General features: G+C 70.4%; 50 protein-coding genes, 2 pseudogenes and 1 riboswitch (1 of these 53 running past the window's edge). Of the genes and pseudogenes, 39 read left to right on the plus strand and 13 right to left on the minus strand.

What is annotated here, in order from left to right; translation table 11 throughout:
• Positions 1–278 (minus strand): annotated as a pseudogene (locus tag ACFVXA_RS29955) (crotonyl-CoA carboxylase/reductase); the annotation flags it as partial.
• Positions 279–511: 233 nt separating this feature from the next.
• Here ACFVXA_RS29955 and ACFVXA_RS29960 point away from each other — a divergent pair.
• The 5 genes from ACFVXA_RS29960 (at position 512) to asnB (ending at position 5692) form a co-directional block, all read left to right on the plus strand.
• On the plus strand, positions 512–1273 hold the full coding sequence (locus tag ACFVXA_RS29960; RefSeq protein WP_362026355.1) for an alpha/beta fold hydrolase: 762 nt from the start codon (positions 512–514) through the stop codon (positions 1271–1273).
• Positions 1274–1309: 36 nt separating this feature from the next.
• On the plus strand, positions 1310–2302 hold the full coding sequence (locus tag ACFVXA_RS29965) for a ketoacyl-ACP synthase III (protein WP_362026357.1): 993 nt from the start codon (positions 1310–1312) through the stop codon (positions 2300–2302).
• Positions 2303–2336: 34 nt separating this feature from the next.
• On the plus strand, positions 2337–3557 hold the full coding sequence (locus ACFVXA_RS29970; protein WP_362026360.1) for a cytochrome P450: 1221 nt from the start codon (positions 2337–2339) through the stop codon (positions 3555–3557).
• Between the two features lie 41 nt (positions 3558–3598).
• Positions 3599–3787: a ferredoxin gene (locus ACFVXA_RS29975; RefSeq protein ID WP_383742983.1), complete on the plus strand. Its 189-nt coding sequence runs from the start codon at positions 3599–3601 to the stop codon at positions 3785–3787.
• Positions 3788–3856: 69 nt separating this feature from the next.
• Positions 3857–5692 (plus strand): asparagine synthase (glutamine-hydrolyzing), encoded by a 1836-nt coding sequence (gene asnB / locus ACFVXA_RS29980; RefSeq protein WP_389468663.1) that lies wholly within the window; start codon positions 3857–3859, stop codon positions 5690–5692.
• Between the two features lie 117 nt (positions 5693–5809).
• Here the strand turns inward: asnB and ACFVXA_RS29985 are convergent, their stop codons facing one another.
• From ACFVXA_RS29985 to gcvT, 4 genes are all read right to left on the minus strand, one after another.
• Positions 5810–7177 (minus strand): L-serine ammonia-lyase, encoded by a 1368-nt coding sequence (locus tag ACFVXA_RS29985; protein ID WP_362026369.1) that lies wholly within the window; start codon positions 7175–7177, stop codon positions 5810–5812.
• Between the two features lie 206 nt (positions 7178–7383).
• Entirely contained in the window at positions 7384–8646 is a 1263-nt protein-coding gene (gene glyA / locus ACFVXA_RS29990) for a serine hydroxymethyltransferase (protein ID WP_390027690.1), read from the minus strand.
• 11 nt (positions 8647–8657) lie between these two features.
• Positions 8658–9035 (minus strand): glycine cleavage system protein GcvH, encoded by a 378-nt coding sequence (gene gcvH / locus ACFVXA_RS29995; RefSeq protein WP_362026375.1) that lies wholly within the window; start codon positions 9033–9035, stop codon positions 8658–8660.
• Between the two features lie 167 nt (positions 9036–9202).
• The gene (gene gcvT, locus ACFVXA_RS30000) at positions 9203–10321 is read right to left on the minus strand and encodes a glycine cleavage system aminomethyltransferase GcvT (RefSeq protein ID WP_390027692.1); all 1119 of its coding nucleotides are present in this window, start codon (positions 10319–10321) and stop codon (positions 9203–9205) included.
• A gap of 147 nt (positions 10322–10468) precedes the next feature.
• A riboswitch (glycine riboswitch) is annotated at positions 10469–10571 on the minus strand.
• Positions 10572–10739: 168 nt separating this feature from the next.
• On the opposite strand from gcvT, the gene ACFVXA_RS30005 reads away from it, so the two are divergent.
• The 10 genes from ACFVXA_RS30005 to ACFVXA_RS30050 all read left to right on the plus strand — a co-directional run bounded on the left by ACFVXA_RS30005 (position 10740) and on the right by ACFVXA_RS30050 (position 22416).
• Positions 10740–11411 (plus strand): AAA family ATPase, encoded by a 672-nt coding sequence (locus ACFVXA_RS30005; RefSeq protein ID WP_383742997.1) that lies wholly within the window; start codon positions 10740–10742, stop codon positions 11409–11411.
• A 129-nt stretch (positions 11412–11540) separates the two neighbouring features.
• The gene (locus ACFVXA_RS30010) at positions 11541–12332 is read left to right on the plus strand and encodes an enhanced serine sensitivity protein SseB (RefSeq protein WP_362026381.1); all 792 of its coding nucleotides are present in this window, start codon (positions 11541–11543) and stop codon (positions 12330–12332) included.
• A gap of 179 nt (positions 12333–12511) precedes the next feature.
• A complete protein-coding gene (locus ACFVXA_RS30015) occupies positions 12512–13312 on the plus strand; it encodes an enhanced serine sensitivity protein SseB C-terminal domain-containing protein (RefSeq protein WP_362026384.1) in 801 nt (266 codons plus the stop codon).
• 342 nt (positions 13313–13654) lie between these two features.
• Positions 13655–14662 carry an ABC transporter permease gene (locus ACFVXA_RS30020; protein ID WP_390027694.1) on the plus strand — a complete coding sequence of 336 codons (1008 nt, stop codon included), beginning with the start codon at positions 13655–13657 and terminating at the stop codon, positions 14660–14662.
• A 69-nt stretch (positions 14663–14731) separates the two neighbouring features.
• Positions 14732–16528 (plus strand): ABC transporter substrate-binding protein, encoded by a 1797-nt coding sequence (locus ACFVXA_RS30025; RefSeq protein WP_383742969.1) that lies wholly within the window; start codon positions 14732–14734, stop codon positions 16526–16528.
• A 111-nt stretch (positions 16529–16639) separates the two neighbouring features.
• Positions 16640–17638, plus strand: coding sequence for an ABC transporter permease (locus ACFVXA_RS30030; protein WP_362026393.1), 999 nt, complete (start codon positions 16640–16642; stop codon positions 17636–17638).
• Positions 17635–18732, plus strand: coding sequence for an ABC transporter ATP-binding protein (locus ACFVXA_RS30035; protein WP_362026395.1), 1098 nt, complete (start codon positions 17635–17637; stop codon positions 18730–18732). The genes ACFVXA_RS30030 and ACFVXA_RS30035 overlap by 4 nt, the downstream gene beginning before the upstream one ends.
• Before the next feature lie 14 nt (positions 18733–18746).
• Positions 18747–20048, plus strand: a complete 1302-nt coding sequence (locus ACFVXA_RS30040) for an ABC transporter ATP-binding protein (RefSeq protein WP_383907474.1) — start codon at positions 18747–18749, stop codon at positions 20046–20048.
• Positions 20049–20301: 253 nt separating this feature from the next.
• The gene (locus ACFVXA_RS30045) at positions 20302–21693 is read left to right on the plus strand and encodes a M1 family metallopeptidase (protein ID WP_362026401.1); all 1392 of its coding nucleotides are present in this window, start codon (positions 20302–20304) and stop codon (positions 21691–21693) included.
• 66 nt (positions 21694–21759) lie between these two features.
• Entirely contained in the window at positions 21760–22416 is a 657-nt protein-coding gene (locus tag ACFVXA_RS30050) for a trimeric intracellular cation channel family protein (protein WP_362026405.1), read from the plus strand.
• Here ACFVXA_RS30050 and ACFVXA_RS30055 read toward each other — a convergent pair.
• Positions 22325–23557, minus strand: coding sequence for an alpha/beta hydrolase-fold protein (locus ACFVXA_RS30055; protein ID WP_362026408.1), 1233 nt, complete (start codon positions 23555–23557; stop codon positions 22325–22327). The two genes, ACFVXA_RS30050 and ACFVXA_RS30055, sit on opposite strands and share 92 nt — an antisense overlap.
• 168 nt (positions 23558–23725) lie before the next feature.
• Between ACFVXA_RS30055 and ACFVXA_RS30060 the strand changes: the two genes are divergently transcribed.
• Positions 23726–24595, plus strand: coding sequence for a thioesterase family protein (locus ACFVXA_RS30060; protein WP_362026411.1), 870 nt, complete (start codon positions 23726–23728; stop codon positions 24593–24595).
• On the opposite strand, the gene ACFVXA_RS30065 is transcribed toward ACFVXA_RS30060, so the two are convergent.
• The gene (locus tag ACFVXA_RS30065; RefSeq protein ID WP_389468783.1) at positions 24588–25223 is read right to left on the minus strand and encodes a TIGR03086 family metal-binding protein; all 636 of its coding nucleotides are present in this window, start codon (positions 25221–25223) and stop codon (positions 24588–24590) included. The genes ACFVXA_RS30060 and ACFVXA_RS30065 overlap by 8 nt on opposite strands.
• A gap of 112 nt (positions 25224–25335) precedes the next feature.
• On the opposite strand from ACFVXA_RS30065, the gene ACFVXA_RS30070 reads away from it, so the two are divergent.
• Positions 25336–26331: a helix-turn-helix transcriptional regulator gene (locus tag ACFVXA_RS30070; RefSeq protein WP_383907465.1), complete on the plus strand. Its 996-nt coding sequence runs from the start codon at positions 25336–25338 to the stop codon at positions 26329–26331.
• A gap of 115 nt (positions 26332–26446) precedes the next feature.
• Complete coding sequence (locus ACFVXA_RS30075) at positions 26447–26794, plus strand: hypothetical protein (protein WP_383742952.1); 348 nt, start codon at positions 26447–26449, stop codon at positions 26792–26794.
• Positions 26795–27021: 227 nt separating this feature from the next.
• Here the strand turns inward: ACFVXA_RS30075 and ACFVXA_RS30080 are convergent, their stop codons facing one another.
• The gene (locus ACFVXA_RS30080) at positions 27022–27648 is read right to left on the minus strand and encodes a TetR family transcriptional regulator (protein WP_362026424.1); all 627 of its coding nucleotides are present in this window, start codon (positions 27646–27648) and stop codon (positions 27022–27024) included.
• Positions 27649–27832: 184 nt separating this feature from the next.
• Here ACFVXA_RS30080 and ACFVXA_RS30085 point away from each other — a divergent pair, with 184 nt between their 5' ends.
• The 3 genes from ACFVXA_RS30085 to ACFVXA_RS30095 all read left to right on the plus strand — a co-directional run bounded on the left by ACFVXA_RS30085 (position 27833) and on the right by ACFVXA_RS30095 (position 29858).
• Positions 27833–28000 carry a hypothetical protein gene (locus tag ACFVXA_RS30085; RefSeq protein WP_189188867.1) on the plus strand — a complete coding sequence of 56 codons (168 nt, stop codon included), beginning with the start codon at positions 27833–27835 and terminating at the stop codon, positions 27998–28000.
• A gap of 204 nt (positions 28001–28204) precedes the next feature.
• Entirely contained in the window at positions 28205–28480 is a 276-nt protein-coding gene (locus ACFVXA_RS30090; RefSeq protein ID WP_383742948.1) for a DUF4190 domain-containing protein, read from the plus strand.
• 208 nt (positions 28481–28688) lie between these two features.
• Positions 28689–29858 (plus strand): cysteine desulfurase family protein, encoded by a 1170-nt coding sequence (locus ACFVXA_RS30095; RefSeq protein WP_383742945.1) that lies wholly within the window; start codon positions 28689–28691, stop codon positions 29856–29858.
• Here ACFVXA_RS30095 and ACFVXA_RS30100 read toward each other — a convergent pair.
• On the minus strand, positions 29851–30534 hold the full coding sequence (locus ACFVXA_RS30100; protein ID WP_383742942.1) for an N-acetylmuramoyl-L-alanine amidase: 684 nt from the start codon (positions 30532–30534) through the stop codon (positions 29851–29853). The two genes, ACFVXA_RS30095 and ACFVXA_RS30100, sit on opposite strands and share 8 nt — an antisense overlap.
• 60 nt (positions 30535–30594) lie before the next feature.
• On the opposite strand from ACFVXA_RS30100, the gene mnmA reads away from it, so the two are divergent.
• Positions 30595–31722: a tRNA 2-thiouridine(34) synthase MnmA gene (mnmA, locus tag ACFVXA_RS30105; protein ID WP_389756414.1), complete on the plus strand. Its 1128-nt coding sequence runs from the start codon at positions 30595–30597 to the stop codon at positions 31720–31722.
• A 108-nt stretch (positions 31723–31830) separates the two neighbouring features.
• Here the strand turns inward: mnmA and ACFVXA_RS30110 are convergent, their stop codons facing one another.
• A complete protein-coding gene (locus ACFVXA_RS30110) occupies positions 31831–32616 on the minus strand; it encodes an alpha/beta fold hydrolase (RefSeq protein ID WP_390027697.1) in 786 nt (261 codons plus the stop codon).
• Between the two features lie 37 nt (positions 32617–32653).
• The gene (locus tag ACFVXA_RS30115; protein WP_383742935.1) at positions 32654–32977 is read right to left on the minus strand and encodes a DUF427 domain-containing protein; all 324 of its coding nucleotides are present in this window, start codon (positions 32975–32977) and stop codon (positions 32654–32656) included.
• Between the two features lie 50 nt (positions 32978–33027).
• Between ACFVXA_RS30115 and ACFVXA_RS30120 the strand changes: the two are divergent.
• From ACFVXA_RS30120 to ACFVXA_RS30190, 15 genes and pseudogenes are all read left to right on the plus strand, one after another.
• Positions 33028–33279, plus strand: a pseudogene (locus tag ACFVXA_RS30120) (TIGR00730 family Rossman fold protein); the annotation flags it as partial.
• A gap of 67 nt (positions 33280–33346) precedes the next feature.
• Positions 33347–34045 carry an SDR family oxidoreductase gene (locus ACFVXA_RS30125; RefSeq protein WP_389513688.1) on the plus strand — a complete coding sequence of 233 codons (699 nt, stop codon included), beginning with the start codon at positions 33347–33349 and terminating at the stop codon, positions 34043–34045.
• Between the two features lie 31 nt (positions 34046–34076).
• On the plus strand, positions 34077–35084 hold the full coding sequence (locus ACFVXA_RS30130; protein ID WP_383907445.1) for a methionine synthase: 1008 nt from the start codon (positions 34077–34079) through the stop codon (positions 35082–35084).
• A 15-nt stretch (positions 35085–35099) separates the two neighbouring features.
• On the plus strand, positions 35100–37292 hold the full coding sequence (gene ligA / locus ACFVXA_RS30135; protein WP_362026451.1) for an NAD-dependent DNA ligase LigA: 2193 nt from the start codon (positions 35100–35102) through the stop codon (positions 37290–37292).
• A gap of 260 nt (positions 37293–37552) precedes the next feature.
• A complete protein-coding gene (locus tag ACFVXA_RS30140; RefSeq protein ID WP_384021362.1) occupies positions 37553–39793 on the plus strand; it encodes a putative bifunctional diguanylate cyclase/phosphodiesterase in 2241 nt (746 codons plus the stop codon).
• 421 nt (positions 39794–40214) lie between these two features.
• Positions 40215–40511, plus strand: a complete 297-nt coding sequence (gene gatC, locus ACFVXA_RS30145; RefSeq protein ID WP_037622623.1) for an Asp-tRNA(Asn)/Glu-tRNA(Gln) amidotransferase subunit GatC — start codon at positions 40215–40217, stop codon at positions 40509–40511.
• Between the two features lie 5 nt (positions 40512–40516).
• Positions 40517–42022 (plus strand): Asp-tRNA(Asn)/Glu-tRNA(Gln) amidotransferase subunit GatA, encoded by a 1506-nt coding sequence (gene gatA / locus ACFVXA_RS30150; RefSeq protein ID WP_384403011.1) that lies wholly within the window; start codon positions 40517–40519, stop codon positions 42020–42022.
• The gene (locus ACFVXA_RS30155) at positions 42019–42261 is read left to right on the plus strand and encodes a hypothetical protein (protein WP_362026461.1); all 243 of its coding nucleotides are present in this window, start codon (positions 42019–42021) and stop codon (positions 42259–42261) included. The genes gatA and ACFVXA_RS30155 overlap by 4 nt, the downstream gene beginning before the upstream one ends.
• 15 nt (positions 42262–42276) lie before the next feature.
• A complete protein-coding gene (gatB, locus tag ACFVXA_RS30160) occupies positions 42277–43791 on the plus strand; it encodes an Asp-tRNA(Asn)/Glu-tRNA(Gln) amidotransferase subunit GatB (protein ID WP_362026464.1) in 1515 nt (504 codons plus the stop codon).
• A 269-nt stretch (positions 43792–44060) separates the two neighbouring features.
• Positions 44061–46304, plus strand: coding sequence for an MMPL family transporter (locus tag ACFVXA_RS30165; RefSeq protein WP_390027701.1), 2244 nt, complete (start codon positions 44061–44063; stop codon positions 46302–46304).
• Positions 46282–46857: a GNAT family protein gene (locus ACFVXA_RS30170; protein WP_362026468.1), complete on the plus strand. Its 576-nt coding sequence runs from the start codon at positions 46282–46284 to the stop codon at positions 46855–46857. The genes ACFVXA_RS30165 and ACFVXA_RS30170 overlap by 23 nt, the downstream gene beginning before the upstream one ends.
• 35 nt (positions 46858–46892) lie before the next feature.
• Positions 46893–47501 carry a hypothetical protein gene (locus ACFVXA_RS30175; protein WP_362026471.1) on the plus strand — a complete coding sequence of 203 codons (609 nt, stop codon included), beginning with the start codon at positions 46893–46895 and terminating at the stop codon, positions 47499–47501.
• A 188-nt stretch (positions 47502–47689) separates the two neighbouring features.
• Positions 47690–47884, plus strand: coding sequence for a hypothetical protein (locus ACFVXA_RS30180; protein WP_362026474.1), 195 nt, complete (start codon positions 47690–47692; stop codon positions 47882–47884).
• A 143-nt stretch (positions 47885–48027) separates the two neighbouring features.
• Entirely contained in the window at positions 48028–51081 is a 3054-nt protein-coding gene (locus ACFVXA_RS30185) for an AAA family ATPase (protein ID WP_390027703.1), read from the plus strand.
• Between the two features lie 47 nt (positions 51082–51128).
• A complete protein-coding gene (locus ACFVXA_RS30190; RefSeq protein WP_389513642.1) occupies positions 51129–51416 on the plus strand; it encodes a DUF6191 domain-containing protein in 288 nt (95 codons plus the stop codon).
• A gap of 186 nt (positions 51417–51602) precedes the next feature.
• Here ACFVXA_RS30190 and ACFVXA_RS30195 read toward each other — a convergent pair whose 3' ends face one another.
• Together ACFVXA_RS30195 and ACFVXA_RS30200 are read right to left on the minus strand one after the other, a co-directional pair.
• Entirely contained in the window at positions 51603–52772 is a 1170-nt protein-coding gene (locus ACFVXA_RS30195; RefSeq protein ID WP_390027705.1) for a PQQ-dependent sugar dehydrogenase, read from the minus strand.
• Between the two features lie 105 nt (positions 52773–52877).
• Positions 52878–53885, minus strand: a complete 1008-nt coding sequence (locus ACFVXA_RS30200; protein ID WP_362026486.1) for an aldo/keto reductase — start codon at positions 53883–53885, stop codon at positions 52878–52880.
• 76 nt (positions 53886–53961) lie between these two features.
• Between ACFVXA_RS30200 and ACFVXA_RS30205 the strand changes: the two genes are divergently transcribed.
• Together ACFVXA_RS30205 and ACFVXA_RS30210 are read left to right on the plus strand one after the other, a co-directional pair.
• Positions 53962–54903: a 2-hydroxyacid dehydrogenase gene (locus ACFVXA_RS30205; RefSeq protein ID WP_383742917.1), complete on the plus strand. Its 942-nt coding sequence runs from the start codon at positions 53962–53964 to the stop codon at positions 54901–54903.
• Between the two features lie 220 nt (positions 54904–55123).
• Positions 55124–57671: the 5' portion of a putative bifunctional diguanylate cyclase/phosphodiesterase gene (locus ACFVXA_RS30210; RefSeq protein ID WP_390027708.1), read on the plus strand. It continues 704 nt past the right edge of the window; the window shows 2548 of its 3252 coding nt (coding positions 1–2548); its start codon is at positions 55124–55126; its stop codon lies off the right edge, out of view.

The raw sequence follows: 57671 nt of genomic DNA on the forward strand, positions 1-57671 counted from the left end.
GTGGAGAGCGGCTCGAAGATCGAGGTCCACACCGAGTTGTAGTTCACGGAGGAGGCCATGACGGCCACCAGCGCCTCGCCCGGGCCGAGCTCGGGGACCGGGACTTCCATGAGGTGAAGGGACTTGCGTGGGTCCTTCACCCCCGAGTCCAGTCCGTCGAACATTCCGATGTCGGCCTTGCGGACGGCGATGCCTCGATAGCTGTCCGGGAGTGGCAGCGTCGCGTAGTCGTCGGACGTCGCCTCGGTGGAGACGATGGCATCGACTATTTCCTTCACGTGGTTTCCTCCGGGGGGGCGAGTGCGAGGTGGGGCAGTGCACGCCCTTCTCGCCAGAGATTAGGCGGGCTCCTTTCTCACGGAAATCCCCTACCGCCGACGACCGGTTCACCTCCCCCCTACCGGCCCGCTCGGCGAAAGTAGGGGATTGCTGCTGTCGCGCCGTCCGGGCATCATGTGCAAACGCGGGGCTTCGCCCGTTTCATTGTGAAGAACGATTTGGAGTAGGCGGCGTGGTGGGTAACCCCGTTAAAGAAACCGCTTGGGTGCGCAGGTTTCACCCTTCACCTGAGGCGCGATACCAGCTGCTCTGTTTCCCGCATTCGGGCGGATCCGCCAGCTTCTTCTTTCCGTTCTCGCAGAGACTGGCCCCTGAAATCGACGTGTGGTCGATGCAGTACCCAGGGCGCCAGGACCGCAGGTCCGAAGCCAATATTCCGCACATTCATGAGCTGGCCGACCGCGTTGTCGAGGCGGTGGGCCCGCGACTCGGCGGGCGCTACGCCCTGTTCGGGCACAGCATGGGCGCAACGCTCGCTTACGAGGTCGCGCTGAGGTTGCAGTCGAGCGGAAAACATCCCGAAGCCCTCTTCGTCTCGGGGCGACCTGCCCCCCACCGTAACGTCGACAAGGGACTGCACCGGCTCTCGGACGAGGAGATAGCGGATGACATCCGCGCGCTCGACGGCACCGGCTCGGAGATGTTCGGCGACGCGGACGTACTCAAGATGTTCCTCCCCGCGATTCGCAGCGATTATCACGCTGCGGAGACGTATGAATACGCACCCGGCCCCGTTCTGAAATGCCCCATCCGCGGCTTCACGGGATTCTCGGATCCACGGGTGGAAGTCAGTGAACTGCACCATTGGGGCGATCATACGGAGGGATCCTTCAGGCTGGATGTCTTCTCGGGAGGTCACTTCTATCTCGTTGACGGCCAGGAAGACATCGCCAGTGAAATCGAGCGCACCCTGTGTGGTGCCGGACACCGGTAAGGAAATGTGGGATTGTGTACGGACAGGGCAACCGCAGTGCGTGTCGGGATATTGGGCACGGGTTCGTTCCTGCCGAAGCGTACGGTCGGGAACCAGGAATTGGCGGCCGCGACCGGTGTCACCCCGGAGTGGATCGAACGTAAGACGGGCATTCTTGAGCGCCGCTACGCGGAGAGTGAGCAGGCGGCGTCGGATCTGGCCGCGGAAGCCGGCCGCCGAGCCCTGGAGAACGCGGGGGTCCGTCCCGCCGAACTGACCTGGATCATTGTCGCCACTTCCACACCCGACCAGCCCCAACCCCCTACTGCCGCTGTCGTTCAGCGTCTGCTCGGCGCCGACCGTGCCGCCGCCTTCGACGTGAACGCCGTGTGCGCGGGATTCGTCGTCGCACTGCGGGCGGGGGTCTGCATGGCACTGGAGGACGGGCGGCCCGGTGGCCGCACGCTGGTGATCGGCAGCGACGTGTATTCGCGCGTCGTCGACCCGTCGGATCGCCGAACCGCTCCGCTCTTCGGCGACGGAGCAGGAGCGGTGGTACTCGGGCCGGTCGCCGAGGCGGGCGGATTCCTCGGTGGAAGCGTGGCGACGGACAGCCGACTGCTCGACCTCATCGGCATCGAGGCGGGCGGGAGCCGGCAACCGTCCTCCTCCGACACCCTCGCCCGCGGCGGCCACTATTTCCGCATGCGTGGGCGTGAGGTCCGTGACTACGTGACACGGGAACTCCCGCGTGCCGTCCACGACTTGCTGACGGACCTGTCCGTCCCACCGGAAGAGATCCGCCACTTCATCCCGCATCAGGCCAATGGAGCGATGCTTACGGACCTCTGGGGCCACTTGGGTCTGCCCAATGCGCACCTGCACATGCCGGTCGCCCGACACGGCAACACCGGGGCGGCTTCCATTCCCCTCGCTCTGGACCACGCGCACCGCTCGGGCCGGCTGGAGGCCGGAGAGCTGGTCATGCTCGCAGGGTTCGGTGGCGGAATGACCATGGGAACTTCCTTGATTTCCTGGGGCGATCGCTAGTTCGCGCCAGGACGACAACGACGTAAGGACCGACGTGGATACGTTGAAGACACCCGCCCCCTTGCCCGCCGAGCCTCCGCCGGGCTGTCCCTTTTCCCCGCCGCAGGAGTACACGCACCTACGTATTGAACAGCCGGTCAGCCGTGTCTCCATGCCCGACGGGAGCTTGGCTTGGCTGCTGACGCGCTATGCGGATATTCGCAGCGCCCTTTCGGATCCCCGGTTCAGTTCCGACGTAAACGCGCCGGGATTTCCCCGAAGCGGAATGGTGACCGCGGGCGAAGGCAGCAGTCTCATCCGCACCGACCCTCCTGAGCACGGTCGCCGCCGCAGAATGCTGACGCGCCCCTTCACCGTGAAGAGCGTGTCCGCGCTGCGCCCTCGCATCCAGCAGATCACCGACCAACTGTGCGATGAGATGGAGGAGCAGAAACGCAAGGACGGACCCGACGGTTCCGTGGACCTGGTGAGGTCCCTGGCACTCCCGCTTCCGTCACTTGTCATCAGCCTGCTGCTCGGTGTGCCGTATGACGACCGGGACCTCTTCCAGTCGATCACCGCCACCGTGCTCTCCCGGGTGAACACGGAAGACGAGCGCACCACGGCCCGTAAGGAACTGCGCGCCTACCTGGGCCACCTTGTCGCCGGCAAGGAGGGGGATCCGGGCGACGACATCCTCAGTGAGCTGGTCCACGAGCGGATGGGCGAAGGCCAGTTGACCCGGGAAGAGGTGACGGGGACGGCCACGCTGCTGTTGATCGCCGGGCACGAGACCACCGCGAACATGATCGGGCTCGGCGCGCTGACGCTGCTCCGCAATCCGCGGGCAGCCGACGAGCTGCGCGCGGACCCTTCCTTGATGCCGGGAGCCGTCGAGGAACTGCTGCGTTTCCACAGCATCACGCGGAGCGGGCCGCGGCGGGCCGCGATCGCGGATGTCGAAGTGGGCGGCCAACTCATCAAGGCCGGCGAGGGAATCGTGTGTGCCGTCGCCTCCGCCAATCGAGACCCCGAGCAATTCCCTGACGCCGACACGTTCGATATCGGGCGTCGGAACGCCCAGCACCACATCGCCTTCGGGTACGGCGTGCATCAGTGCCTCGGTCAATCCTTGGCACGTGCTGAGCTGGAGATTTCTCTGAACACACTGCTGGCCCGCTTTCCAGAACTGCGTCTGGCAGTGGACTTCGAGGAAGTTCCGTTCCGTAGCGACATGTTGGTCTACGGCTGCCATGCACTTCCGGTCACCTGGTGACTGATCAGCAACCACCGCCCCGGCACCTGAAGAGGAGAACCATGAAAATATCCATCGACGCGGACAAATGCTGCGGCGCAGGACAGTGCGTATTGGTCGCGCCGGAGACTTTCGACCAGGACGACGACGGGATCGTGATCCTTCTGGACCCCGCGCCCTCCGACGAATTGCGTGAGGCGGTCGAGGACGCCATTGCCATCTGCCCAGCGGATGTGATCCACGTGGAATGACACCGAAGCGGCGGACCGGTCACTGAGATTGAACTTGATGCAACTATCTTCGAGGGAAGGGTTGATCCCATGTGCGGTATTGCCGGCTGGGTTTCGTACCGTCGGGATCTGACGCGGCACTCGCAGGTCCTCGACGCCATGACCGAGACCATGGCCTGCCGCGGTCCCGACGCACGAGGCACATGGGCGGACCGGCACGCCGCCCTCGGCCATCGGCGGCTCGCCGTCATCGACCTGCCCGGCGGCGCGCAGCCGATGAGGGTGGACACCGGAGACGGCGAAGTGGTGATGGTCTACTCAGGAGAGACCTACAACTACACCGAACTGCGCGACGAACTCCGGCGCCGCGGGCACCGTTTCACCACCGGCTCGGACACCGAGGTCGTGCTCCGCGGCTATGTGGAGTGGGGTGAGGCGATCGGTGAGCACCTGAACGGCATGTTCGCCTTCGCCGTCTGGGACTCGCGCACCGAGAAGCTCGTCATGGTCAGGGACCGGCTGGGCGTCAAGCCCTTCTACTACTACGAGACCGAGGACGGCATCCTCTTCGGCTCCGAGCCCAAGGTCATCCTGGCGAACCCGCTCTGTTCCGCCGTCGTCGGCCTGGACGGGCTGCGGGAGATGTTCTCCTTCGCCAAGACCCCGGGGCATGCGATCTGGGAGGGGATGCGCGAGCTGCGCCCCGGTCACGTGGCAGTGACCGACACCAACGGGACGCGGGAGCACCCCTATTGGCGCCTTGAGGCCGGCGACCATACGGACGACCGGCAGACCACCGTCGCGCACGTCAGGGAGCTGCTGGACGACATCATCTCCCGGCAGCTCGTCGCGGACGTACCCCGCTGCACGCTGCTCTCCGGCGGTCTCGACTCCTCCGTCATCACCGCCCTCGCGGCCCAGCAGCTCAGGGAGCAGGGGGAGACGGTCCGCAGCTTCAACGTGGACTTCCCGAACCAGGAGGAGAACTTCAAGGCGATCGACCTCGCCCCCACCCGGGACACCCCGTACGCGCACGCGGTGGCCGAGCACGTGCGGAGCGACCACCGGGACGTCGTGCTCCACGGCAGCGCGCTGGCCGACCCGGAGGTACGGCGAGCGGCCGTCGGCGCCCGGGACTTCCCCAACGGGATCGGCGACCGCGACAACTCGCTCCACCTCCTCTTCAAGGCCGTCCGTGAGCACTCGACGGTGGCGCTCTCCGGGGAGTCGGCGGACGAGTTGTTCGGGGGCTACCCGTGGTTCCACGAGGACAGGTTCCGCTACGCGGACACCTTCCCCTGGCTCGCGGGCAAGGGCTCCCTCTTCGAGGCGGGCGGCCTCCTGGACGACGACCTGTCACGCCGGCTCGACCTGGGAACCTACGTCCAGGACCACTATGTCAGCGCCCTGAAGGAGGTCCCGCTGAAGGAGAGCGAGACCGGCCTGGAGAAGCGGATGCGCCAGGTCTGCTATCTGAACGTGACGCGGAAGATGCAGCCCCTGCTCGACCGCAAGGACCGGATGAGCATGGCGGCCGGGCTCGAGGTGCGTGTCCCGTTCTGCGACCACCGTCTCGTGCAGTACGTGTTCAACACCCCGTGGTCGCTGAAGGCGTTCGACGGCAGGGAGAAGAGCCTGCTGCGCGCCGCGACGCGCGATGTGCTGCCGCCGTCCGTGGCCGACCGCAAGAAGAGCGGCTACCCCAGCACCTTCGACCCGCAGTACCTCGCGGCGATCCAGTCCCAGGTCTCCGACCTGCTCAATGGCGACCACCCGGCGCTGGCCCTGTGCAGCCGGGACCGCCTGAGCGAGGCGATGAAGGCGGACAAGGACACCATCAGCTTCCAGCAGCGGACGGTACTGGAACGCTCGCTCGACCTGGCGACGTGGCTCGATCTGAGGAACCCGACGCTGAAGCTCAACTGATCCGGCCGTCCTCGACCGCGGCATCCGACCTTCCGGGGCCTTCCGCTGCGTGAGCAGGGAAGGCCCTGACCGCATGCGCGCCGAGAGAGACGAACGAGCTGTTCAGGGCCTGCTTCCCTAGCACTCGATGATGTTCACCGCGAGGCCGCCGCGCGCCGTCTCCTTGTACTTGACGCTCATGTCGGCGCCCGTCTCCTTCATGGTCTTGATGACCTTGTCGAGGGAGACCTTGTGGGAGCCGTCGCCGCGCATGGCCATCCTGGCGGCGGTCACGGCCTTCACGGCCGCCATGCCGTTGCGCTCGATGCAGGGGATCTGGACGAGGCCGCCGACCGGGTCGCAGGTCAGGCCGAGGTTGTGTTCCATGCCGATCTCGGCGGCGTTCTCGACCTGTTCGGGGCTGCCGCCGAGGACTTCGGCCAGCGCTCCCGCCGCCATCGAGCAGGCCGAGCCGACCTCGCCCTGACAGCCGACCTCCGCGCCGGAGATGGAGGCGTTCTCCTTGAAGAGCATGCCGATGGCTCCGGCCGCGAGCAGGAAGCGTACGACGCCGTCCTCGTCCGCGCCCGGCACGAAGTTGATGTAGTAGTGCAGGACCGCGGGAATGATTCCGGCCGCGCCGTTCGTGGGGGCCGTGACCACACGGCCGCCCGCCGCGTTCTCCTCGTTCACCGCCATCGCGTAGAGCGTGATCCACTCCATCGCGTGGGCCAGCGGGTCGCCCTCGGCGCGCAGCTGGCGGGCCGAGACGGCGGCGCGGCGGCGGACCTTGAGGCCGCCCGGCAGGATGCCCTCGCGGGACATGCCGCGCGACACACACGCCTGCATGACGCGCCAGATCGCGAGGAGGCCCTCGCGGATCTCCTCCTCCGTGCGCCAGGCCCGCTCGTTCTCCAGCATCAGCGCGGAGATCGACAGGCCGGTCTCCTTGGTCAGGCGGAGCAGTTCGTCGCCCGTGCGGAAGGGGTACTTCAGGACCGTGTCGTCCAGCTTGATCCGGTCCTCGCCCACCGCGTCCTCGTCGACCACGAAGCCGCCGCCGACGGAGTAGTACGTCTTCGAGAGCAGTTCGGTGCCCTCGGCGTCGTGCGCCCACAGGGTCATGCCGTTCGCGTGGTACGGCAGTGCCTTGCGACGGTGCAGGATCAGGTCGTCGTCGAAGGCGAAGTCGATCTCGTGGTCGCCGAGCAGGCTGATGCGGCCCGAGGACTTGATCTGCTCGACGCGGTCGTCCGCGCCCTCGACGTCCACCGTCCGCGGTGAGGCGCCCTCCAGGCCGAGCAGCACCGCCTTCGGGGTGCCGTGCCCGTGCCCGGTCGCGCCCAGCGAGCCGTACAGCTCGGCCCGGACGGAGGCCACCGCGGGCAGCAGGTCCTCGTTGCGCAGGCGGCGGGCGAACATGCGTGCCGCGCGCATCGGGCCCACCGTGTGGGAGCTGGACGGGCCTATACCGATCGAGAACAGGTCGAAGACCGAGATGGCCACGGGAACTCCTAGCTGGGTTTCGCCGGACGCCGTTGTCCGACGGATGAATCCAAGGGCGCGAAGCGCTTCGAACGGGGCGGTGGTGGGTGACGGTGGTCGCGTGGGGCGGGGCACCGCGCTCACCTCCCAGTGTGCGCGGCGCCCCGGACATTCGTACGAGAGAAGATGCTCGCACGAAAGGGTTGTACGGCAAAAAACGTACGGAACTACTTCAGGCCCGGGTACAGCGGGTGCTTGTCCGCGAGAGCGGACACCCGGGCCTTCAGGGACTCCGCCGCGTACGACGGCTTCAGCGTCTCGGCGATGATGTCCGCGACCTCACGGAAGTCCTCGGCCTGGAAGCCGCGGGTGGCGAGGGCCGGCGTGCCGATGCGCAGACCCGAGGTGACCATCGGCGGGCGCGGGTCGTTCGGGATGGCGTTGCGGTTGACCGTGATGCCGACCTCGTGGAGGCGGTCCTCGGCCTGCTGCCCGTCCAGCTCGGAGTTGCGCAGGTCGACCAGGACCAGGTGCACGTCCGTGCCGCCGGACAGTACGTCCACGCCCACGGCCTTCACATCGTCTTGGACCAGGCGCTCGGCCAGGATCCGCGCGCCGTCCAGGGTGCGCTGCTGGCGCTCCTTGAACTCGTCCGAGGCGGCGACCTTGAAGGACACGGCCTTGGCGGCGATCACGTGCTCCAGCGGACCGCCCTGCTGGCCGGGGAAGACCGCGGAGTTGATCTTCTTGGCGAGGTCCTGGACGGAGAGGATCACGCCACCGCGCGGGCCGCCCAGCGTCTTGTGGGTGGTGGTCGTGACGACGTGGGCGTGCGGCACCGGGTTGGGGTGCAGGCCCGCCGCCACCAGACCGGCGAAGTGCGCCATGTCGACCATGAGGTACGCGCCGACCTCGTCCGCGATGCGGCGGAACTCGGCGAAGTCCAGCTGCCGCGGGTAGGCGGACCAGCCCGCCACGATCAGCTTCGGCCTGGACTCCTTGGCGAGACGCTCGACCTCGGCCATGTCGACCTGACCGGTCTCGTCGTCCACGTGGTACGCGACCACGTTGTAGAGCTTGCCGGAGAAGTTGATCTTCATACCGTGGGTCAGGTGCCCGCCGTGCGCGAGGTTCAGACCCATGATCGTGTCGCCCGGCTTGAGCAGCGCGAACATCGCGGCAGCGTTGGCCTGGGCGCCCGAGTGCGGCTGCACGTTCGCGTGCTCGGCGCCGAAGAGCGCCTTGACGCGGTCGATGGCGATCTGCTCGACCACGTCGACGTGCTCGCAGCCGCCGTAGTAGCGGCGGCCCGGGTAGCCCTCGGCGTACTTGTTGGTCAGGACCGAGCCCTGGGCCTCCATGACCGCGACCGGAGCGAAGTTCTCCGAGGCGATCATCTCCAGGGTGGACTGCTGGCGGTGCAGCTCGGCGTCGACGGCGGCGGCGACGTCCGGGTCCAGTTCATGAAGGGGCGTGTTCAGAAGCGACATGCGGTGACTCCTCAGCCGGCGGTGAAAGCGACGTACTCGTCGGCGGAGAGCAGGTCGGCCGGCTCCTCCGTGACGCGCACCTTGAACAGCCAGCCGCCCTCGAAGGGCGCGGAGTTGACCAGGGCCGGGTCGTCCACGACGTCCTGGTTGATCTCCACGATCTCGCCGTCGACGGGGGCGTACAGGTCGCTGACCGACTTCGTCGACTCCAGCTCGCCGCAGGACTCGCCCGCGGTCACCGTGGAACCGACCTCAGGGAGCTGGGCGTAGACGACATCGCCGAGCGCGTTGGCCGCGAACTCGGTGATGCCGACCGTCGAGACGCCGTCCTCGGCGACCGACAGCCACTCGTGCTCCTTGCTGTAGCGCAGCTGCTGGGGGTTGCTCATGGCCTGAATTCTCCTGTACGCGGGGGAGTGCTGATGAATGGGGGACTGCTGAGCCTGCTGGTGAGCAGGGAAGACGCGCGCGGTGTCGCTTGTGGCTGCTTCCGCACCGCGCTCAGTCTCTACCGAGGACGCTGGTGGAAGGCGCTGCCTCCGACGCCGCCAAGGACCTACTTCCGGCGCTTGTAGAACGGCAGCGCCACGACCTCGTACAGCTCGTGGCTGCCCCGGATGTCCACACCGACCCCGGCCGTGCCCGGTGCGGCGTGCGCGGCGTCGACGTACGCCATCGCGATCGGCTTGCCCAGCGTCGGGGAGGGCGCGCCCGAGGTGATCTCGCCGATCACCTTGCCGTCGGCGACCACCGGGTACCCGGCGCGCGGGACCCGACGCCCCTCGGCGATCAGCCCGACGAGCACCCGCGGCGGGTTCTCGGCGGCGCGCTCGGCGGCGGCCTCCAGGGCGGTACGCCCCACGAAGTCGCCCTCCTTCTCGAACTTCACGACCCGCCCGAGCCCCGCGTCGAAGGGGGTGAGCGAGGTGGTCAGCTCATGCCCGTACAGCGGCATGCCCGCCTCCAGGCGCAGCGTGTCGCGGCAGGACAGACCGCAGGGGACGAGCCCGACCGGGGCGCCCGCGTCGGTCAGCGCCTGCCACAGCTTCTCGGCGTCACCCGGGGCGACGAACAGCTCGAAGCCGTCCTCGCCGGTGTAACCGGTGCGCGCGATCAGCGCCGGCACGCCGGCGACCGTGCCGGGCAGACCCGCGTAGTACTTGAGGCCGTCCAGGTCGGCGTCGGTGAGCGACTTGAGGATGCCGGGGGACTCGGGCCCCTGGACGGCGATCAGCGCGTACGCGTCACGGTCGTCGCGCACGGACGCGTCGAAGCCCTCGGCCCGCTCGGTCAGCGCGTCGAGGACCACCTGGGCGTTGGAGGCGTTGGCGACGACCATGTACTCGGTGTCGGCCAGCCGGTACACGATCAGGTCGTCGAGGATGCCGCCGTCCGCCTGGCAGATCATCGTGTAGCGGGCGCGGCCCACACCGACGGAGGCGATGTTGCCGACCAGCGCGTGGTTCAGGAGCGCGGCCGCCTGCGGGCCGGTGACCGTGATCTCGCCCATGTGCGAGAGGTCGAAGAGACCGGCCTTCGTACGGACGGCGAGGTGCTCGTCGCGCTCGGAGCCGTAGCGCAGGGGCATGTCCCAGCCTGCGAAGTCGGTCATCGTCGCGCCGAGCGAACGATGCAGGGCATCGAGCGCGGTGTGACGGGGTGCGTTGCTGCTCATCGGTGGGGCTCCCAAGGCATGACGGCGAGGTCGTTCCTCCCCATCTGTCATCGGAACCTGAGAGGTTCATCACGACCCCGCGAAACGGTGGTCCTGACTTGCACCTTGGGTGGAGCCACTGGTCAGCGGCCCGCTTTTCAGATGTGCCTCGCCCGCGCGGTAACGGGGCCTGAGAGATTCAAGGGAGGGACTTGCTCCTTCGGCGCCCCGGAGGTCACAAGGACTCCGGGAACTCTCCCGCGCGGATTCAAGCGGCCGGTATGCAGTTGGCGGGCTCATCATTGCACGCGCTGTCCGATCACGGCAGTCCGGATCTGTAACCGGCCTGTGGCAGTCCGAGTACGGAAACAGGAAGCACCGCGCATTACCTTCTCTTTACACTCGACGGGGATGGGGCTCCGGACCCAAGGGGAGGACGATCACGGTGAACAGGACCACGTCGTACGCCACGATCTCGGGCATCGCGCTGCCCAAGCAGCCCGGCGCCCGGGCCCGGGAGGCGTGCGGCCCCCTTCCGACGGCCGTCGTCCGCGACCTCAGGGAGCGCGCGGGACACAGCCCGCACGGGCTGCACTTCGGGGCCCTGGACCTCGTCGTGGTCACCGGACTGCCCGGCAGCGGCAAGTCGACCCTGATGCGCCGCGCCGCCACGGGCGTCCGCGTCGACTCCCAGGACACCCGCGACCGCTGGGACGGCCGGCTGGGCCGCCGGCTGCCCTACGCGGTCTACCGCCCTCTCGTCCGCCTCGCGCACTACGCGGGCCTGCGCCGCGCGCTGCGCGCCGGCACCGGAGTCGTCGTGCACGACTGCGGTACGCAGGCCTGGGTGCGCCGCTGGCTCGCCCGCGAGGCCCGGCGCCGGGGCGGCGCGCTGCACTTGCTGCTCCTCGACGTCACGCCGGGCACGGCGCTGGAGGGTCAGCGCGAGCGCGGCCGGGGCGTCTCGCGATACGCGTTCGCGCGCCACCGCGGCGCGGTCACGCGCCTGCTGCGCTCCGTCGAGAAGGGCGACCTCCCGGAGGGCTGCGGCTCGGCGGTCCTCATCGACCGGGAGGCGGCGGACGTGCTGCGCCGGATCGACTTCGGCTGAAGGTCCGTACGAGCCGACGACCGAAAGGTCGTACGAAACAGCCGTACGAGACGGTCGTACGAGCCCACTAACCTTGCCAGCCGGAACACCGGAGCACCCGAACAGCGGTTCACAGCAGGCGGTAGACAGATGGACTTCCCCGAATTCCCCGACATCCCGGCGTCGGCGCACCCGCATCCGCACCCGCACGGCGGATGGCCCGGCAACGAACTGGAGGAGGTGCTGTCGGCGTCGCTCGGCGTGCCCTCGGCCGGTGCCCGACTCGTCGAGGTCCTCGGCCGCAGCTTCGTCTGGGTGCCGCTGCCGAACGGCGGCGGTCCGCACAGCGGCCCGCTCGACCTGCCCACGCTGGAGATCGACGGCCAGGCGTACGTCCCCGTCTTCAGCTCCGAGGAGCAGTTCCGTCAGGTCACCGGCGGCCACATGTCGTACACCATCGCGCCCGCCGTCGAGTTCGCCCGCGGGCTGCCCCCGCAGGTCGGCATCGCGGTCAACCCGGACGGCGTGGTCGGCGTACCGCTGCCGCCGCTCGCCGTCGCCGAGTTGTGCCGGGCCGGGCGGACCCCGCTGGACGGGCCCGCGAGCGGCGGCCGGGTGCGGCTGTTCGAGCCCGACTGGCAGGAGGACCCGGTGGACTTCCTCTCCGCGGCCTCCGCCGAGTTCGCCGCCATCGGCGTCGTCCTGTCCGCCCGCCGTTGCCTCGCCACCATCGAGACCGCCGACCCCGTCATGTTCATCGGCGTCGAACTCTCCCAGTGGGAAGGCGACCTGCGCGTGCTCCCCATGGAGGCGCTGGGCCGCGCCCTGGGCCGGCTCCCGGTGAAGTGGCCGGTGAACCTGATCCTGCTCGACGTGGCCCAGGACCCGGTGGGCGAGTGGATGCGCGCCCAGGTGCGGCCCTTCTTCCAGCAGGGCCACTAGGAGCGCCCCGTCAGGGACGCGGGGCTGTGCCGTGTCCGGCTCCGCGCGTGGGCGCGAGAAACCGGGCCGGCCCGCGGCCACGAGACGACGGCAAGTCCCGGGCTCTTGCGCGGTTGCTGTCGGCGGCTCCACTTAAGCTGGTTTCATATCCGGGGCAACTTCACGAAGGGGCGGTACAGGTGAGCGCCAGCGGCACCGCTGCCGGGCAGGTCGAGCACATGCTGCGCCAGGTGACGCCCGGGCGTTACGACGCCTACGAGGCGCTCCTTCGCGCGCTCGCGACCCCGTCGTCCGGCCAGGTCTGGATGCTGCTCTGGCACGGCCAGGCCGGCTCCCCGGACGCGCAGTACGGGAACATGGAGGTGGACGGCTTCGGATACGCGCCCTGTGTCACCTCCGCCCAGGAGCTCTCGGCCAGCGGCTGGAACCGTTCGTACGAGGTCGTCGACGGCCTCGACGTAGCCCGCACCCTGTACCCCGACCACTTCGGCCTCTGGCTCAATCCGCACGCCCCGGGCGGTGGCCTCGGCATCCCGTGGCTGGATCTGCGCCGCCTCGCCACGGGCCTGGAGCGCCAGCCCGCGGGCCCGCTGCGGCTCTCCGAGCCGGGCATCGAGATTCCGCAGTTCTACGCCCTGCTCACGCAGAACGCGCACCGTACCCCGGCCGTGCGCTCACTGCGCCGCGCCTGGGTGCAGCCCGCGCTCGGGGCGCCCTATCTGGCCATCGGCCTTGATGTGTACGACACTTCGCCGCCCGCCGTCGACTCGGTGCGCGCGATGATGCAGCAGTCCATCGGGGCGGTCCCCGACGGGCTGCCCGTCTCGACCGTCGCGATGTCCGACGAGTACGACCCGGTGGCGCTGTGGCTGCGGGCCAACGCCCGGCCGTTCTACGACCGCGAGGCGCACGCGGCTCCCGCACAGGCTCCGATGGCGGGCGGCGGGTATGGGTATCCGCCGGCGCGTGGCACATACTGACCCAGCGACGGGCTGCTGGGTCCGAAGGGTCATACCGGTCGGAGGCCGGGAGCGATACTCGAAAGCGCGTCTTCGCGCGTAGAGCAGGGTAGAAACGCCCACTCTGTCCCATCTGTGCCAACTGGTCCACGTCCGACCCTCGTTACCCACTGTCCGGATAACGGAACCCCCCAGCCCGCATCACGTTTAGGCATCCATTCACCGTCAAGTCTGGCAACAGATCGCCAAAGCGTTGAAGACTCCCGCTCCAGGGGGTTTCGCCCCTGTGTACGACGGACTGATCACGCCGCTACAGCGGCAAGTGCGGGCCGGCTACCGCCGGTTGAGAGGGGTCCCTGCCAGATGACGGCACCATTGCACGAGCCGACCGCGGAAGCGGCCCCGAGCGCGGCCGAAGAAGCGGCGGTTGCCACCGCCGGCGAAAAGGCCGTACAGGGGCGTTCCCTGGGCCGGATCGCCTGGGAACGCCTCAAGCGGGACAAGCTCGCCCTGACGGGTGGCGTAGTCGTACTCGTCCTCATCGTGATCGCCCTGCTCGCGCCGGTGATCACCAGCCTGGTCGGGCAGGACCCGGACGCCTACCACGAGAGCCTGATCGATCCGCTCTTCGGCACCCCCAAGGGGTCGCTGGGCGGCATCAGCGGCGACCACCTGCTGGGCGTCGAGCCGGTCAACGGCCGTGACATCTTCGCCCGCATCCTCTACGGTGCCCAGATCTCCCTCCTCGTCGGCTTCCTGTCCGCGGTGGTCGCCGTCATTCTCGGCACCATCCTGGGCATCCTGGCCGGCTTCTTCGGAGGCTGGGTCGACTCGCTCATCAGCCGCGTCATGGACGGCCTCCTGGCCTTCCCGCAGCTGCTGTTCATCATCGCGCTGGTCTCCGTCATGCCGAACCAGATGCTGGGCCTGACCGGCTCCAGCGTGCGCGTGTTCGTGATGATCCTGGTCATCGGCTTCTTCGGCTGGCCCTACATCGGACGCGTGGTACGCGGCCAGACGCTCTCGCTGCGAGAGCGCGAGTACGTCGAGGCGGCCCGCTCGCTGGGCGCCGGGCGGTTCTACATCCTCTTCAAGGAACTGCTGCCCAACCTGGTCGCGCCGATCATCGTCTACACGACGATGATGATCCCCACCAACATCCTCACCGAGGCGGCGCTCAGCTTCCTGGGCGTGGGCGTCAAGCCGCCCACGGCCTCTTGGGGGCAGATGCTCTCGAACGCGATCGACTACTACGACTCGGACCCCATGTACATGGTGGTCCCGGGTGTGGCGATCTTCATCACCGTTCTTGCCTTCAACCTCTTCGGCGACGGCGTGCGGGACGCGCTGGACCCGAAGGGCTCCCGCTGAACTGCCGTACCCCAAGCGTCCCGTGGAACCTGCACGGGGTCTCTCATCAAATCCGGAGGATCCGAGATCGTGACTACCCAACGCACCTCAGGGCGGCGTAAGCAGGCGCTGGCCGCTGCTGCCGCGGTCGCCGCGCTGCTGACCACGGCGGCGTGCGGCGGCGGCAACGACGGCAACGGCGGTGGCTCCAAGAATGGCGCGGCCGGCTTCGACGCCGCCAACAACAAGGTCGCCCAGGCCTCCCTGGCCAAGAAGGGCGGGACGCTGAGGTTCGGTGGCGCCCAGGACGCCGACTCGTGGGACACCACGCGCGGCTACTACGGCTTCATGTGGAACTTCTCCCGCTACTACAGCCGCCAGCTCGTCACGAACAAGACCGAGCCGGGCAAGGCCGGTGCCGAGCTGACCCCGGACCTCGCCAGCGGTCTCGCCAAGGTCTCCGACGGCGGCAAGACCTACACGTACACCCTGCGTGACGGCGTCACGTGGGAGGACGGCAAGGCGATCACGTCCAAGGACGTCAAGTACGGCATCGAGCGCGTCTGGGCGCAGGACGTGCTGTCCGGCGGCCCCGTGTACCTGAAGGACGTCCTCGACCCCAAGGGTGCTTACAAGGGCCCGTACAAGGACACCTCCAAGGACAAGCTGGGTCTGAAGGCGATCGACACGCCCGACGACAAGACCATCGTCTTCCACCTCCCGAAGGCCAACTCGGACTTCGAGGAGATGCTGGCCCTGGTCTCGGCCTCGCCGGTCCGCCAGGACAAGGACACCAAGTCCAAGTACGGTCTGCACCCGTTCTCCTCCGGCCCGTACAAGTTCGAGTCGTACAACCCGGGCAAGGACCTGACCCTCGTCCGCAACACCTCGTGGAAGGCGTCCTCGGACCCGGTCCGCAAGGCGTACCCGGACAAGATCACGGTCAAGTTCTTCTCGAACGCCAACGACCTGGACCAGCGCCTGATCAACGGTGACCTGGACCTGGACATCAACCAGACCGGCATGTCGCCGCAGGGCCGCACCACCGCCCTGAAGCAGCACAAGGCCAACCTGGACAACCCGGTCTCCGGCTACATCCGTTACGCGGTCTTCCCGCAGAGCGTGAAGCCGTTCGACAACGCCGAGTGCCGCAAGGCCGTGATCTACGGCGCCGACCACGTGTCGCTGCAGACCGCCCGTGGTGGCCCGGTCGCCGGTGGCGACATCGGCACCAACATGCTGCCGCCGTCCGTCGCGGGTGCCGAGGGCCAGAAGTACGACCCGTACGGTCTCGCCGGCGAGAACAAGAACGGCAACGTCACCAAGGCCAAGGAAGCCCTGAAGGCCTGTGGCAAGCCGAACGGCTTCTCGACCACCATCGCCGTCCGTAACAACAAGCCGGTCGAGGTGGCCACGGCCCAGTCCCTGCAGGCGTCGCTGAAGAAGATCGGCATCACCGCGCAGATCGACCAGTACGACGGTTCGCAGACCACCGGCATCATCGGCAGCCCCTCGAACGTGAAGAAGAAGGGCTACGGCATCATCATCATGGGCTGGGGTCCGGACTTCCCGTCCGTCCAGGGCTTCGGTCTGCCGCTGTGGGACAGCAAGTACATCCTGCAGAGCGGTAACTCGAACTACGCGCTCATCAAGGACAAGACGATCGACGGCCTGTTCGACCAGTACGTCAACACGCTGGACGACGCGGGCAAGACCAAGGTCGCCACGGAGATCAACCACAAGGTCATGGAGGGCGGCTACTACCTGCCCTTCGTCTTCGAGAAGTTCATCAACTGGCGCGGGGACAACCTGGCGAACGTGTACACGACCGACGGCTACAGCGGTACGTACGACTTCGTCAACCTCGGCCTGAAGTCCGCGAAGTAAACCCGGCACACCCGCCGTACGGCACGAAAGGCAGGTGAAGGCCGGCGCGGCGTGGTCGCGGGCCATCGGACGACCTCCGATGGCCCGCGGCCCCGCGGCGGGCCGTAAGCTGTGCTCGCTTACCTCATCAGGCGGCTGTTCGCCGCCGTAGTGATGCTCGTGGTCATCATCATGGTGGTCTTCGGCATCTTCTTCCTGGTCCCGAAGTGGGCGGGCGTCGACGTCGCCACAAGCTTCGTGGGCAAGCAGGCCGACCCCGCGGCCGTCGAGGCCGTACGGGAGAAGCTGGGCCTGAGCGACCCGATCTACCAGCAGGTCTGGGAGTTCTTCAAGGGCATCTTCGCGGGCCGCACCTACGCGGCCGGCGGTGACGTCACCCACTGTGCCGCGCCGTGCTTCGGCTACTCCTTCCGCAGTGAGCAGGCCGTCTGGCCGGTGCTGACCGACCGCTTCCCGGTGACCCTGGGACTCGCGCTCGGCGCCGCCGTGCTGTGGCTGGTCATCGGTGTCGCCGCGGGTGTGCTCTCCGCGCTCAAGCGGGGCAGCCTGTGGGACCGCGGTGCCATGGTCGTCGCCCTGGCGGGTGTCTCCCTTCCCATCTACTTCACCGGTCTGCTCAGCCTGGCGATCTTCGCCTTCGGGCTGAAATGGATCGACGCGCAGTACGTGCCCCTGAGTCAGAGCTTCACCGGCTGGCTCGGCGGCATGATCCTGCCCTGGATCACCCTCGCGTTCCTGTACGCGGCGATGTACGCCCGGATCACCCGCGCCACGATGCTGGAGATCCTCGGCGAGGACTACATCCGTACCGCCCGCGCGAAGGGCCTGCGTGAACCGGTCGTCATCGGCAAGCACGCCATGCGCTCCACGATGACGCCCATCCTCACCATGCTCGGCATGGACCTCGGCGCCCTCATCGGCGGCGCGATCCTGACCGAGACGACGTTCAGCCTGCCGGGCCTCGGCCAGGCCGTGCTCAACGGCATCAAGAACCAGGACCTGCCCATCATCCTGGGCGTCACCCTGATCACTTCTCTCGCGGTGCTGATCGCCAACCTCGTGGTCGACGTCCTGTACGCCGTGATCGACCCCCGAGTGAGGCTCGCATGACGGATCTCAGCAAGAGCGGAGCAGCCGTGGGCGAGCCCACCGGCACCTCGGCCGCCCCGACCGCCTTCCTGGAAGTGCGCGACCTGAAGGTGCACTTCCCGACCGACGACGGCCTGGTCAAGTCCGTCGACGGGCTCAGCTTCAAGCTGGAGAAGGGCAAGACCCTCGGCATCGTGGGCGAGTCGGGCTCCGGCAAGTCGGTGACCTCGCTCGGCATCATGGGCCTGCACACCGCCGGGCAGTACGGCAAGCGCAAGGCGCAGATCTCCGGCGAGATCTGGCTGGACGGCACCGAGCTGCTGTCGGCGGACCCGGACCACGTACGCAAGCTGCGCGGCCGCGACATGGCGATGATCTTCCAGGATCCGCTGTCGGCCCTGCACCCGTACTACACGATCGGTCAGCAGATCGTGGAGGCGTACCGGATCCACCACAACGTCGACAAGAAGACCGCCAAGCGCCGCGCGGTGGAGATGCTCGACCGGGTGGGCATCCCGCAGCCGGACAAGCGGGTGGACAACTACCCGCACGAGTTCTCCGGCGGTATGCGCCAGCGCGCGATGATCGCGATGTCGCTGGTGAACAACCCCGAGCTGCTCATCGCGGACGAGCCGACGACCGCCCTCGACGTGACCGTCCAGGCGCAGATCCTCGACCTGATCCGCGATCTGCAGACGGAGTTCGGCTCCGCGGTCATCATCATCACCCACGACCTGGGCGTCGTCGCCGAGCTCGCCGACGACATCCTGGTGATGTACGGCGGCCGCTGCGTCGAGCGCGGACCGGCCGACAAGGTGTTCTACGAGCCCCGCCACCCCTACACCTGGGGCCTGCTCGGTTCGATGCCGCGCCTCGACCGCGAGCAGCAGGAACGCCTCATCCCGGTCAAGGGCTCCCCGCCCTCCCTCATCAACATCCCGTCCGGCTGCGCCTTCAACCCGCGTTGCCCGTACGCGGACGTCCCGAAGGACAACGTCACCCGCACGGTTCGCCCCGAGCTGACGGAGGTCGGCAGCGAGCACTGGGCCGCCTGCCACATGACGCAGGAGCAGCGGGAGCGTATCTGGACCGAAGAGATTGCGCCGAAGCTGTGAGCGAGGAAAAAGCAGTGAGCATCCCTGCGCAGAGCGAAGGCACTCGGCTCACCAAGGACGCCGCCCCCGGCGAGACCCTGCTGAAGGTGACCGGGCTCCAGAAGCACTTCCCGATCAAGAAGGGCCTGCTCCAGCGGCAGGTCGGCGCCGTGCACGCGGTCGACGGCATCGACTTCGAGGTCAAGGCCGGCGAGACGCTCGGCGTCGTGGGCGAGTCGGGCTGCGGCAAGTCGACGATGGGCCGGCTGATCACCCGGCTGCTCGAACCGACCGGCGGCAAGGTCGAGTTCGAGGGCAAGGACATCACGCACCTCGGTGTGGGCGGCATGCGCCCGCTGCGCCGTGACGTGCAGATGATCTTCCAGGACCCGTACTCGTCGCTGAACCCGCGCCACACCATCGGCACCATCGTCGGCGCCCCCTTCAAGCTCCAGGGTGTGGAGCCCGAGGGCGGCATCAAGAACGAGGTGCAGCGGCTGCTGTCGGTGGTCGGCCTCAACCCCGAGCACTACAACCGCTATCCGCACGAGTTCTCCGGCGGTCAGCGCCAGCGCATCGGCATCGCCCGCGCGCTCGCGCTCAACCCGAAGCTGGTCGTCGCGGACGAGCCGGTCTCCGCGCTGGACGTGTCGATCCAGGCCCAGGTCGTCAACCTGCTCGACGACCTCCAGCAGGAGCTCGGCCTGACCTACGTGATCATCGCGCACGACCTCTCGGTCGTCCGGCACGTCTCGGACCGGATCGCGGTGATGTATCTCGGCAAGATCGTCGAGCTGGCCGACCGCGAGTCGCTGTACAGGGCGCCGATGCACCCGTACACCAAGGCCCTGATGTCGGCGGTGCCGATCCCGGACCCGCGGCGCAAGAACGCCAAGAGCGAGCGCATCCTGCTCAAGGGCGACGTGCCCTCGCCGATCTCCCCGCCCAGCGGCTGCCGGTTCCACACCCGGTGCTGGAAGGCGACGGAGATCTGCCGGACCACCGAGCCGACGCTGATCGAGCTGAAGCCCGGTCAGCAGGTCGCCTGCCACCACCCGGAGAACTTCGCGGACCAGGCCCCGCAGGACACCGTCCTGCTGACCGCCGCGAAGGAGGCTGTCGAGCTGGTGGGCGACGCGGTCCTGGAGCAGTCGGCGGAGACGCCCGCAGCCGAGGTGGAGACGCCCGCGGCCGAGGTGGAGACGCCTGCGGCTGAGGCGGAGTCTCCCGCGGCCGAGGCTGAGGCCGAGGCTTCGGCGGCGCCCGCCACCGATGAGCCGGCGGGCGACGAGGCGGTCGCGACGGCGCCCGCTCCGGAGGACGAAGGCAAGAAGTAGCAGGAACCAAGGGAAGTAGCAGGAACCAAGGGATGGGCGGCACCGCCGCCCGGCCGTTGCCGACGGCGGACGGCGGACGGCGGACGCGGACGGCGTGCGGGGGCGCCACCCCTGGAAGCCGCTCGTCAGGAGTCAACGGTCGAGTAGGCCATGACGACTTGGCAAAGTCATGAACATGTCTGAACGGGAGAGTGCAGAGTCCTGCGTGTCCGTCTGATCGGAACTGATCGGCACACGCACGAAAGGGACGCTGATGGCACTCTCCCGTTCGGCACGCTTAGGGGCCCTCGCCACCGCGGCGGCCTCCCTCCTCCTCATCGCCGCCTCCTCCGCCCCGACCCCGGGCGCCGACGGCATCGGCGACCCCTACTTCCCCCAGCTCGGCAACGGCGGGTTCGACGCGCGCCACTACGACCTCGACGTGGCGTACAACCCGGACACCGACCGCCTCGACGGCCGTACGACCCTCACGGCCCGCGCCACCCAGAACCTCTCCGCCTTCGACCTGGACCTCCAGAAGCTGGAGGTCACGAAGGTCGAAGTGAACGGAAGACGTGCCGACTTCACGCGGGACGGCGACGAGATCCACGTCACCCCGCGCGGCACGCTGGCGAAGGGCCGGACGTTCACCGTGACCGTCACCTACGGCGGTGTCCCCGAACCTCTCAACGGCCCCATCGTCTTCGGCTCCGACTACGGATGGATGAAGACCCCCGACGGCGTCTTCGTCGCCTGTGAACCCAACGCCGCCTCCACCTGGTTCCCGTCCAGCGACCACCCCTCCGACAAGGCCACGTACGACATCCGCATCAAGGCGCCGAAGGGCCTGACCGGGGTCTCCAACGGCCGTCTGATATCGACGTACGACAAGGGCGGCCAGACCGTCGCGCACTGGCGCGAGAGCAGGCCCATGGCCACCTACCTCGCGACCGCGACGATCGGCAAGTTCGACGTGAAGACCGGGAGGACGCCCGCCGGGACGCCCATCTACGTCGCCATCGACCCGGTGCTCGCGAACAGCAACAGCGTCGACGTGTACGGCGTCACGGCCGAGGCCACCGACTACTGGTCGCAGGTCTTCGGCCCGTACCCCTTCGAGGAGACCGGCGCGATCGTCGACGACATGCCGGAGGCCGGCTTCTCGCTGGAGGTCCAGTCGAAGCCCGCCTACTCCGCCGTACGCTCGGAGTCGACCATCGTGCACGAGCTGGCCCACCAGTGGTTCGGCGACTCCGTCTCGGTGGCGCACTGGAAGGACATCTGGCTGAACGAGGGCTTCGCGACCTACGCCCAGTGGCTGTGGTCGGAGCACAAGGGCATCCGCTCGGCGCACGACTCCTTCGTCGCCGGGTACGACGCGCGGCCCGCCGACTCCGCCTTCTGGCAGATCACCGTCGCCGACCCGCAGCGCGACACGATGTTCTCCTCGGCGGTCTACCAGCGCGGCGCGATGACGCTCCAGATGCTGCGCGAACGCATCGGAGACACCGCCTTCTTCAAGCTGCTGCCCGCCTGGACGAAGCTGCACCGCTACGGCAACGCGAACACCGCGGACTTCATCCGGCTCGCCGAGAAGATCTCGGGTCAGCAGCTCGACGACCTCTTCCAGACCTGGATCTACACCACGGGCAAGCCGGTGGTGTAGTCCCCCGTGCCCGCCGTGACCCTTGCTTTGTAAGGTTCACGCCCGTCGGCGGGTGAGAATGCTCGGGTGCTCCAGGAACTGTTCACCCCCTCCGTCCAGCATGTGCTCGACCTCGTCGGGATCTTCGTCTTCGCGATCTCCGGCGCGCTGCTGGCCGTCCGCAAGAACTTCGACGTCTTCGGCATCGCCGTACTCGCCGAGGTCACGGCGCTGGGCGGAGGGCTGTTCCGGGACCTGATCATCGGCGCGGTGCCCCCGGCCGCCTTCACCGACCTCGGCTACTTCAGCACACCGCTGCTCGCCGCCCTGCTCGTCTTCTTCCTCCACCCGGAGGTGGAGCGGATCCAGGTCGGCGTCAACGTCTTCGACGCGGCGGGGCTCGGCCTGTTCTGCGTCGCGGGCACCACGAAGGCGTACGAGTACGGGCTCGGCCTGGCCCAGTCGGCCGCCCTGGGGCTCGCCACCGCGGTCGGCGGCGGCGTCCTGCGCGACGTACTCGCCAACGAGGTGCCCTCGCTGCTGCGCTGGGACCGCGACCTGTACGCGGTCCCCGCGATGGTGGGCGCCATCATGGTCGTGCTCTGCATCCGCTATGACGCGCTGACCCCCTTCACCAGCGGCCTCGCGGTCGTCACGGCCTTCGTCCTGAGGCTGCTCGCGATGCGGTACCACTGGCGAGCGCCGCGTGCGTGGCACCGCCGGTCGACGGTGACCGAGGAGTAGAACCCCGGGTCCCCTCGGCGCCCTGCCCCATCTGCACGGTCAGCCAGCGGAACACCTCCGGCACCTGTGGCCGCCACAGCGCCATGCTGTGTCCGCCGGCGCTGCGCGGGATGAGCACCGCGTCCACGACCGTCGGCGGTTTCGCGATCGCCTGGAGCGCGGCACCCGCCTGCCAGCCGTCGCCGGACTCGCCGGAGACGTAGAGCGCGATGCGGGGCGGGGTGCGGTAGGCCTTCAGCAGGACGTAGGGGTTGTTCTGCCGGCGCAGCGCCACCGTCTGCGCGGCGAGCGACTTGCGCTCACCGATCGGGTCGTTGTAGCCGGACATGCTGATCGCGGCCCGGTATCGGTCGGGATGGGCGACCGCGAGCTTCGCCGCGCAGTGCGCCCCGGCGGAGTAGCCCGCCGCTGCCCAGCCGTCCGGCGCGGACTCGGCGCGGAAGTTGTCCATGACCATCTTCGGCACGTCGACGCTGAGCCAGCTGTCGGCGTTCACCGTGCCCGGGATGTTCGCGCATCCCGTGTCGACCTTGGCGATCAGGTTGGTGCGCGGCGCCACCAGGATGAACGGCGCCACCTGGCCACTGCGCATCAGCGGCAGCAGCTGCTCGTGCACCTTGAGCGAACCGAACCACGCCTTCGCCGAGCCCGGATAGCCCGACAGCATCTCCACGACGGGGAACTTCTTGTTCCGGTAGGCGGGTTCGCCGTACTGCGGCGGCAGCCAGACGTACACCTCCGCGTTCACCCCCGACACCCGGCCCCTGAGCTGGGTGACGCGGACCCCGCCCGCCTGGTGCATCCCGGGGCCGTCGGCCTGGGTGAACGTCTGCCGGACCTTGGGCAGCTGTCTGAGTGAGATGCCGCCGGTGCCGTCGGCGCCGAGATCGGCGGCCCGCTGCACGTGGTTGCCGGTGCCGAGCAGGTCCGACCAGTTGTCGTACAGGCTGTTGGCGTTGTTGACGAGCACGAAGACGAGGGTGACCGCGGTTCCTTGGGCGAACAGCAGCATCAGCAGCCGGGCGGCGCTGCGGATGGGTGCGGGACCGCGGACCCGGGACCAGAGGGCCAGGGGCAGGACGAGGGCGACGGCGAACAGCGCGATCGCGGTGAAGAGGAACGGCGTCCCGGTGAGGCTCATGTCGGTTCAGAGGCGATTGGGCGGCGATTGGTCACGGGTCATAACGGACACTTACCAAGAAATTGCCGTTTCCTCACCTGGTGGGCCCGGAAATGTCATCCGGCAGATGTCATCCGGCCGAAACAGTAAAAGCTACCGCTTAGTAATTTCCTGTTGTACCGTTCACGCATGGCAGAAGCACTCTCGGTACAGGCCGTACGGGCCGTACAGGCCACGATCGGCGACAGCGAGTTCGACCGCGACACCGCGGTCACCCTGCGTGAACCCGGTGTCTACGACACCGACCTCTCCGCCGGGTGGACGATCATCAGCGCAGTCAACGGCGGCTATCTGCTGGCCGTCGTGGGCCGCGCCCTCGCGGACGCCCTGCCGCACTCCGACCCGTTCACGATCTCCGCGCACTACCTGACCGCCTCCCAGCCGGGCCCCGCGGTCGTCCGCGCGGACGTCGTCCGCACCGGCCGGACCCTGTCGACCGGCCAGGCGTCCCTCTTCCAGTACGACGACGAGGGCCGCGAGGTCGAGCGGATCCGTGTCCTCGCCTCGTACGGCGATCTCGACGCCCTGCCCGACGACGTCCGTACGACGGCGAAACCGCCCGCGATCCCGCCGATCGACCAGTGCTTCGGCCCCCAGGACGCCCCCGCCCCGGTACCCGGCAGCTCGGCCATCGCCGACCGGCTCTTCCTCAAGCTCGACCCGGCGACGCTGGGCTGGGCGCTCGGGGCGCCGTCCGGGAAGGGCGAGATGCGGTCCTGGTTCGGGCTCGCCGACGGCCGCGACGCGGACCCCCTCTCGCTGCTCCTCGCGGTCGACGCGCTGCCGCCGACCGCCTTCGAGATCGGGCTGTCCGGCTGGGTGCCGACCGTCGAACTGACCGTGCACGTGCGCTCCCGCCCGGCGCCCGGTCCGCTGCGGGTGTCGATCACCACACGCAACCTCGCCGGCGGTTTCCTGGAGGAGGACGCCGAGGTGTGGGACAGCGCGGACCGGCTGGTCGCGCAGTCCCGACAGCTCGCGCGGGCACGACTCAGCTGAGCGGCCGCCGGCCCAGGTAGGCCGCCAACCGCCCGTAGACGTCGGCCCCTTCGGGGGCCGGCAGTGCCGAGGCGAACGGCACGTCGTCCGCGCGCTGCTCCGCGGGCAGTACGCGGCGGGCGACCGCGAGCGCGAACTCGGCCGGTTCCGGATCGAGTTCGAGCGGGTGGCCGAGCGCCTCGGACAGGTCCCAGGTGTGTGTGACGGCCTCCATGACGTACCCGGCGAGCGCGTCGCGGCCCGGCGCCTCACCCCATGGCACACGCACCGGCGCGTCCAGCCGGACGTCGTCCGCCCAGGCCCTCAGGGCCCGAGTCCTTTCGCCGTCGTACGCGACGGACCAGCCGGCGTCCCCGACACCGTCCGCGAAGGGCCGCACCGCGAGTCCGTCACCGCCCTCGCCGATCACGGCGATCCGGTGGGTGCCGCCGACGATGTGCGAGATCAGGGTCCGTACGTCGAACTCCGTGCAGGGAGTCGGAGCGGTGAGCTGTTCCGGTCGTACGGTCCCGACCAGCGCGGCGATCTGCTCGGTGGCGCGGGTGTAGACGGGGCGGGGGTCGATGGCGTTCGGGGTGGTGACGGCGCTCGTGGTGTTCGTGGTGTTCGTGGCGCTGCTGGTGCTCATGGCGTTCATGGCCGGCCTCTTCCGTGTGTCGGTGTGCCCTCACGTTCGCCGCATAACCTGACAGTTTCCGTCAACATTTGCCTGGCCCTTCCCAGGGCGTGATCCTGGGGGCGTGAAGTCCGACCGCCTGCTCTCGATCCTGCTGCTCCTGCAGACCCGTGGCCGTGTCCCGGCGCATGAACTCGCCGGCCGGCTGGAGGTGTCGGTGCGCACCATCTACCGCGACGTCGAGGCCCTGTCCGCCTCCGGCGTCCCGGTCTACGCCGAGCGCGGGCGGCACGGCGGCATCGAGCTGCTCGCCGGATTCCGTACGGACGTCACGGGACTGACCGCCGACGAGTCCCGGGCGCTGTTCATCCTGGCCGCGCAGGGCGCGCACGCCGCGCTCGGTCTGGACGCGGCGCTCGGCTCGGCACTGCGCAAGGTGATGGCCGCGCTGCCCGCCCCGCACCGGCCCGCCGCCGAGGTGACCAGCCGGCGCATCCTGGTCGACGCGACGCGCTGGAAGGGCGGGCCGCAGCGGGCCGTCGACCTGGAGGTACTGCAGGACGCGGTCTTCACCGACCGGCGGCTGCGGCTGCGCTACCGGCACAGCGGGGACGCCGAGCCGCGCACGTACACCGTCGACCCGTACGGGCTCGTCTCCAAGGCCGGTGTCTGGTACCTGGTCGCCGACCGGCGCGGAAAGCCGCATCTCTTCCGCGCCGAGCGGGTGCGGACGGCCACCCTCCTGCCGGACCCGGTGCGGCGGCGTCCGGGCGTCGAACTCGGTGCCGTCTGGGAGGTGTTGCGCCGTCAGGTCGAGGAACGGCCCGGCGGTCTGGATGTCACAGTTCGGGTACAGCGCTCCCGCCTCGACATGTTCCTGCGCCTCAACGCCGCCGCGCTCGCGGCGCTTCCGGAGGACGACGGCGAGAGCGAGTGGGTGGCCGCGCAGCTGTCGTACGGCGTCCTCGGCGAGGCCCGCACGCTGCTGGCCTTCGGGGACACGGTGGAGGTGCTCGGGCCGCCCGAGGTGCGCGAGGAACTGGCGAGCACGGCGGCGGCGATCGGCGCGGTGTACGCGGGGGACCGCGAGGGGGCTCATCTGCCGGGCGCGGCGCGGTGATCCACAGCTAGCCACAGCTCCGGCACAGCGCGGTCCTACGTGGATCTGGTCCTCTGGCCTCCACTCATCCCGCACTCATAAACCGGTCCTCGTGACTTGACTGGGAGTTACCCTCATGAACCGTCGTGCACGACTCGTCCCCGTCGTCGCCCTGCTGGCGCTGTCGCCTCTGCTGGCGGCCTGTGGCTCGGGCGACTCCTCGTCCTCCTCGAACAGCGGGAACTCCAGCGGGCAGAGCTGTCAGCCGCGGTCCGGCATGCCGAGCGGGCGTCCGTCGGGACGGCCGAGCGGTGCCTGGTCCGGCAGGCCCTCGGGGGCACCGTCCGGGATGCCGTCGGGGATGCCCACGGGCAAGGCCCGCTCGGGCAGGCCGTCCGGCATGCCGAGCGGGGGGCCCGGTGGCGGCTGCGGCGGGTTCGGCGGCGGCGCCGGCCGGCAGGGGCAGGGGCAGCAGGCGGGCTGACCGCCTGGCCCGGCCGCCGGATTCGGGGCGGCCGGATTAGCGGGGCACACGGGGTGGCGTACTCGGGGAACGGGTGCGCCACCCCGGCCAGTGGTGGCGGGGCGGGGGTGTGGGGCTCACCCCGGCCAGTGGTGGCGGGGCGGGGGGCGGGGCTCACCCCGGCCAGTGGTGGCGGTGCTGGGGTGCCGGGCTCAGCAGCCAGTGGTGGCCGCGCTGGGGTGTCCGGCTCACCCCAGCCAGTGGTGGCGGCCGATGCTGATCAGCCGCATCTGGCGGCTCGCCACCCGGGCCACCCGCTCCCGCTCCTCCTCGGACGCCTCCAGCGCCTCCAGGAACGCCGAGGCCGCCATCAGCATGTGGTCGACGTACAGGCCCGCGAGCATCAGCAGATCGTCGTCGCTCCACCCCGCCGACTCGGCGTGTTCGGCGAGCGCGACCTTCACCTCCTCGGCGAACCGGGCCAGTTGCTCCCGGATCGCCTCCCGCACCGGCTGCACCCCGCCGTGCCGCTCGCGCGCGATGAAGCGGACGTGCGCCGGGTACGCCTCGACATGGCGGGCGATCAGATCGACGGCGCGGGTGATGCGTTCGTCGCTGTCCCCGGCCGCGGACACCGTGTCCTCGATCATCGGGTGCAGGCTGCCGAGCGCCTCCTCGACCAGCGCCACGCCGAGATCCGCCGTCGAGCGGAAGTGCCGGTAGAAGGCGGTCGGGGCGACCCCGATGGCGCGGGTGACCTCACGCAGACCCAGGCTGCTCAGGCTCTGCTCCTCCAGGAGTCCCAACGCCGCGTCCAGGAGCGCCTGTCGGGTCTTCTGCTTCTGGGCCTGTCGGATGCCGAGAGTGTGACTCATGCCATGCAGTTAACAACTGTTCTCTGTAATTGAAAAGCCGCGTGACGCGCTAGACTCAAGAGTCAGTGAACAACTGTTACTACAACCGTTCACTGAGTCGTCAAGTCCCCGAAACAATCGGGCTTCACCGTGGAGGCCCCGGCTGCCGGGGACAGGACTTCGAGACTTCCACGAGAGGCATCTCATGCTGTTCCTCGTCGCCGCCCTCCTGCTGCTGGGTGTCGTCATGGGCTCCGTGGCCCACGCGCCGCTGCCCGTCACCCTCGTCGCCGCCGCCGTCATCGGCATCTGGCTCGCCGTCTTCGCGGTCCGCGAGCGCAACGCCCGCCGCCGCCACACCTCCACCAACTGACACCGGGGCCACCCTTCGCCGACGCACGCCGGGGCCACCCTTCGCCGACTCGGGCAGGGGCCGCCCGCTGCGACTGACGCCGGGGCCGCCCTCCGCGACCGACGCCGGGGCACCCGCCGCCGACTGAAGCCGGCGCCGGACCTCCACCAACTGACCATTGGTGTCCTCCATCCACCAACTGACTGTTGGGAGCTGACTCACCTCATGGAACTCACCGCTCGCCCCACCCACCCCGCCCGCCGGGCCGCCGTCCGGGACGCGGACGGCATGGCCGTCGCCTCCTTCATCCTCGGCCTCCTCGGCCTTCTGGTCCTCAACGTCTTCCTGGGCCCCATCGCCATCGCCCTCGCCTCCGTCGCCCTCTGGCGCGGCACGACCCGCCGGGGCCGCGCCTTCCTCGGCCTGGGCCTGGGCATCGCCGACCTTCTGGTCCTGGTCGCCTTCATGCACTTCGACAGCACGGTGTCCTGGAACTTCTGAGGGCAAGAGCTCGGGGGAGGGTGCGCATGGCGTGCAGCGCCAGGTGGCACGGCGTGCAGCGCCGGGTGCGTCGTCAACCGGGTGCGTCGTAAAGGGGCCCAGCCCCGGCGCCGGCGAGGCGCGACGCACGCGCAGGACGCGAACCAGGAAGGCCCACCCCCGGTGGGGCGAAGACCGTGGAGAGCGGGCCCGTAGAATCGGGCCCACCATGGCTTACCTCGACCACGCCGCGACCACCCCCATGCTCCCCGAGGCGGCAGAGGCCCTGACCGCCCAGCTGAGCATCACGGGCAACGCCTCCTCCCTCCACGCCGCCGGCCGCCGCGCCAGGCGGACGGTCGAGGAAGCCCGCGAAACCCTGGCGGACGCCCTCGGCGCCCGCCCCAGCGAGGTGGTCTTCACCTCCGGCGGCACCGAGGCCGACAACCTCGCGGTGAAGGGCCTGTACTGGTCCCGCAGAGACGCCGACCCGGCCCGCACCCGGGTCCTCGCCAGCCCCATCGAACACCACGCCGTCCTCGACGCCGTCCACTGGCTCGGCGAACACGAGGGCGCCACCGTCGAGTACCTGCCCGTCGACGCGTACGGCCGCGTCCACCCGGAGGTCCTGCGCGAGGCCATCGCCCGCAACCCCGACGACGTCGCCCTCGCCACCGTCATGTGGGCCAACAACGAGATCGGCACGCTGATGCCGGTCCGTGAACTGGCCGACGTGGCCGCCGAGTTCGATGTGCCCCTGCACGCCGACGCCGTCCAGGCCTTCGGCCAGGTCCCCGTCGACTTCGCCGCTTCGGGCCTCGCCGCGATGACGGTGTCCGGCCACAAGATCGGCGGCCCGTACGGAATCGGCGCGCTGCTGCTGGGCCGCGAGTACAGCCCCGTACCCGTCCTGCACGGCGGCGGCCAGGAGCGCCACGTCCGCTCCGGCACGCTCGACGTGCCCGCGATCGCCTCCTTCGCGGTCGCCGGGCGGCTCGCCGCCGAACAGCGCGAGTGGTTCGCCCGCGAGGTCGGCGCCCTGCGCGAAGACCTGGTCGAGGCCGTGCGCAAGGCCGTGCCCGACGCGATCCTCGGCGGCGACCCGGCGCCCGGCGGCCGGCTGCCCGCCAACGCGCACTTCACCTTCCCTGGCTGCGAGGGCGACTCCCTGCTGCTCCTGCTGGACGCCCAGGGCATCGAGTGCTCCACCGGCTCCGCCTGCACGGCGGGTGTGGCCCAGCCGAGCCACGTCCTCCTCGCCACCGGCACCGACCCGGACCTCGCCCGCGGCACCCTCCGCTTCTCCCTCGGCCACACCTCCACGGAGGCGGACGTCGAGGCGGTGGCCCGGGCGATCGGTCCGGCGGTGGAACGGGCGCGCACGGCGGGGCTCAGCTAGCGGACGCCCTGACCTGGGCGTCCGTGGACCGTGCCGTCCGTACGAGCCGTATGTACCGGTCCCAGTCCCAGTACCGCCCGGGGTCGGTGTGGTCCGTGCCCGGCACCTCCACGTGCCCGATGATGTGCTTCCGGTCGACCGGAATGCCGTAGCGCCCGCATATTCCGGCGGTCAGCCGCGCCGAGGCCGCGTACATGGCGTCGGTGAACGACGAGGCGCGCTCGACGAAGCCCTCGTGCTCGATGCCGACGCTCCGCTCGTTGTACTCCCGGTTCCCGGCGTGGAACGCCACGTCCAGCTCGCGGATCATCTGGGTGATGTGCCCGTCCTTGCGGACGACGTAGTGCGCGGCCGCGCCGTGCCCCGGATCCTGGAAGACCTTCACGGCGCTGGTGAAGCTGCCCTGGGTGACATGGATGACCACCCGGTCTATGGAGTAGTCGTCGGGCCGGTCCGCGCGCCGCCAGTTCGCCGAGGAAGCGGCCACCCACTGCGCGCCCCGGAAGTCGACCGCACCCGCCACCCGCGGCTTCTCCACGCCCGGCAGCCGCCACCACAGGTGCCCGAGCTCGTCGCGCGCGAGCAGAGCCGTGCCCACCGCGGCCGCAGCACCGCCGATGAGCAGCGACCTGCGCCCGATGCGCCGGTCGGTGTCCCCGCCCTTTTTCTCCCCCATGCGATCTTCAACGGATACGCGCGGGCCCCGGTTCCCGCGGCCCCGTACTCTGGAGGGGTTATGACTGACACCTCGCAGCGCCCCCGCCGCCTTCGCGTACTCGCCGCCATGTCGGGTGGAGTGGACTCCGCCGTAGCCGCCGCCCGCGCGGCGGAAGCCGGTCACGACGTGACGGGCGTACACCTCGCGCTCTCCGCCAACCCGCAATCGTTCCGGACCGGCGCGCGGGGCTGTTGCACCATCGAGGACTCGCGCGACGCCCGCCGCGCGGCGGACGTCATCGGCATCCCCTTCTACGTGTGGGACCTCGCCGAACGCTTCCGCGAGGACGTCGTCGAGGACTTCGTCGCCGAGTACGAGGCGGGGCGCACGCCGAACCCGTGCCTGCGCTGCAACGAGAAGATCAAGTTCGCCGCCCTGCTCGACAAGGCGCTCGCACTCGGCTTCGACGCGGTCTGCACGGGCCACTACGCCAAGGTGATCGTGAACGAGGACGGCACGCGCGAGCTGCACCGAGCCTCCGACATGGCCAAGGACCAGTCGTACGTCCTCGGGGTGCTGGACGACCGCCAGCTCGCCCACGCGCTGTTCCCGCTCGGCGACACGCTCACCACGAAGGACGAGATCCGTGCCGAGGCCGAGCGCCGCGGCCTCGCCGTCGCCAAGAAGCCGGACTCGCACGACATCTGCTTCATCGCCGACGGCGACACCCAGGGCTTCCTCGCGAAGCGTCTGGGCAAGTCCGAGGGCGCCATCGTCGACGAGTCCGGCGCGACTCTCGGCACCCACGAAGGCGCGTACGGCTTCACCATCGGCCAGCGCAAGGGCCTGCGCATCGGCACCCCGGCCGCCGACGGCAAGCCGCGCTACGTCCTGGACATCTCGCCGGTCGACAACACGGTGACCGTCGGCCCCGCCGCCGCCCTCGACGTCACCGCCCTCACGGCGATCAAGCCCCGCTGGTGCGGCGCCGCCCCGGCCGGCCCGGGCACGTACACCGCCCAGCTACGCGCCCACGGCGGCGAGACGACGGTCACCGCCGAACTCGTCGACGGCACGCTCGAGGTCTCCTTCACGGAACCCGTCCGCGGCGTCGCCCCCGGCCAGGCGATCGTCCTCTACGAGGACACGCGCGTGGTCGGCTCGGCGACGATCGCGACGACCACGCGCGCGAAGGCGTCGGTCTGAGCGGTTAGGGCCGCTCCGGCGGATCAGGTCGCAGGAAACGGGCGGTGCCTCCTCGCCGCAGGTGGGCGTGCCAAGCCCCGCGTCTGCGGCGTGATCCGCCGACAGGCCCTAGCCCGCGCTGCCGAAGAACTCCTTCAGCAGCGGCGCGAGGGCCCCTGGATCCACCATGTGGGTCTGGCCGTCCAGCGTGCGGTACGTGCCGTCGGGGACCGCGGCCGCGACCGCCTCGGTCGCCTCCTGCATCCACGCGGGGCTCGCGCCGCCCGCGATCGACAGCACCGGCGCGGTGATCGAGGCCAGCCGGGCCCTGGGCACCAGGCCGTCGCCCATCGCCGCGTCGTCGTACGCCAGGGTCGGCGCGATCGCCTCCATGCCCGCCCAGGCGGGGGAACGGCGGGCGCCCGCGACCATCTCCGGGGGAGTGCCGGCGAGCGCCATGAACAGCTCCACGGCCGCCCCGCGCCGCTCCTGGTCCAGGAGCTCGGTCAGCCGCTGGGTGTACTCCTGGCGCTCCTTGCCACCGCCCTCGTGGACGGCGAACGGCGTTTCGTAGACGGCGACCTTGGTCAGGGGCAGGCCGCTCGCCGCCGCCTCCAGGACCAGTGCGCCCCCCGACGAGATGCCGAAGAGCGCCGCGCTGCCCCCGGACGCCTCGATCAGCGCCGCGATGTCCTCCACCTCACGGGCCACCGCGAAGGGCGCAGTGTCGCCGCTGCCGCCGCGGCCCCGGCGGTCGTACGTGACGGCGCCCAGGCGGTCCGAGAGGGCCGCCGCCAGGGGCGCCAGCGTGGCGCCCGTGCACATGGCGCCACCGACCAGGACGACCGCCGGGCCGTCGCCGAAGCGTTCGTACGCGAGGGGGGTGCCGTCGCGCGAGACTGTCTTCTTGTCCATGCCCAAGGAGACTGCTGCCGGGCCCGGGATTAATCGGTTACGACACGTCGACTTCGTAGAAGCAGAAGTGGTCCTTGATCCGGGCGACGTCCGGCTTGGGGTCGGGGTAGCCCCAGACGAGGTCGGGAGCGTCGGGCAGTGACCAGTACGACGCGTCGCCCTTGAAGGGGCAGTGCGTGTGGGTGTCGGAGGCCGTCAGCAGGTCCAGGCGGACGTCCTCGGCCGGGAGGTAATAGCGCACGGGACAGCCGGTCTCGCGCAGCACCAGCGGCCGGTCGCTCTCCGCGAGGACCTGGTCGCCGTGCACCACGCGTACGCGTTCCGTGCCCTGTTCGATCGTGATCGTGTGTCCATTGGCCATACTTGGACAGCGCTCGCGGGAGCCGGGTTCTTCCCTCGTACCGTCGGCACATGAACATCTGCGTCTTCCTCTCCGCCGCCGACCTCGACGACCGCTACACGCGCCCCGCGTGGGAGTTCGCCGAACTCCTCGGCAAGGGCGGCCACACGCTGGTGCGGGGCGGTTCGGACGTGGGTCTGATGAAGGTGGTCGCCGACGGTGTGCAGGAGGCGGGCGGCCGCCTGCTGGGTGTCTCCGTGGACTTCCTCGCGGCCAAGGCCCGCGCCGGCGCCGACGAGATGGTCATCGCGCGTGACCTCGCCTGGGGGTACCTCCCACGCGGCGCGCTGGCCTACCTCGAGGAGAGCCACGGCACGCAGTGATGCGAGCATGGCGGGCATGGCTACACATGTGATCACCGGGGCGGGTTCCGGCATCGGCGCGGCCGTCGCCCGCCGCCTCCACGCGCGCGGGGACGAACTCGTGCTGCACGCGCGCGACGCCGGCCGCGCGAAGGAGCTGGCCGCCGCGTTCCCCGGGGCGAAGACCCTGGTCGGCGACCTGGGGGACCCGGACAAGCTCTCGTGGGCGTTCTCCCACCAGACGCTCCCCGACCGCGTCGACTCACTGCTGCACATCGCCGGCGTGGTCGACCTGGGCCCGGTGGGCGAGCTGACGCCGAAGTCCTGGCGCCACCAGCTGAACGTCAACCTGATCGCCCCGGCCGAGCTGACCCGCCACTTCCTGCCCCAACTCCGGGTCGCCCAGGGCCACGTGGTCTTCGTGAACTCCGGCGCCGGCCTCAGCGCCCACGCCGACTGGTCGGCGTACGCGGCTTCCAAGCACGGCCTGAAGGCCCTGGCGGACTCCCTGCGCCACGAGGAGCACGCGAACGGCGTCCGCGTCACCTCGGTCTACCCCGGCCGCACCGCGAGCCCCATGCAGGCCAAGGTGCACCAGCAGGAGGGCAAGGAGTACGACGCGTCGCAGTGGATGGACCCCGAGTCCGTCGCCACCACGATCCTGATGGCCATCGATCTGCCGCGGGACGCGGAGGTCAACGACCTGACGGTACGACCGGGGCGCTGACCTCCCGCGCGGCATTCCGTACGCTTCCGGGGTGAGCGAAAACAGCGAGTTCAGGTTCGGCGCCGCCACCGGCGTCGGGTCCATGCCGGGCGGCGACGCCCGGGAAGCCGCGAAGACCGTCACCGGGTCCTTCGACGACTTCCCGTTCCTCCCCGAACTGCCCTCCCGGGGGCCCGGCGCCGACATGATCGGGCGGACCGCCGGGATGCTGGTCGAGCTGTACGCGCGCGTGGAGCCCAGCGGCTGGCGGATCGGCGACCGGCCGGGGCGGGACACCAAGCGGGCCAGGGCGTGGCTGGGGGAGGACCTCGACGCCCTGGAGGAGTTCACCCAGGGGTACGAGGGGCCGCTGAAGGTGCAGGCCGTCGGCCCCTGGACGCTCGCCGCCGCGCTGGAGCTGAGGAACGGCGAGGTGGCCCTGTCCGATCCGGGGGCGTGCCGGGACCTCGCGGGGTCGCTCGCCGAGGGACTGCGGGAGCACCTCGACGAGGTGCGACGGCGGATTCCGGGCGCCCAGGTCGTCCTCCAGCTCGACGAGCCGTCGCTCATCGCCGTGCTGCGCGGGCAGGTCAAGTCCGCGAGCGGCTACCGGACCCACCGGGCCGTGGACCGGCAGGCCGTCGAGGCCACGCTCCGGGACGTCGTCGGGGTGCACCGGAGCGGCCCGGTCGTGGTCCACTCCTGCGCGCCGGACGTCCCCTTCGCCCTGCTGCGTCGGGCGGGCGCGGCGGCGATCTCCTTCGACTTCTCGCTCCTCACCGAGCGTGACGACGACGCGATCGGCGAAGCCGTGGAGGGCGGTACGCGGCTGTTCGCCGGTGTCGTCCCCGGCGTGGACGGTCCATTGTCAGACCCTGCCGGTAGCGTCATGGGTGTCAGGACGCTGTGGCGCAGGCTGGGGCTGCAACCGGGGCTTCTCGCGAAGGCGGTCACGGTCACTCCGTCGTGCGGACTCGCGGGGGCCTCCCCCGACTACGCGCGCAAGGCGCTCGCCCACTGCGTCCGGGCGGCGAGATCCCTCGCGGACAACCCTGAGTAACGGGAGGACAACACGGTGGCCGGCGACAAGCAAGCGGAGACGACGGTGCCCGTCGAGGCACGGGAGAAGCACGCGCAGCTCGCTGAGCAGATCGAGGAGCACCGCTTCCGGTACTACGTGAAGGACGCTCCCGTCGTCAGCGACGCGGAGTTCGACAAACTCCTGCGCTCCCTGGAGGCGCTGGAGGAGGAGTATTCCGAGCTGCGCACCCCCGACTCACCGACCCAGAAGGTCGCGGGGGCCTACGAGACGGAGTTCACGTCGGTCGAGCACCGCCAGCGCATGCTCTCGCTCGACAACGCCTTCTCCGACCTGGAGCTCGCCGCCTGGGCGGAGCGCGTCGCCAAGGACGTGGGCGCCTCCGACCACCACTTCCTGTGCGAGCTGAAGGTCGACGGCCTCGCGGTCAACCTCACCTACCAGCGCGGCCGTCTCACCCGCGCGGCCACCCGCGGCGACGGCCGCACGGGCGAGGACATCACCCCCAATGTCCGGACGATCGCCGAGATCCCGGACCGCCTGAAGGGCGACCGCGTCCCCGACCTCGTGGAGATCCGCGGCGAGGTCTACTTCCCGATGGAGAAGTTCGAGGAGCTCAACGCCCGTCTGGTGGAGGCCGGCGACAAGCCCTTCGCCAACCCGCGCAACGCGGCGGCGGGTTCGCTGCGCCAGAAGGACCCGCGCATCACCGCGACCCGCCCGCTGCACATGGTGGTCCACGGCATCGGCGCGCTGGAGGGCTTCGAGGGTCTCACCCGACTCTCCGGGGCCTACGAGCTGCTGCACGAGTGGGGCCTGCCGACCACGCGGTACGCCAAGGTGGTCGACGACCTCGAGGGCGTACGGGAGTTCATCGCCTACTACGGAGAGAACCGGCACTCCGTGGAGCACGAGATCGACGGCGTCGTCGTCAAGCTCGACGAGATCCCCCTCCAGGGACGGCTCGGCTCCACCTCGCGCGCCCCGCGCTGGGCGATCGCCTGGAAGTACGCGCCCGAGGAGGTCAACACCAAGCTGATCAACATCCGCGTCGGCGTGGGACGTACGGGCCGGGTCACTCCGTACGCACAGGTCGAACCGGTCACGGTCGCGGGCTCCGAGGTCGAGTTCGCCACCCTGCACAACCAGGACGTGGTGAAGGCCAAGGGCGTCCTCATCGGCGACACGGTCGTGCTGCGCAAGGCCGGTGACGTCATTCCGGAGATCCTCGGCCCGGTCGTCGACCTGCGCGACGGCACCGAGCGCGAGTTCGTCATGCCCGCCCAGTGCCCCGAGTGCGGTACGCCGCTGGCGCCGGCGAAGGAGGGCGACGTCGACCTGCGCTGCCCGAACGCGCGCACGTGCCCGGCCCAGTTGCGCGAGCGGCTCTTCTACCTCGCGGGCCGCAAGGCGCTGGACATCGACCACTTCGGATACGTCGCCGCGGCGGCCCTGACCAAGCCGCTGGAGCCGGCCGAGCCGCCGCTGGTGGACGAGGGCGACCTCTTCGACCTCACCATCGAGCAGTTGCTGCCCATCAAGGCGTACGTCCTCGACCAGGACAGCGGTCTGCCCAAGCGCGACCCGAAGACCGGCGAGGAGAAGATCGCCACGGTCTTCGCCAACCAACAGGGCGAGCCGAAGAAGAACGCGATCGCGATGCTGGACACCATCGCCGCCGCCAAGCAGCGCCCCCTCGCCCGCGTCCTCACCGGTCTGTCGATCCGTCACGTCGGGCCGGTCGCGGCCGAGGCGCTGGCCCGGGAGTTCCGCTCGATCGAGCGCATCGAGCAGGCCACCGAGGAGGAACTCGCCGGCACCGACGGCGTCGGCGGGATCATCGCCGCCTCCCTCAAGCAGTGGTTCGCCGAGGACTGGCACCGCGAGATCATCCGCAAGTGGCGGGCCGCCGGCGTCCGGATGGAGGAGGAGGGCTCCGGCGAGGACGAGGGCCCGCGCCCGCTCGAAGGACTCACCGTCGTCGTCACCGGAACGCTCGAACACCACACGCGGGACGGCGCGAAGGACGCGCTGCAGAGCCGGGGAGCGAAAGTGACCGGTTCTGTTTCCAAGAAGACATCTTTCGTCGTGGTGGGTGACAATCCTGGTTCGAAGTACGACAAGGCGATGCAGCTGAAGGTTCCGGTTCTGAACGAGGACGGCTTCGCCGTCCTGCTCGGACAAGGACCGGACGCGGCCGCCGAAGTTGCCCTTCCGATCGAGGAATAGCGGTTGAAGGCCACCCGTTCGGCGCATATCAGATGCATACGGGTGGCCGGGTCGCATTCGGGCAACCGTCGACGACCGCTGCCCGTGGAAGCCTTCTGCGGCCTACTGTTGAGGGGTGCGCCTGCCGTGCCCAGCTGCGGTCGGGGCATCCCCTGCCCTGCGGGAGCCAGGGGAAGAGTTTTCAGACGCGGCGCCGTTGGCAGTTGTCGCCGGCAACGGACCGCGTGGCGTGGGCACCGCCGGCTGTGAGAGGGACGGGAATGGAACCGACCAAGAGCGCCGCCCCCGACTCACGGCTGCGCCTGCGCCGGATGACCGGCGCATGGCTGGCCGGCCTGAGGACGGGGCGGCCCGCGGAGCGCACCGGCACGGGCGGGTCGATCTCCGCACCCCTCATCGCGCCCCTCGCCCCCGGCGTCGGCAGGCTCACCGCCGAGCGCGGTTCCGGCCTGCCGGGCCAGGATCCCGAACGGCACAGCTCCTGGCCCGCGCTGCCCGCGGCGGTCGTCGCGGTGGCAGCCCTCGTCCTGGGCACCGGTTTCTACCGGGCGTTCAGTGGCGACCACGCGCTCTTCCCGTCCGGCACCGTCGGCTGGTCGCTGGCCGTGCTCACCGGCATCATCGTCGGCCACCTGGTCGCCCTCGGCCGGGCCCGCTGGTGGGGCGGCACCGGTTCCGGCGCGGCGCTCACCCTCGCGGTCCTGCTGCTGTACGGCTGGGTGCCCGCCGGAATGGTCAGCCTGACCGTCGTCGTCCTGGTCGGCGCCGCGCGCCGCAACCGCTGGCGCCAAGGCGTGCTGCACGGCGCGGTCGACATCCTGGGCATCGGTGCCGGAGCGCTGGTCCTCGCCGCGTTCGGGCGGTTCCCCTCCGTCGAGACGCCCTGGAATCCGGAGACCTGGTCGCTCTACGCGGTCCCCGAAGTGGCCCTGGTCGCGGGCGCGTATCTCGCGGTCACCCGGGCTCTGCTCTGGTACCTGCACGCCCCGCGCACCGGCGGTCTGCCCACCGTCGCCCGTACGGCCCTGGTGAGGCAGGGACTTGTGGCGGTAGCGCTGCTCGGCATCGCGCCGCTGGTCTGCGTGGTCGCGACAGCCCTGCCGCTCCTGCTGCCGCTGTTCTCGATCCCGCTGATCGCCCTCGACTCCACGCTCTGGATAGCCCGCGCCCGGGCGGAGGAGCAGTTGCGCGATCCGCTGACCGGGCTTCCCAACCGACAGTGGCTGCTCGAACGCACCTGGACGGCGCTGGACGATGCCGAACGCATCGGTGCGCGTTCGGCTCTCATGCTGATCGACCTGGACCGCTTCCGTTCTGTGAATGACACGTTGGGACACCTCGCCGGTGACCGGCTGCTCCTTCAGATAGCCGACCGGCTGCGGCTGGCGCTGCCGCGCGGGGCGGAGGCCGCGCGGCTGGGCGGAGACGAGTTCGCCGTGTTACTGCCGGTCGCCGACTCCACGACGTCGGCCACGCGGGTCGCCCGCAACCTCGTCGCCGCGCTCGGCTCGCCGCTCGACCTCGACGGGCTCACCCTCGTCCTGGAGGCCAGCGCCGGGCTCGCCGTCTTCCCCGACCACGCGCTCGACGCGGAGGGGCTGCTGCGCCGGGCGGACGTGGCGATGTACCAGGCGAAGCGGGACCGTACGGGGGTGGAGGTGTACGAGTCCAAGCGGGACTCGAACACCCCGGACCGGCTCGGTCTGCTCGGCGATCTGCGCCGGGCCCTCGACGCCGGTGACGTCGAACTGCACTACCAGCCGAAGGTCCGCTTCGACGGACAGGTGGCCGGCCTGGAAGCCCTGGTCCGCTGGGTGCATCCCGAGCGCGGCAAGGTGCCGCCGGACGAGTTCATCGCCATCGCCGAGTCCTCCGGGCTGATGCCCCATCTCACCGAGTACGTGCTGGAGACGGCGCTCGGACAGGTCGCGCGCTGGCGGGCGCAGGGCCTGCACGTGCCGGTCGCGGTGAACGTCTCGCCGCGCGATGTGCACAGCCCCGGCTTCGCGGGCTCGGTGGCCGCGCGGCTGGCCCGGCACGGTGTCCCGGCGGGGGCGCTCCAGCTGGAGATAACGGAACACGTGCTCCTGGAGGACCCGCAGCGGGCCGCGGACACCCTGGCCGGGCTGACCGGGCACGGGGTGAAGATGTCGCTGGACGACTTCGGTACCGGGTACTCCTCGCTCGTTCATCTGCGCCGGCTGCCGGTCAGCGAGCTGAAGATCGACCGCTCGTTCGTCGCACGGCTCGCCGTGGACACGGAGGACGCGGAGATCGTGCGCTGCACGGTCGATCTCGCGCACTCGCTGGGTCTTCTCGTCGTCGCGGAGGGCGTCGAGGACGACGAGACGTGGGAGCGGCTGCGGGACCTGGGCTGCGACGCCGTCCAGGGGTGGCTCGTCGCCGCCGCGATGCCCGCCGAGGAGGCCACGGCGTGGCTGCTGGCGCGGGGGTCGCGGGGCTGGCAGCGCCCCCGGGCCGCCTTGCCGGCCGCCGAGTAGGCGCGACGGCTCGCTGTCGGGTGCGGGTGCGTGCCCCGTCAGGGGCGCGGGGAACTGCGCGATCAGCCACGGACGGACCGCGGCTTCGGACGGCGCCGCGGGGCCCGGACGGGCGCGGCCTCCAACAGCGAGGAACCCCTCCGGGGGAGGCCCACCGGCCGGGAGACAGTCACGGAAGGGACCCCCCCTCCGAAGGCGGCCAAGCGGTCGGGAGACAGTCACGGGAGAGACCCCTCTGGGGGAGGTCCACCAGTCGGGAGACAGCCGAGGAAAGAACCCCTCCGGGGGAGGTCCCCCGGTCGGAGACAGTCACCGGCGGTGCACGGCTGGGCGAGCCCCGGGGAAACCGGTGCGCGGGCATCCGTACCGGCGCCATAGGATTGGGCCCAAACCACACACACTCACCCCAGAGGATCGCTGCATGCCTGGCATCACGCGCGAGGAGGTCGCCCACCTCGCACGGCTGGCGCGTCTGGAGCTGAAGGGCGAAGAGCTCGACCACTTCGCAGGCCAGCTCGACGACATCATCGGCGCGGTCGCCCGCGTCAGCGAGGTCGCCGACCAAGACGTACCGCCGACCTCTCATCCGCTGCCGCTGACGAACGTCATGCGCGTGGACGAGGTCCGTCCGTCGCTCACCCCCGAGCAGGCGCTCTCCGGCGCCCCGGCCCAGGAGCAGCAGCGTTTCAAGGTGCCGCAGATCCTGGGGGAGGACTAATCACCATGACGGACACCAACGTCAACATCATCAAGCTGACCGCGGCCGAGATCGCCGAGAAGATCGCGGCGGGCGAGCTCACGGCCGTCGAGGTCACCGAGGCCCACCTCGCCCGAATCGAGGCCGTCGACGAGAAGGTGCACGCCTTCCTGCACGTCGACCGTGAGGGCGCCCTCGCGCAGGCCCGTGCCGTCGACGCGAAGCGTGCGGCGGGCGAGAAGCTCGGCCCGCTGGCCGGCGTTCCGCTCGCGCTCAAGGACATCTTCACCACCGAGGGCATCCCGACGACCGTCGGTTCCAAGATCCTCGAGGGCTGGATCCCGCCGTACGACGCGACCCTCACCAAGAGGCTGAAGGCCGCCGACGTCGTCATCCTCGGCAAGACCAACATGGACGAGTTCGCCATGGGGTCCTCCACCGAGAACAGCGCGTACGGGCCGACCGGCAACCCCTGGGACCTCACCCGTATCCCCGGCGGTTCCGGCGGCGGGTCGAGTGCCGCCCTGGCCTCCTTCCAGTCGCCCCTCGCGATCGGCACCGACACGGGCGGCTCCATCCGGCAGCCCGCGGCCGTCACCGGCACGGTCGGCGTGAAGCCGACGTACGGCGCGGTCTCCCGTTACGGCATGGTGGCGTTCTCGTCCTCCCTCGACCAGGGCGGACCCTGCGCCCGTACGGTCCTGGACGCGGCGCTCCTGCACGAGGTGATCGCCGGGCACGACCCGCTCGACTCCACCTCCATCGACGCCCCGGTCCCGCCGGTCGTCGAGGCGGCCCGCAACGGCTCCGTGGCCGGCATGCGCGTCGGTGTCGTCAAGCAGTTCCGCGGCGAGGGCTACCAGGCCGGTGTCGTGCAGCGCTTCGACGAGGCCGTCGCGGTGCTCAAGGAGCTGGGCGCCGAGATCGTCGAGCTGGACTGCCCGTCCTTCGACCTGGCGCTGTCGGCGTACTACCTGATCGCCCCGTCCGAGTGTTCGAGCAACCTCGCCCGCTTCGACGGCCTGCGCTACGGCGCGCGCGTCGGCGACGACGGCACGCACTCCGCCGAGGAGGTCACCGCCCTCACCCGCGAGGCCGGCTTCGGCCCCGAGGTCAAGCGCCGCATCATGCTCGGCACGTACGCGCTCAGCTCCGGCTACTACGACGCGTACTACGGCTCCGCGCAGAAGGTCCGTACGCTCATCACCCGCGACTTCGAGAAGTCGTTCGATCAGGTGGACGTGATCGTCTCCCCGACCACGCCCACCACCGCCTTCCCGATCGGCGAGCGCGCCGACGACCCGATGGCGATGTACCTCGCGGACCTGTGCACCATCCCGACCAACCTGGCCGGCAACTCCGCCATGTCGCTGCCCTGCGGTCTCGCGCCCGAGGACAACCTCCCGGTCGGCCTGCAGATCATCGCCCCCGCGCTGAAGGACGACCGGCTTTACAAGGTCGGCGCCGCCGTCGAGGCCGCCTTCGTGGAAAAGTGGGGACACCCGCTGCTCGAGGAGGCTCCGTCGCTGTGAGTAAGGCTCTGTCAAAGGCCAAGGGCTTCAAGAAGTCCAAGTCCGGTACGTACCTGTCCATCGCGACCACCGCGTTCGGTGCCGTGAGCGTCGCCAAGCAGGCCAGGAAGGCCCGCTCCGAGCACGACACGCTGCGCCTGATCGACGCGGCCGTGTCCGCCGCCGCCATCGTCACCGGCCTCGCCATCCTCTACCGGGAGCTCAAGCGCCTGGGCGACGACGACGTCCTGCTGGGCTGAGAGGGAAGTTTCACCGTGACCACCACGACCGACCTGGAGTCGTACGAGGACGCGCTGGCGTCGTACGACCCCGTCATGGGCCTCGAAGTCCATGTCGAACTCGGCACCAAGACCAAGATGTTCTGCGGCTGTTCGACCGAGCTGGGCGCCGAGCCCAACTCGCAGACCTGCCCGACCTGCCTCGGCCTGCCCGGCGCGCTCCCGGTCGTCAACGCGACCGGCGTCGAGTCCGCCATCAAGATCGGTCTCGCGCTGAACTGCGAGATCGCCGAGTGGTGCCGCTTCGCCCGGAAGAACTACTTCTATCCGGACATGCCGAAGAACTTCCAGACCTCCCAGTACGACGAGCCGATCGCCTTCAACGGCTACCTCGACGTACAGCTGGAGGACGGCGAGACCTTCCGGGTGCAGATCGAGCGCGCCCACATGGAGGAGGACACCGGCAAGTCGACGCACGTCGGCGGCGCGACGGGCCGTATCCACGGCGCCTCGCACTCGCTCCTCGACTACAACCGTGCCGGCATCCCCCTCATCGAGATCGTCACCAAGCCGATCGAAGGTGCGGGGGAGCGCGCCCCCGAGGTCGCCAAGGCGTACGTCGCCGAGCTGCGCGAGCTCATCAGGGCGCTCGGTGTCTCCGAGGCCCGCATGGAGCAGGGGCAGATGCGCTGCGACGTGAACCTGTCGCTGCGTCCGCACGGCCGCGAGAAGTTCGGCACGCGGAGTGAGACCAAGAACGTCAACTCCCTTCGCTCCGTGGAGCGTGCGGCCCGCTTCGAGATCCAGCGCCACGCCGCGGTGCTGAACTCCGGCGGCACGATCATCCAGGAGACCCGCCACTTCCACGAGGACACCGGGTCCACGACCTCGGGCCGCGTGAAGGAGGAGGCCGAGGACTACCGGTACTTCCCGGAGCCGGACCTGGTGCCGGTGGCGCCCTCCCGCGCATGGGTCGAGGAGCTGCGCGCGGGCCTGCCCGAGCAGCCGCTCGCACGTCGTAACCGCCTCCGCGAGGAGTGGGGTGTCTCGGCGCACGACATGCAGTCGATCCTCAACGCCGGTGCCATCGACCCGATCGTCGCCACCATCGAGGCCGGGGCCGACGCGGCGTCCGCCCGCAAGTGGTGGATGGGCGAACTGGCCCGCTCCGCCAACGAGTCGGGCAAGGCCCTGGAGGACCTGCCGATCACCCCGGCGCAGGTCGCCCGGGTGGCGCAGCTCGTCTCCTCCGGAGACCTGAACGACAAGCTCGCCCGTCAGGTCATCGAGGGCGTCCTCGCGGGTGAGGGCACCCCGGACGAGGTCGTCGACAAGCGCGGTCTGAAGGTCGTCTCCGACGAGGGCGCGCTGACCGCCGCCGTCGACGAGGCCATCGCCGGCAACCCGGGCGTCGCGGACAAGATCCGTGGCGGCAAGGTGGCCGCGGCCGGCGCGCTGGTCGGTGCGGTCATGAAGGCCACCCGTGGCCAGGCCGACGCGGCCCGCGTCAAGGAGCTGATCCTGGAGAAGCTGGGCGTCAGCGAGGGCTGAGGACGCGTCAGTACCCACCTAGGGGGATGCATCGGAGTCGATGCATCCCCCTAGGCATGCGCGGCAACGCCGAGTCGAGGCGACAGAGTTCACCTGATGGTCCTGTGAGTCGGGTCCCAGTCGCATGAGTACCACCATGAATGTGACAAACGATCATTTCCTGCTGTAAGAGTGTCTGGGCATTGCTCATGCGTTCTTTGCGGGCTGTTCAGTTATGTATACGGCTGTTCCCGGTCAAAGATCCATAAATCAACCAGGGAGCACCTCCGTTGGTAGCCCTCGCACGCTGGTGTGTACGGCACCGCCTCGTCGTCGTTCTGCTGTGGCTCCTCGCCCTCGGCTCAGTCACCGCCGTCGCTGCCGTCACCGGCTCCGCCTACTCGAACGACTACGAGGCACCCGGCACCGAGTCGGGCCGCGCCACCCAGCTCCTGCGCGACGGCTTCCCGGGCCTCGGCGGCGACAGCGACACCGTGGTCTGGCACACCACCCCGGGCGGCGTGCGCTCCGCCGACGTCGAACAGACGATGACCCGCACCCTCGACCGCATCGCGGGCCTGCCCGGCGTGGCCTCCGTCGTCAGCCCGTACGAGCGCCGGGGCGCCGGCCGGATCAGCGCCGACGGCCGTACGGCCTACGCCACCGTCACCTTCGACGCCCAGGCGGAGCACATCGGCAAGGGTGAGGCCCGGGCCGTCGTGAACGCCGCCAAGGCCGCCGGGACCGACGGCCTCCAGGTGGAGCTGGGCGGCAGCGCCATCGGGCTGACCGCGTCCTCGGGCGGCCACCTCGCCGAGGTCGTCGGCGTGGTCGTCGCCGCCGTGGTCCTCTTCCTCGCCTTCGGCTCGCTCGCCGCCGCCCTGCTGCCCATCGCCACCGCCCTGGTCGGCGTAGGTACCGCGTACGCCTCCATCGTGCTCCTCGGGCACGCCATGACCGTCGCCGCCTTCGCCCCCATGCTCGGCATGCTCATCGGACTCGGCGTCGGAATCGACTACGCGCTGTTCATCGTGACCCGGCACCGGCGCGGGCTGAAACGCGGCCTCCCGGTGGCCGAGGCCGCACGCAACGCCGTCGCCACCACCGGGCGCGCGGTCGTCTTCGCGGGCGCCACCGTCTGCATCGCCCTGCTCGGCATGATCATCCTGCGGCTCGGCTTCCTCAACGGCGTCGCGATCGCCGCCTCCTTGACCGTCGTCCTCACCGTCGTGGCCTCCGTGACCCTGCTGCCCGCGCTGCTCTCCTTCCTCGGACCGCGCGCGCTCAGCCGCCGCGAGGGGCGCGGGCTGGACGAGCACGGGCCGGAGCCTGAACTGCCGACCGGACTCGCCGCCCGCTGGTCCGTCTTCGTGGAACGGCACCCCAAGCTGCTCGGCGCCCTCGCCGTGGCCGTCATGGCGCTGCTCGCCCTGCCCACGCTCTCCCTCCACCTGGGCACCTCGGACCAGGGCAACGACCCGAGACCGACGACCACGCGCCAGGCGTACGACCTCCTCGCGGAGGGCTTCGGGCCGGGCGTGAACGGGCCCCTCACCCTCGTCACGAAGGTCGGCGGCGCCGACGACAAGCTCGCCCTCGACCATCTGGACGCCACGCTCCGGGAGACCGAGGGTGTCGCCTCGGTGACCCCGGTGACGTACGACACCAGTGGCGACACGGCGTACCTCACCCTCGTCCCGGACTCCGCGCCGCAGTCCCGGAAGACCAGCGAACTCGTCACCAGGCTGCGTACCGGCGTCCTGCCCCGTGCCGAGGCGGACACCGCGCTCGATGTGCACGTCGGCGGGGTGACGGCCGGCTACGACGACTTCGCCGACGTCATCGTCGGCAAACTCCCGCTCTTCGTGGGCGTCGTGATCGGCCTCGGCTGCGTCCTGCTGCTGCTCGCCTTCCGCTCGATCGGGATCCCCCTCAAGGCCGCCGCGATGAACATCGCCGCCGTCGCCGCCGCCTTCGGAGTGGTCGTCGCGATCTTCCAGTGGGGCTGGGGCGGCGAGCTGCTCGGCCTCGGCCGCGCCGGGCCGATCGAGCCCTTCCTGCCCGTGATCATGGTGTCGGTCCTCTTCGGGCTCTCCATGGACTACCAGGTGTTCCTGATCAGCCGGATGTACGAGGAGTGGCTGGAGACCGGCGACAACCGGCGCGCCGTCCGTGTCGGCCTCGCCGAGACCAGCCGCGTGATCAACTCCGCCGCCGTCATCATGATCTCGGTCTTCCTCGCCTTCGTGCTCAGCGGCGACCGCGTCATCGCGATGTTCGGCATCGCCCTCGCCTCCGCCGTCGCCCTCGACGCCTTCGTCCTGCGCACGCTCCTGGTGCCCGCCCTGATGCACCTGCTGGGCGGCGCCAACTGGTGGCTGCCCCGCCGGCTCGACCAGCTACTGCCGCGCATCAGCATCGAGCCGCCCGAGTGCCGCGCCGCGCATGAGAGGCTGGCCGCGGCGACGGACGCCGAGGTGGCGGACGTACTGGAAAAGGAGCGGCAGCGGGATGTACGCGATATCTCTGGGTGACGACGGTGCCGAACTGCGCCCCTTGGAGCCGTGGCACGCCGAGGAGTTCCTGGCGCACCTGGACCGCGGCAGGGAGTTCGTCCAGCAGTTCATCCCCTTCGGGTCGACGACCACGGACATGGCCTCCGCGCGGGAACACCTCCAGAGGTACGCCGACATGCGCGCCGCCGACACCGGGTCCCTGCACGGCCTGTGGCTGGAGGGCAAACTCGTGGGTGGCGTGCTCTTCCTGAACTTCGACGCCGAGAACGGCAACTGCGAGGTCGGGTGCTGGCTGGAGCCCGCCGGCACGGGACGCGGACTGGTCACGCGCGCGATGCGGATCCTCCTCGACTGGGCGGTCGAGGAGCGCGGCATCCACCGGATCGAATGGGTCGCCGCCTCGGGCAACCACCCGAGCCTGAACGTGGCCCGGCGGCTGGGGATGACCCGGGACGGGATACGGCGGGAAAGCCACCCCTATCGGGGCGTACGGCACGACCTGGAGGTGTGGTCCGTCCTCGCCCCCGAGTGGCGCGAGGCACGCGCGCGCGGCGCCCACAGCGATCATTAAGGAACTTCTCAGAGAGCGTCCGTACGGTGCGGGGCATGGGAACCAAGACAGTTGACGAGGCCGTGAACGAGAACGGCACCGAGGCGAAGAGCGACCAGGAGACCGTGGACGTCACGAAGGCCGACGCACCTGCGGAGACCGAGGCCCGGAGCGAGGCCGACACCGAGGCCGCGGGCGAGGAGCAGGACGAGATCGAGGAGCAGGACGAGACCGAGGAGGGCGGCGCCGCCCCCGAGGCCGCGGAGGGCACCTCCGGAATCGGCCAGGGTGCCGCCGCCGTCGTCTCCGCCGGGCTCGGCCTCGTGTCGCTCAGCGGCAGCTGGGTCGCCACCGTGGCCGCCGCGCGCGAGACGCTCGTGGGACAGCTGCAGACCTCACAGAGCGCGAGCGTCGCCAAGCAGGTCAAGGAGGTCTACGGCGATGCCTGGACGACCACCGCGGTGGTCGGCGGCCTCTTCGCGCTGGCCGCGCTGATCGTCGGCGTCGTCGTCCTGGTCCGGCCCGCCTTCGGCGCCCCGGGCAAGCCGCAGGCCGCCTGGATCAAGTCGGTCGCCTGGGCGGGTGTCTCGCTCGGTGTCATCGGCCTGGTGCTCGCGGTCGCCAAGTACTCCGACATCCTGCTCGGACTGCCGTCCACCAGCTGAATCTCCCTCCGCATTCCACACACCTCTGAGGGGCCTTAGGGCCGGCCTGAGTCACCCACGGCCGCCCTAAGGCCCTTCGCGTGCGCAAGATGCGGAACTCTCCCGATGTGGCGCACCCCCCTGGGAGACGAAGGTTGAGGCATCGCGAACGAGCGAGACCGAAACCGACTCTTCCCGAGGGGTACGAGATGTTCGAGCACGAGCTTCACCAGATCCGATCCGCCCAGCTGATCCGCGAGGCCCAGGACTTCCGGCTGGCACAGGAGGCCCTCCGCGACCGCCGGGCCGCCCGCCGCGCCGAGCGCGAGTCCAGGCAGAACGAAACGGAGGGGCAGGACCATAGCCACCGTCCCCGCCGGCACCGGTTCGCCCGCGCCGCGTGAGCGGCGGGGCAGGGGACGACGGCCGTACGGGGGTCGGTCGTCGTCCCGAGCCGGTACCGCCCGGACCACGCGCCGGCCTGCGGACAACCGGACCGCGCGCGGCCCCGCGGATAACCGGTGCCGCACTGTCGGACCCCTGTGCGATGCTCGGGCCTGTGGAGACCAGGTCCGTCAGCCCGGTGTTCGTCGGACGCACCGACGAACTGGGGGTGTTGAACGATGCGCTCGCCCGCGCCGCCGCGGGCGAGCCGCAGGCGTTGCTGCTCGGCGGCGAGGCCGGGGTCGGAAAGACCCGCCTGATCGAGGAGTTCGCCGCCGCGGCCGCCCGCGAGGGCGCCGTCGTCGCCTGCGGGGGCTGCGTGGAGATCGGCGCCGACGGACTGCCGTTCGCCCCCTTCTCCACCGCCCTGCGCGCCCTGCGCCGCACCCTCCCCGAGGAACTGGCCGCCGCGGCCGCGGGCCAGGAGGAGGAGCTGGCCCGGCTCCTGCCCGAGCTGGGCGAAGCCACCGCGGGACGGCCCTACGACGAGGAGGGCATGGCCCGCCTCTTCGAACTCACCGTCCGTCTCCTGGAGCGCGTCGCCGCCGACCGCACGGTCGTCGTCGTCCTCGAAGACCTGCACTGGGCCGACGCCTCCACCCGCCACCTGCTCGCCTACCTCTTCCGCACCCTGCGCGGCGGTCGCCTGGTCGTCGTGGCCAGTTACCGCGCCGACGACATCCACCGCCGCCACCCGCTGCGCCCCCTGCTCGCCGAACTCGACCGGCTGCGCACGGTCCGCCGCATCGAACTCGGGCGCTTCAGCCGCGCTGAGGTCGGCCGCCAGATCGCCGGCATCCTCGCCCAGGAACCCGACCCGGCCCAGGTCGACGAGATCTTCGCCCGCTCCGACGGCAACGCGTTCTTCGTCGAGGAACTCGCCGTCGCCGCCCACCACGGATGTCGTACGGGGCTCACGGACACCCTGCGCGACCTGCTCCTCGTACGCGTCGAAGGCCTGCCGGAGAGCGCCCAGCGCGTCGCCCGGATCGTCGCCGAGGGCGGCTCCACCGTCGAATATCCGCTGCTGGCCGCCGTGGCCCGGCTCTGCGAGGACGACCTCATCGAGGCGCTGCGGGCCGCCGTCGGCGCCAACATCCTGCTGGCCTCGCCCGGCGGCGACGGCTACCGCTTCCGCCACTCCCTGGTCCGCGAGGCCGTCAGCGACGACCTGCTGCCCGGCGAGCGCTCCCGCTTCAACCGCCGGTACGCCGAGGCCCTGGAGGCCGACCCGACGCTCGTACCGCCAGGCGAGCGGTCCACCCGCCTGGCCAGCTACTGGTACCACGCCCATGACGCCGCCAAGGCGCTGCCCACCGTCCTCATCGCCGCCGCCGAGGCCCGCCGCCGCCACGCCCATTCCGAGCAACTGGGTCTCCTGGAGCGGGCGATGGAGCTGTGGGACGTCGCCCCCGAGGCCGTACGGGCCGAACTGCGCCCCGTCGACCACGTGGAGGCCTTTCCCCCCTGCGGCTGCGACCCGGAGACCACGCCCCTGCGGTACATCGACCTGATGGCCGAGGCAGCCGTCGCGGGCCGACTCGGCGGAATGCGCGAACGCGCCCTGAAGATCTGCAAGAAGGCGCTGCGACTCCTGGAGGACGAGGACGACCCACTGCGCGCCGCCTGGTTCTGGGGCCAGCGCTCACGGCTGACACAGAGTCTGGCCCGCGGCGACGGCTGGCAGGAGCTCGCCAAGGCCCAGGAGCTGGTGCGGGGCCTTCCGCCGTCGGAGGTGCACGCCGACGTCCTGTCCAACGTCGCCGCCTGGTGCATGCTCCATGAACCCGGCCCCGGCGCCCTCGCCGCCGCCGAGCGCGCCGTGCAGTACGCGCGCATGGTGGGCGCCCAGGAGATCGAGCTGAACGCCCGGCTCACGCTCGGCGGTCTGATGCTCGACTCGGGGGACGTCGAGGCGGGGCTCGCGGAGATGTACGAGGTCAAGGACCACGTGATGCGGCACGGCGCCTCCCTCGTCATGGGGCGCCTGCACATCAACCTGCCCTCCCATCTGGAGTCCGTCGGCCGCTCCCGCGAGGCCGTTGCGATCCTGCGCGAGGGCGTCGAACTCGCCCGGAAGAACGGCCTGTTGGACACCAAGGCCTGGGTGTGGGGCAACCTCTCGGAGTCGCTCCAGGCGCTCGGCCAGTGGGACGAAGCCGCCGAGGCCGGGCGGAAGGTGCTGGGCGTCGGACTCATCGGCAAGGCCTCCGGCGTCGGCGCCAGCCGCCTGGCGAACCTCGCGCTCGCCCGCGGCGACCTCGCCGAGTCGACGCGGCAACTGGCCGCGGCCCGCGCCCACTTCGGCACCCACGACCCCGCCCCACAGCACTCCCTGCCGCTGGTGGCCACCGAGATCGGCATCGCCGCCGGCGAGGGCCGCCTCCTGGACGCCCGCGCCGCCCTGACACAGGCGCTGGACGCGGGCTTCCCGCCCGGCACCCAGCGTTACGGCTGGCCCCTGCTGCTCGCCGCCGCCATCGCGGAGGCCGACGCGCGCGGGCTGCCCGCCGCCGGACCGGGCCGCGCCGAGACCCTGGAGCGCATCCGCACGGCCGCGAAGTCCCTGGCCGCCGGCGCGCCCGTCTGGGTCGCGCACGAGGCATGGGTGCGCGCCGAACTCCACCGCGCCGAAGGCGTGCTCGTCCCGCAGACCTGGTCCGAGGTGGTCACCGTCTTCGAACCCCTGGAGCGCCCCTACGACCTCGCCCGCGTCCGGCACCGCCTCGCCGAGGCCCTCTTGACCTCGGGCACGGACGACGACGACCGCGACCGTGCCACGGAACTCCTCCGTCTGGCCCGTGCCGCCGCCGACCACCTCGGCGCCCGCCCGCTCGCCGACGCCGTCGCCCTGCTCGCCCAGCGGGCCCGCCTCACCCTGGCCCACCTCCCCGAACCGTCCCGTCTCGCCCCCGTCGAGCCGGCCGAGGCGCTCGGCCTCACCAGCCGCGAACGCGACGTCCTCCGCCTTGTCGCCGCCGGCCGCAGCAACCGCCAGATCGCCGAGGAACTCTTCATCTCCCCGAAGACGGCCAGCGTCCACGTCTCGAACATCCTGGCCAAGCTGGACGTCTCAGGACGGGGAGAGGCGGCCGCGCTGGCGCATCGGTTGCGGCTGTTTCCGCCGGAGGCCCCCGCTGCCCAGGCGGCCGGCTGACGCCTACGCTGTAACGGATCCGGGCCGAGGGAGGCGCCGTGTTCAACATGTTCGAGGAGTTGTTCGCACCAGGACGCAAGCACACCAACGACGAACGCAAACGCCTGGAACTGACCCGCGTGGACCTGAACGACGGCGACCCGGGCCGCGGCCCCATAGACCTGTCGTCGGGCAAGGTGGTCGTACGACTGCCGAAGCAGGATCCGGAACAGGGGGAGGCGAGCACGGGGGAGTCGGGCGCAGGGGAGGCGGGCCCCGGGGAGCCGGGCCCCGGGGAGGCGAGCGCGGGGCAGGGGCCCGCGCCGCGGCAGGGGCCCGCGTCGGAGGCCGAGTAGGTGTCGGAGGCCGAGCCCGCGTCGCAGACCGGGCCGGCGTCGCAGGCCGAGCAGGTGTTACAGACCGGGCCGGCGTCGCAGGCCGAGTAGGTGTCGCCGGCCGAGCAGGTGTCGCAGAACCGAGCCCGCGTCGCAGCCGGACGAGTCCTGAGTGGGGCCCGGAGCGCCTACCTCAGTCTTCTCCCGCTACTTCACCTCCAGCTCCAGAATCCTGTCGTCCCCCTGCCCGGGGCTCCCTCGCCCGTCCGTCTCGCTCGTCGTCAGCCAGAGTTTGTCGCCGCCCGCGGAGACGACCGTGCGGAGGCGGCCGTACTTGCCCGTGAGGAAGGCCTCGGGGGCGGCGGAGGTCTTGGTGCCGTTCAGCGGTATGCGCCACAGGCGTTCGCCCTTGAGGCCCGCCATCCAGATGGAGCCCTTGGCGTAGGCGATGCCGCTGGGGGAGGCCTCGTCGGTGTGCCACTGGGCGACCGGGTCGTGGTACCTGGGGTTGTCGCCCTTGCCCTCGACCACCGGCCAGCCGTAGTTGTCGCCCGGCTTGATCTGGTTGAGCTCGTCCCAGGTGTCCTGGCCGAACTCGGAGGCCCACAGGCGCTGCTTGTCGTCCCAGGCGAGGCCCTGGACATTACGGTGCCCGTACGAGTAGACGACCGAGTCGCCGAAGGGATTGCCCGGCGCGGGCTCGCCGTCCGGCGTCATCCGCAGGATCTTGCCGCCCAGTGCCTTCTTGTCCTGGGCCTGCCCACGGTCACCGGTCTCGCCCGCGCCCGCGTACAGCATCTTGTCCGGGCCGAACGCGATCCGCCCGCCGTTGTGGATCATTCCCTTGGGGATGCCCTTGAAGATGGTGTCCGGTGCGCCCAGCTGCTCGCCGGGCGGCTTCTGCGCGTCGTACAGCATGCGGACGATGCGGTTGTCCGAGGCCGTCGTGAAGTAGGCGTAGACCATGTGGTCGGAGGCGTAGTCAGGGGAGAGCGCTATGCCCAGGAGGCCGCCCTCTCCGGCGGGCGCGACCCCCGGCACCTGGCCCAGCTCCGTCTTCTTGCCGGACTCCTCGTCGACCCGTGTGATCGTCCCCTCGTCCCGCGAGGAGACCAGCAGGCCGCCCTCGGGCAGCGGGGCGAGGCCCCAGGGGCTCTTGAGGTCCTCGGTGACGGTGCGCAGGACCTTCACCGAACCCTTGGCGGGCGGTGTCTCCTCGGCGGGCCGCCCCGAGGACGACGCCCCCGGCTTCGCACTCCCCGCGCTCGGGAACACGCTCCCGAGGTCCGGCTTTCCCCCGCCGTCGGAGGAACAGCCGGCCGTCACCAGGAGCGTGGCCGCGGCCAACACGACTGTCACTACTCGACGTTGCACCATCAGGGTCCCTTCGACGCGGCGGTCCTACTGTTCATACACCGCTCGCGCCTCACGGGTTCCCGATCACGGGCACCCCATCCGTCCCGCGCTCCGGACAGGCCCTCGCTAGTCCCAGGATCCCCGCGCCCCCGGCAACCCCGCCACCTCCGCGAGATCCTCCGGCGTCAGCCGCAGCCCGGCCGCCCCCGCGTTCTCGGTGACCCAGCGCTCCCGCTTGGCCCCGGGCACCGGCACCACGTGCGGCCCCTGGGCCAGCACCCACGCCAGTGCCACCTGCGCGGGCGTGACCGCCCTCTCGTGGTCCCCGTGCCGCCGGGCGATGCGCCGCAGCCCGGCGACGACGGGCTGGTTCGCGGCCATCATCTCGGCGGTGAAGCGGGGGTGGCGGGCGCGTACGTCGTCGGGCTCGAAGCCCTCACCGGGGGTGAGCGTGCCGGTCAGGAAGCCGTTGCCGAGCGGCATCGCGGCGAGGAAGCCGACCCCGCGCACCGCGCACCACGGCAGCAGCGCGTCCAGCGCCTCCGTCGACCACACCGACAGTTCCGCCTCCACGGCGCTCACAGGGAAGACCTGCTGCACCCGCTCCAACTGCCGGATCGTTCCGTCGTGCAACCGCGCCCCCGAGCGGCGGCCGGACCGGGCACCCACCGCGCACAGCCCGAGCGAGCGCACCTTTCCGGCCGCGACGAGTTCGGCCATGGCGCCCCAGGTCTCCTCGACCGGAACCTCCGGGTCCGCGCGGTGCAGCTGATAGAGGTCGATCACATCCGTCTGGAGGCGTCGCAGCGAGGCGTCGCAAGCCCGCTTCACATACCCGGGGCGGCCATTGGCCACGATGTGCTGCTCACCCACCAGCAGCCCGACCTTGGTCGACACGAAGGCCTCGGAGCGCCGCTCCCTCAGCACCCGCCCCAGGAGCAGCTCGTTGGTGAAGGGGCCGTACATGTCGGCCGTGTCGAGCAGTGACGAGCCCAGGTCGAGCGCCGTGTGCACCGCGCGCAGCGACTCCTCACCGCGCTGCCGCGAACCGGTGTACGCCCAGCTCATCGGCATGCATCCGAGCCCGACCGCCCCCACATCGAGCGCCGCCGCCCCGATCGTCCTGCGCTCCACCTCGCCGTGACCCTCCCTCTGCTGGCTCCCCAACCTAACCTCTGCGCGGGCGGGTGCTTCGCATAGCCTCCTGACCATGACTTCCGATGTGTGGCTTCCGTTTCACGCCGACGAGATCGACGGCCTCCCCGAGGGCCTCAACTACCGCTTCTGGGACGGCGACCAGGAGTTTCCCGCACGACCTGCGGACTGCGCCTTCTATGTCGTGCCCTATATGAAGCCGCCCGCCGTCGCGCAGCGGCCGATGGCCGAACTGACCTCGGTCCAGGTCGTGCAGACCCTCTCCGCCGGGATCGACCACGTCCTGCCGAGCCTGAAGTTCCTGCGCCCGGGTGTGCGGTTGTGCAACGCCCAGGGGGTGCACGAGGCGAGCACCGGCGAGCTCACCCTCGCCCTGATCCTCGCCTCGCTGCGTGGCATCCCCGGTTTCGTACGGGGCCAGGACAAGGAGGAGTGGCGCTCGGGGTTCTATCCCGCACTGGCCGACAAGTCCGTCCTGATCGTCGGGTACGGGTCGATCGGGTCCGCGATCGAGGACCGGCTCGCGCCCTTCGAGCTCGCGCGGGTGGCGCGCGTCGCGCGCTCAGAGCGCACCACGGCGCGCGGTCCGGTGCATCCGCTCACTGAACTGCCTTCTCTGCTGCCCGAAGCCGACGTCGTGGTGCTCTCGACGCCCCTCACGGAGAGCACGCGAGGCCTGGTCAACGCCGATTTCCTGTCCCGGATGAAGGACGGCGCGCTCCTGGTGAACGTCGCCCGCGGCCCCGTCGTCGACACCAAGGCGCTCCTCGCCGAGCTGGAGAGCGGGCGTATCACCGCGGCCCTCGACGTCACCGATCCCGAGCCGCTGCCGAAGGGACACCCCTTGTGGCACGCGCCCGGCGTGCTCATCAGCCCCCATGTCGGGGGGCCCACCTCGGCGTTCCTGCCGCGCGCCAAGCGGCTCCTGGCAGATCAGCTGAACCGTTTCGTGAACCGGGAGCCGCTGCGGAACGTGGTCTCTACCACCGGCGCATAAGTCATGCGCGGTGCGCTCCCCGTCCGCTTCGAGCACCCTCCGCAGTTCCCCGAATGCGGGCCGTACCGGCATCCTCCCTGGTCGTCACGGAGCGTAGAGGAACTATGTCCCTGAGTGACGAGACTGGTGTATCGTCCCGACAGGGGCTGCGCCGCGCACCGTTCGGCGCCGGGGATGGACATTTCAGACTGCGAGGGGGGCGACGGGCGATGCACGGCCTATGGACCAACGATCCGACGCGGCGGGGCCGCCGACGACCCTGGCGCGCGGCCACGCGCAGACGAGGCCACAGCGGTCATGGCGGCCACGGTGGTCACAGCGGTCATGGTGGTCACAGCGGCCACGGTGGTCAGCACCACCGTCGGCACAGCGGCCGCCGGAGGCACGCGCACCCAGCGCACGTGGACCAGCGGGACCCCGGAGTGCGGACCGGGTGGGCCCCGTGAGTTCCCCGGGGGCGCTGCTGACCCGCCGACCGGTCCTCGGCTGCGGGACGGGCCTGCTCTCGCAGCTCGTTCTGGCCCTGCTGTGCGGGGGCTACGCCGTCGGTTCCGCGTTCGGCTGGGGCTCCGCGAGTCTCGCGCTGATCATGGGCGACTTCGGACTGAGCGCCGCGGCGGGCACCGCGGCGGTCTCCTGCTTCCTCTACGCCCGTAACCGTGGCAGCCGTTTTCGACCCGCGTGGCTGCTCTTCTCGCTCTCCTCCGCCATGGCGTCGCTCGGGAACCTGGTCTGGGGGTGGTACGAGGTCGTCCTCGCCAGCCCCGTGCCCAGCCCGAGCTATGCCGACCTGTTCTTCCTGTGCTTCGCGCCGCCCGCCATCGTAGGACTGCTCGTGCTCGCCAAGAGGCCCGTCACCAAGGCGGGCTGGGTGTGCCTCGCGCTGGACGCCTGGCTGATCGGCGGCTCGCTGCTCACGCTGTCGTGGAGCCTGGCGCTCGCCCAGGCCGCGAAGTTCGACGGGCCCAGCGTCGCGCACACCGCGCTGTCGCTGGCGTATCCGCTGCTGGACATCGCGCTGGTCAGCATGGTCCTCGCGCTGCACTTCCGCCGCTCGTCGGTGAACAGATCGGCGGTGAACACGGCGATCGGGGCACTCGCCCTGACCGTGATGTGCGACGCCCTGTTCACCTCGCCCCTCCTGCACAACAACTACCACTCCGGGCAGCTCCTCGACGCGGGGTGGTTCGCCGGCTCGCTGCTCCTCGCGTACGCCCCCTGGGTGGGCGCCCGGCACGGGCAGCCGGACGCCGACGGGCACGGTGTCGACGGCCACGCGCGCGTGGTGCACGAACACATCCCCGGACAGCGTCAAGAGGGACATCGGCAAGACGGACAGCGCGGACCGTACGGACAGCAAGGGCAGCACGGACACCAAGTGCAACGGCAAGAAGGTCAGCAGGGGGGACACACGCACGTGCCCCCGCAGGGAGGAGGCCACGACCGGTATCCGGCCACGCGCCCGATCGCCGGATCACTGGCCGCGCTCACGCCTTATCTGGCCGCCGCCGTCTGCACCCTGGGAATCCTCTACAACGTCCTGAACGGCCGAAACGTGGACCGCGTGGTGCTCATCACCGCCGGCCTGGTCGTCCTCGCCCTCGTCGTGCGCCAGGGCATCATGCTGCTCGACAACATCACCCTCACGCAGGAGCTGGCCCAGAAGGAGAACCACTTCCGCTCCCTCGTGCAGGGCTCCAGCGACGTCATCATGATCGCCGCGCCGAACGGCATCCTGCGGTACGTCAGCCCGGCCGCCGCCGGGGTCTACGGCCGGGACGCCGACGAGCTCGTCGGCTCCGAGCTCGCCTCGCTCATCCACCCCGAGGACCTCGGCTGCGTGGTGCACGAAGTGCGACGCTTCCTGGCCGCCAGCCACATCGAGGAGCCCACGACCCGCATCGAGTGCCGTTTCCGGTCCGGCGACGGCGGCTGGCTCAACGTGGAGTCCACCGTCAACCGGCACCACGGCGGCCTCATCTTCAACAGCCGTGACGTGACCGAACGGGTGCGTCTGCAGGCGCAGTTGCAGCACAACGCCGAGCACGACCCGCTCACCGACCTGCCCAACCGCGCGCTGTTCACCCGGCGTGTCCAGCAGGCGCTGTCCGGCCGCCGCTCCACCGACCGCGGCACCGCCGTGCTCTTCATCGATCTCGACGGCTTCAAGGCGGTCAACGACACCATCGGTCACCAGGCGGGCGACGAGCTCCTCGTCCAGGCCGCCCGCAGACTCCAGGACTCGGTGCGGCAGGGTGACACCGCCGCCCGCCTCGGCGGCGACGAGTTCGCGGCCCTGATCGTCGGCGACGGCGGCCGCGACCGCGCCGCCCGCGAGCAGCAGATCCTGGAGCTCGCCGACCGCCTGCGGGTCAAGCTCTCGCACCCGTACGCCATCGACGGCAACGATGTCCGGGTCGCCGCGTCCATCGGCGTCGGCTTCGCCGAACCGGGCCTCGGCGCGGGCGAGCTGCTGCGCAACGCCGACCTCGCCATGTACCGCGCCAAGGCGGCCGGCAAGGGCCGCGTCGAGCTGTACGCGCCCCAGATGCAGCAGGACGTCGTACGGAAGGCGGAGCTGGCCACCCGGCTGCGCTCCGCCCTTCAGGACGGCGAGTTCACCCTGCTGCACCAGCCCGTGGTGTCGCTGGAGAGCGGCCGGATCGCCTCGGTCACCGCGCAGGCGCGCTGGCGCTCCTCCCAGGGGGTGTTGTTCACACCCGCCGAGTTCCTGCGGGTCGCCGAGGACAGCGACAAGACCGCCGAGC

Origin of the sequence: Streptomyces sp. NPDC058246 (genome assembly GCF_042881985.1) — a bacterium.
Classification (GTDB): Bacteria; Actinomycetota; Actinomycetes; order Streptomycetales; family Streptomycetaceae; genus Streptomyces.

Excerpts from the sequence above, each read along its gene's own strand:
- ACFVXA_RS30095 (WP_383742945.1), top strand. The coding sequence starts at position 28,689 with ATGGCTTACCTCGACCACGCCGCGACCACCCCCATGCTCCCCGAGGCG.
- ACFVXA_RS30060 (WP_362026411.1), top strand. The coding sequence starts at position 23,726 with ATGGCAGAAGCACTCTCGGTACAGGCCGTACGGGCCGTACAGGCCACG.
- ACFVXA_RS30085 (WP_189188867.1), top strand. The coding sequence starts at position 27,833 with ATGCTGTTCCTCGTCGCCGCCCTCCTGCTGCTGGGTGTCGTCATGGGC.
- ACFVXA_RS30090 (WP_383742948.1), top strand. The coding sequence starts at position 28,205 with ATGGAACTCACCGCTCGCCCCACCCACCCCGCCCGCCGGGCCGCCGTC.
- glyA (WP_390027690.1), bottom strand. The coding sequence starts at position 8,646 with ATGTCGCTTCTGAACACGCCCCTTCATGAACTGGACCCGGACGTCGCC.
- ACFVXA_RS30185 (WP_390027703.1), top strand. The coding sequence starts at position 48,028 with ATGCTCGGGCCTGTGGAGACCAGGTCCGTCAGCCCGGTGTTCGTCGGA.
- ACFVXA_RS30055 (WP_362026408.1), bottom strand. The coding sequence starts at position 23,557 with ATGAGCCTCACCGGGACGCCGTTCCTCTTCACCGCGATCGCGCTGTTC.
- ACFVXA_RS30075 (WP_383742952.1), top strand. The coding sequence starts at position 26,447 with ATGAACCGTCGTGCACGACTCGTCCCCGTCGTCGCCCTGCTGGCGCTG.
- ACFVXA_RS29975 (WP_383742983.1), top strand. The coding sequence starts at position 3,599 with ATGAAAATATCCATCGACGCGGACAAATGCTGCGGCGCAGGACAGTGC.
- ACFVXA_RS30180 (WP_362026474.1), top strand. The coding sequence starts at position 47,690 with ATGTTCGAGCACGAGCTTCACCAGATCCGATCCGCCCAGCTGATCCGC.
- ACFVXA_RS30080 (WP_362026424.1), bottom strand. The coding sequence starts at position 27,648 with ATGAGTCACACTCTCGGCATCCGACAGGCCCAGAAGCAGAAGACCCGA.
- ACFVXA_RS30020 (WP_390027694.1), top strand. The coding sequence starts at position 13,655 with ATGACGGCACCATTGCACGAGCCGACCGCGGAAGCGGCCCCGAGCGCG.
- asnB (WP_389468663.1), top strand. The coding sequence starts at position 3,857 with ATGTGCGGTATTGCCGGCTGGGTTTCGTACCGTCGGGATCTGACGCGG.
- mnmA (WP_389756414.1), top strand. The coding sequence starts at position 30,595 with ATGACTGACACCTCGCAGCGCCCCCGCCGCCTTCGCGTACTCGCCGCC.
- ACFVXA_RS30065 (WP_389468783.1), bottom strand. The coding sequence starts at position 25,223 with ATGAGCACCAGCAGCGCCACGAACACCACGAACACCACGAGCGCCGTC.
- ACFVXA_RS30115 (WP_383742935.1), bottom strand. The coding sequence starts at position 32,977 with ATGGCCAATGGACACACGATCACGATCGAACAGGGCACGGAACGCGTA.
- ACFVXA_RS30205 (WP_383742917.1), top strand. The coding sequence starts at position 53,962 with ATGACTTCCGATGTGTGGCTTCCGTTTCACGCCGACGAGATCGACGGC.
- ACFVXA_RS30190 (WP_389513642.1), top strand. The coding sequence starts at position 51,129 with ATGTTCGAGGAGTTGTTCGCACCAGGACGCAAGCACACCAACGACGAA.
- ACFVXA_RS30170 (WP_362026468.1), top strand. The coding sequence starts at position 46,282 with ATGTACGCGATATCTCTGGGTGACGACGGTGCCGAACTGCGCCCCTTG.
- ACFVXA_RS30125 (WP_389513688.1), top strand. The coding sequence starts at position 33,347 with ATGGCGGGCATGGCTACACATGTGATCACCGGGGCGGGTTCCGGCATC.
- ACFVXA_RS30035 (WP_362026395.1), top strand. The coding sequence starts at position 17,635 with ATGACGGATCTCAGCAAGAGCGGAGCAGCCGTGGGCGAGCCCACCGGC.
- ACFVXA_RS30175 (WP_362026471.1), top strand. The coding sequence starts at position 46,893 with ATGGGAACCAAGACAGTTGACGAGGCCGTGAACGAGAACGGCACCGAG.
- ACFVXA_RS30195 (WP_390027705.1), bottom strand. The coding sequence starts at position 52,772 with ATGGTGCAACGTCGAGTAGTGACAGTCGTGTTGGCCGCGGCCACGCTC.
- gatA (WP_384403011.1), top strand. The coding sequence starts at position 40,517 with ATGACGGACACCAACGTCAACATCATCAAGCTGACCGCGGCCGAGATC.
- ACFVXA_RS30100 (WP_383742942.1), bottom strand. The coding sequence starts at position 30,534 with ATGGGGGAGAAAAAGGGCGGGGACACCGACCGGCGCATCGGGCGCAGG.
- ACFVXA_RS30110 (WP_390027697.1), bottom strand. The coding sequence starts at position 32,616 with ATGGACAAGAAGACAGTCTCGCGCGACGGCACCCCCCTCGCGTACGAA.
- ACFVXA_RS30045 (WP_362026401.1), top strand. The coding sequence starts at position 20,302 with ATGGCACTCTCCCGTTCGGCACGCTTAGGGGCCCTCGCCACCGCGGCG.
- ACFVXA_RS30010 (WP_362026381.1), top strand. The coding sequence starts at position 11,541 with ATGGACTTCCCCGAATTCCCCGACATCCCGGCGTCGGCGCACCCGCAT.
- gcvT (WP_390027692.1), bottom strand. The coding sequence starts at position 10,321 with ATGAGCAGCAACGCACCCCGTCACACCGCGCTCGATGCCCTGCATCGT.
- gcvH (WP_362026375.1), bottom strand. The coding sequence starts at position 9,035 with ATGAGCAACCCCCAGCAGCTGCGCTACAGCAAGGAGCACGAGTGGCTG.
- ACFVXA_RS30140 (WP_384021362.1), top strand. The coding sequence starts at position 37,553 with ATGGAACCGACCAAGAGCGCCGCCCCCGACTCACGGCTGCGCCTGCGC.
- gatC (WP_037622623.1), top strand. The coding sequence starts at position 40,215 with ATGCCTGGCATCACGCGCGAGGAGGTCGCCCACCTCGCACGGCTGGCG.